The organism is Aureimonas sp. ME7, from assembly GCF_903970965.1.
Classification (GTDB): Bacteria; Pseudomonadota; Alphaproteobacteria; order Rhizobiales; family Rhizobiaceae; genus Aureimonas.
Window position 1 is genome coordinate 507,248 of record NZ_CAJCKW010000001.1, and the last position, 56,349, is coordinate 563,596.

Annotated in this window: 53 protein-coding genes and 1 pseudogene (1 of these 54 running past the window's edge); 25 read left to right on the forward strand and 29 right to left on the reverse strand. The window is 66.8% G+C overall.

From position 1 onward, the window contains the following. The first annotated feature begins 177 nt into the window (after positions 1-177). A complete protein-coding gene (locus H7A85_RS02325; protein ID WP_182084261.1) occupies positions 178-861 on the forward strand; it encodes an alpha/beta fold hydrolase in 684 nt (227 codons plus the stop codon). 6 nt (positions 862-867) lie between these two features. Next, entirely contained in the window at positions 868-1,521 is a 654-nt protein-coding gene (locus H7A85_RS02330; protein ID WP_182084262.1) for an HAD family phosphatase, read from the forward strand. A gap of 4 nt (positions 1,522-1,525) precedes the next feature. On the opposite strand, the gene fabI is transcribed toward H7A85_RS02330, so the two are convergent. The 3 genes from fabI to fabA are packed head-to-tail and all read right to left on the reverse strand — an operon-like array spanning position 1,526 to position 4,176. Continuing rightward, entirely contained in the window at positions 1,526-2,371 is an 846-nt protein-coding gene (gene fabI, locus H7A85_RS02335; protein ID WP_182084263.1) for an enoyl-ACP reductase FabI, read from the reverse strand. Between the two features lie 3 nt (positions 2,372-2,374). Beyond that, positions 2,375-3,598 (reverse strand): beta-ketoacyl-ACP synthase I, encoded by a 1,224-nt coding sequence (fabB, locus tag H7A85_RS02340; RefSeq protein WP_182084264.1) that lies wholly within the window; start codon positions 3,596-3,598, stop codon positions 2,375-2,377. A 59-nt stretch (positions 3,599-3,657) separates the two neighbouring features. After that, positions 3,658-4,176, reverse strand: a complete 519-nt coding sequence (fabA, locus tag H7A85_RS02345) for a 3-hydroxyacyl-[acyl-carrier-protein] dehydratase FabA (protein WP_182084265.1) — start codon at positions 4,174-4,176, stop codon at positions 3,658-3,660. Positions 4,177-4,345: 169 nt separating this feature from the next. On the opposite strand from fabA, the gene H7A85_RS02350 reads away from it, so the two are divergent. Together H7A85_RS02350 and irrA are read left to right on the forward strand one after the other, a co-directional pair. Further along, complete coding sequence (locus H7A85_RS02350; protein WP_182084266.1) at positions 4,346-4,807, forward strand: hypothetical protein; 462 nt, start codon at positions 4,346-4,348, stop codon at positions 4,805-4,807. A gap of 161 nt (positions 4,808-4,968) precedes the next feature. Continuing rightward, a complete protein-coding gene (gene irrA, locus H7A85_RS02355) occupies positions 4,969-5,412 on the forward strand; it encodes an iron response transcriptional regulator IrrA (RefSeq protein ID WP_182084488.1) in 444 nt (147 codons plus the stop codon). Positions 5,413-5,530: 118 nt separating this feature from the next. Here the strand turns inward: irrA and H7A85_RS02360 are convergent, their stop codons facing one another. The 11 genes from H7A85_RS02360 to mutM all read right to left on the reverse strand — a co-directional run bounded on the left by H7A85_RS02360 (position 5,531) and on the right by mutM (position 16,260). Next, complete coding sequence (locus tag H7A85_RS02360) at positions 5,531-6,121, reverse strand: SH3 domain-containing protein (RefSeq protein WP_244630885.1); 591 nt, start codon at positions 6,119-6,121, stop codon at positions 5,531-5,533. Positions 6,122-6,274: 153 nt separating this feature from the next. Continuing rightward, a complete protein-coding gene (locus H7A85_RS02365; protein WP_244630886.1) occupies positions 6,275-7,687 on the reverse strand; it encodes an FAD-dependent oxidoreductase in 1,413 nt (470 codons plus the stop codon). A gap of 155 nt (positions 7,688-7,842) precedes the next feature. Then, positions 7,843-8,604, reverse strand: a complete 762-nt coding sequence (gene moeB, locus H7A85_RS02370; protein ID WP_182084267.1) for a molybdopterin-synthase adenylyltransferase MoeB — start codon at positions 8,602-8,604, stop codon at positions 7,843-7,845. Beyond that, complete coding sequence (gene recF / locus H7A85_RS02375) at positions 8,601-9,716, reverse strand: DNA replication/repair protein RecF (protein ID WP_244630906.1); 1,116 nt, start codon at positions 9,714-9,716, stop codon at positions 8,601-8,603. Before recF ends, moeB begins: the two co-directional genes overlap by 4 nt. Positions 9,717-9,759: 43 nt before the next feature. Continuing rightward, positions 9,760-10,878, reverse strand: a complete 1,119-nt coding sequence (gene dnaN / locus H7A85_RS02380) for a DNA polymerase III subunit beta (protein WP_182084269.1) — start codon at positions 10,876-10,878, stop codon at positions 9,760-9,762. A 145-nt stretch (positions 10,879-11,023) separates the two neighbouring features. Continuing rightward, positions 11,024-12,466, reverse strand: coding sequence for a chromosomal replication initiator protein DnaA (dnaA, locus tag H7A85_RS02385; RefSeq protein ID WP_244630907.1), 1,443 nt, complete (start codon positions 12,464-12,466; stop codon positions 11,024-11,026). A gap of 104 nt (positions 12,467-12,570) precedes the next feature. Beyond that, positions 12,571-13,008, reverse strand: coding sequence for a rhodanese-like domain-containing protein (locus H7A85_RS02390; RefSeq protein WP_182084271.1), 438 nt, complete (start codon positions 13,006-13,008; stop codon positions 12,571-12,573). 700 nt (positions 13,009-13,708) lie between these two features. Next, positions 13,709-13,978 carry a 30S ribosomal protein S20 gene (rpsT, locus tag H7A85_RS02395; protein ID WP_182084272.1) on the reverse strand — a complete coding sequence of 90 codons (270 nt, stop codon included), beginning with the start codon at positions 13,976-13,978 and terminating at the stop codon, positions 13,709-13,711. Between the two features lie 219 nt (positions 13,979-14,197). After that, complete coding sequence (locus tag H7A85_RS02400) at positions 14,198-14,971, reverse strand: enoyl-CoA hydratase (RefSeq protein ID WP_182084273.1); 774 nt, start codon at positions 14,969-14,971, stop codon at positions 14,198-14,200. Between the two features lie 63 nt (positions 14,972-15,034). Beyond that, entirely contained in the window at positions 15,035-15,370 is a 336-nt protein-coding gene (locus H7A85_RS02405) for a hypothetical protein (protein WP_182084274.1), read from the reverse strand. Then, entirely contained in the window at positions 15,367-16,260 is an 894-nt protein-coding gene (gene mutM, locus H7A85_RS02410; protein ID WP_182084275.1) for a bifunctional DNA-formamidopyrimidine glycosylase/DNA-(apurinic or apyrimidinic site) lyase, read from the reverse strand. The genes H7A85_RS02405 and mutM overlap by 4 nt, the downstream gene beginning before the upstream one ends. 158 nt (positions 16,261-16,418) lie before the next feature. Here mutM and ubiE point away from each other — a divergent pair, with 158 nt between their 5' ends. The 6 genes from ubiE to dut are packed head-to-tail and all read left to right on the forward strand — an operon-like array spanning position 16,419 to position 21,165. Then, the gene (gene ubiE / locus H7A85_RS02415; protein ID WP_182084276.1) at positions 16,419-17,198 is read left to right on the forward strand and encodes a bifunctional demethylmenaquinone methyltransferase/2-methoxy-6-polyprenyl-1,4-benzoquinol methylase UbiE; all 780 of its coding nucleotides are present in this window, start codon (positions 16,419-16,421) and stop codon (positions 17,196-17,198) included. Positions 17,199-17,202: 4 nt separating this feature from the next. Further along, positions 17,203-18,789, forward strand: a complete 1,587-nt coding sequence (gene ubiB, locus H7A85_RS02420) for a 2-polyprenylphenol 6-hydroxylase (RefSeq protein WP_182084277.1) — start codon at positions 17,203-17,205, stop codon at positions 18,787-18,789. Positions 18,790-18,846: 57 nt separating this feature from the next. Continuing rightward, positions 18,847-19,104: a plasmid stabilization protein gene (locus H7A85_RS02425; RefSeq protein WP_182084278.1), complete on the forward strand. Its 258-nt coding sequence runs from the start codon at positions 18,847-18,849 to the stop codon at positions 19,102-19,104. Then, complete coding sequence (locus H7A85_RS02430) at positions 19,101-19,505, forward strand: type II toxin-antitoxin system VapC family toxin (protein WP_182084279.1); 405 nt, start codon at positions 19,101-19,103, stop codon at positions 19,503-19,505. Before H7A85_RS02425 ends, H7A85_RS02430 begins: the two co-directional genes overlap by 4 nt. Continuing rightward, on the forward strand, positions 19,502-20,716 hold the full coding sequence (coaBC, locus tag H7A85_RS02435) for a bifunctional phosphopantothenoylcysteine decarboxylase/phosphopantothenate--cysteine ligase CoaBC (RefSeq protein WP_182084280.1): 1,215 nt from the start codon (positions 19,502-19,504) through the stop codon (positions 20,714-20,716). Before H7A85_RS02430 ends, coaBC begins: the two co-directional genes overlap by 4 nt. Beyond that, on the forward strand, positions 20,713-21,165 hold the full coding sequence (dut, locus tag H7A85_RS02440; RefSeq protein ID WP_182084281.1) for a dUTP diphosphatase: 453 nt from the start codon (positions 20,713-20,715) through the stop codon (positions 21,163-21,165). Before coaBC ends, dut begins: the two co-directional genes overlap by 4 nt. Before the next feature lie 4 nt (positions 21,166-21,169). On the opposite strand, the gene H7A85_RS02445 is transcribed toward dut, so the two are convergent. After that, positions 21,170-22,012: a GGDEF domain-containing protein gene (locus tag H7A85_RS02445; protein ID WP_182084282.1), complete on the reverse strand. Its 843-nt coding sequence runs from the start codon at positions 22,010-22,012 to the stop codon at positions 21,170-21,172. 282 nt (positions 22,013-22,294) lie between these two features. On the opposite strand from H7A85_RS02445, the gene cysK reads away from it, so the two are divergent. Together cysK and H7A85_RS02455 are read left to right on the forward strand one after the other, a co-directional pair. Continuing rightward, complete coding sequence (cysK, locus tag H7A85_RS02450) at positions 22,295-23,323, forward strand: cysteine synthase A (protein ID WP_182084283.1); 1,029 nt, start codon at positions 22,295-22,297, stop codon at positions 23,321-23,323. Positions 23,324-23,466: 143 nt separating this feature from the next. Continuing rightward, positions 23,467-24,417 carry a mechanosensitive ion channel family protein gene (locus H7A85_RS02455; RefSeq protein WP_182084284.1) on the forward strand — a complete coding sequence of 317 codons (951 nt, stop codon included), beginning with the start codon at positions 23,467-23,469 and terminating at the stop codon, positions 24,415-24,417. A gap of 75 nt (positions 24,418-24,492) precedes the next feature. On the opposite strand, the gene rpsU is transcribed toward H7A85_RS02455, so the two are convergent. Then, on the reverse strand, positions 24,493-24,732 hold the full coding sequence (gene rpsU, locus H7A85_RS02460) for a 30S ribosomal protein S21 (protein WP_119540027.1): 240 nt from the start codon (positions 24,730-24,732) through the stop codon (positions 24,493-24,495). Positions 24,733-24,971: 239 nt separating this feature from the next. Further along, positions 24,972-26,345 carry a cytochrome P450 gene (locus tag H7A85_RS02465; RefSeq protein ID WP_182084285.1) on the reverse strand — a complete coding sequence of 458 codons (1,374 nt, stop codon included), beginning with the start codon at positions 26,343-26,345 and terminating at the stop codon, positions 24,972-24,974. Between the two features lie 207 nt (positions 26,346-26,552). On the opposite strand from H7A85_RS02465, the gene gyrB reads away from it, so the two are divergent. Then, complete coding sequence (gene gyrB / locus H7A85_RS02470) at positions 26,553-29,003, forward strand: DNA topoisomerase (ATP-hydrolyzing) subunit B (RefSeq protein ID WP_182084286.1); 2,451 nt, start codon at positions 26,553-26,555, stop codon at positions 29,001-29,003. A gap of 948 nt (positions 29,004-29,951) precedes the next feature. On the opposite strand, the gene H7A85_RS02475 is transcribed toward gyrB, so the two are convergent. Then, the gene (locus H7A85_RS02475; RefSeq protein ID WP_182084287.1) at positions 29,952-30,428 is read right to left on the reverse strand and encodes a hypothetical protein; all 477 of its coding nucleotides are present in this window, start codon (positions 30,426-30,428) and stop codon (positions 29,952-29,954) included. Beyond that, positions 30,425-30,907 (reverse strand): hypothetical protein, encoded by a 483-nt coding sequence (locus tag H7A85_RS02480; protein WP_182084288.1) that lies wholly within the window; start codon positions 30,905-30,907, stop codon positions 30,425-30,427. Before H7A85_RS02480 ends, H7A85_RS02475 begins: the two co-directional genes overlap by 4 nt. A 250-nt stretch (positions 30,908-31,157) precedes the next feature. Here H7A85_RS02480 and H7A85_RS02485 point away from each other — a divergent pair, with 250 nt between their 5' ends. From H7A85_RS02485 to H7A85_RS02510, 6 genes are all read left to right on the forward strand, one after another. Next, on the forward strand, positions 31,158-31,634 hold the full coding sequence (locus H7A85_RS02485; RefSeq protein WP_182084289.1) for a hypothetical protein: 477 nt from the start codon (positions 31,158-31,160) through the stop codon (positions 31,632-31,634). A 644-nt stretch (positions 31,635-32,278) separates the two neighbouring features. After that, the gene (locus H7A85_RS02490) at positions 32,279-32,569 is read left to right on the forward strand and encodes a hypothetical protein (RefSeq protein WP_182084290.1); all 291 of its coding nucleotides are present in this window, start codon (positions 32,279-32,281) and stop codon (positions 32,567-32,569) included. Positions 32,570-32,924: 355 nt separating this feature from the next. Next, positions 32,925-33,416, forward strand: a complete 492-nt coding sequence (locus H7A85_RS02495; RefSeq protein ID WP_182084291.1) for a hypothetical protein — start codon at positions 32,925-32,927, stop codon at positions 33,414-33,416. A 223-nt stretch (positions 33,417-33,639) separates the two neighbouring features. Then, positions 33,640-34,050 (forward strand): hypothetical protein, encoded by a 411-nt coding sequence (locus H7A85_RS02500; protein ID WP_182084292.1) that lies wholly within the window; start codon positions 33,640-33,642, stop codon positions 34,048-34,050. 446 nt (positions 34,051-34,496) lie between these two features. Then, positions 34,497-34,823, forward strand: a complete 327-nt coding sequence (locus H7A85_RS02505; RefSeq protein WP_182084293.1) for a hypothetical protein — start codon at positions 34,497-34,499, stop codon at positions 34,821-34,823. Between the two features lie 95 nt (positions 34,824-34,918). Beyond that, positions 34,919-35,821: a Mu transposase C-terminal domain-containing protein gene (locus tag H7A85_RS02510; protein WP_182084294.1), complete on the forward strand. Its 903-nt coding sequence runs from the start codon at positions 34,919-34,921 to the stop codon at positions 35,819-35,821. 157 nt (positions 35,822-35,978) lie between these two features. On the opposite strand, the gene H7A85_RS02515 is transcribed toward H7A85_RS02510, so the two are convergent. Then, complete coding sequence (locus H7A85_RS02515) at positions 35,979-37,355, reverse strand: hypothetical protein (protein WP_182084295.1); 1,377 nt, start codon at positions 37,353-37,355, stop codon at positions 35,979-35,981. Between the two features lie 320 nt (positions 37,356-37,675). Here H7A85_RS02515 and H7A85_RS02520 point away from each other — a divergent pair, with 320 nt between their 5' ends. The 5 genes from H7A85_RS02520 to H7A85_RS02540 all read left to right on the forward strand — a co-directional run bounded on the left by H7A85_RS02520 (position 37,676) and on the right by H7A85_RS02540 (position 43,376). Further along, the gene (locus H7A85_RS02520) at positions 37,676-38,113 is read left to right on the forward strand and encodes a hypothetical protein (RefSeq protein WP_182084296.1); all 438 of its coding nucleotides are present in this window, start codon (positions 37,676-37,678) and stop codon (positions 38,111-38,113) included. Then, entirely contained in the window at positions 38,103-38,840 is a 738-nt protein-coding gene (locus tag H7A85_RS02525) for a hypothetical protein (RefSeq protein WP_182084297.1), read from the forward strand. The genes H7A85_RS02520 and H7A85_RS02525 overlap by 11 nt, the downstream gene beginning before the upstream one ends. Positions 38,841-39,084: 244 nt before the next feature. Next, positions 39,085-41,331: an AAA family ATPase gene (locus H7A85_RS02530; protein ID WP_182084298.1), complete on the forward strand. Its 2,247-nt coding sequence runs from the start codon at positions 39,085-39,087 to the stop codon at positions 41,329-41,331. Between the two features lie 22 nt (positions 41,332-41,353). Beyond that, positions 41,354-42,307 (forward strand): D-2-hydroxyacid dehydrogenase family protein, encoded by a 954-nt coding sequence (locus H7A85_RS02535; protein WP_182084299.1) that lies wholly within the window; start codon positions 41,354-41,356, stop codon positions 42,305-42,307. A 67-nt stretch (positions 42,308-42,374) separates the two neighbouring features. Further along, positions 42,375-43,376, forward strand: a complete 1,002-nt coding sequence (locus H7A85_RS02540) for a hypothetical protein (protein WP_182084506.1) — start codon at positions 42,375-42,377, stop codon at positions 43,374-43,376. A gap of 360 nt (positions 43,377-43,736) precedes the next feature. Here the strand turns inward: H7A85_RS02540 and qatD are convergent, their stop codons facing one another. From qatD to H7A85_RS02560, 4 genes are read right to left on the reverse strand one after another with little or no spacing between them, the layout of a single operon-like run. Beyond that, the gene (qatD, locus tag H7A85_RS02545) at positions 43,737-44,612 is read right to left on the reverse strand and encodes a Qat anti-phage system TatD family nuclease QatD (RefSeq protein WP_348519689.1); all 876 of its coding nucleotides are present in this window, start codon (positions 44,610-44,612) and stop codon (positions 43,737-43,739) included. Then, entirely contained in the window at positions 44,572-45,885 is a 1,314-nt protein-coding gene (gene qatC, locus H7A85_RS02550; RefSeq protein WP_182084301.1) for a Qat anti-phage system QueC-like protein QatC, read from the reverse strand. The genes qatD and qatC overlap by 41 nt, the downstream gene beginning before the upstream one ends. Further along, positions 45,878-46,636: a hypothetical protein gene (locus tag H7A85_RS02555; protein WP_182084302.1), complete on the reverse strand. Its 759-nt coding sequence runs from the start codon at positions 46,634-46,636 to the stop codon at positions 45,878-45,880. Before H7A85_RS02555 ends, qatC begins: the two co-directional genes overlap by 8 nt. Continuing rightward, the gene (locus tag H7A85_RS02560) at positions 46,636-48,411 is read right to left on the reverse strand and encodes a P-loop NTPase fold protein (RefSeq protein WP_182084303.1); all 1,776 of its coding nucleotides are present in this window, start codon (positions 48,409-48,411) and stop codon (positions 46,636-46,638) included. The genes H7A85_RS02555 and H7A85_RS02560 overlap by 1 nt, the downstream gene beginning before the upstream one ends. A gap of 503 nt (positions 48,412-48,914) precedes the next feature. On the opposite strand from H7A85_RS02560, the gene H7A85_RS02565 reads away from it, so the two are divergent. Continuing rightward, positions 48,915-49,250: a hypothetical protein gene (locus H7A85_RS02565; RefSeq protein ID WP_182084304.1), complete on the forward strand. Its 336-nt coding sequence runs from the start codon at positions 48,915-48,917 to the stop codon at positions 49,248-49,250. Positions 49,251-49,774: 524 nt separating this feature from the next. Here the strand turns inward: H7A85_RS02565 and H7A85_RS02570 are convergent. The 5 genes and pseudogenes from H7A85_RS02570 to H7A85_RS02590 all read right to left on the reverse strand — a co-directional run. Further along, positions 49,775-50,572, reverse strand: a pseudogene (locus H7A85_RS02570) (methyl-accepting chemotaxis protein); the annotation flags it as partial. Between the two features lie 275 nt (positions 50,573-50,847). After that, on the reverse strand, positions 50,848-51,660 hold the full coding sequence (locus H7A85_RS02575) for an NAD(P)-dependent oxidoreductase (protein ID WP_182084306.1): 813 nt from the start codon (positions 51,658-51,660) through the stop codon (positions 50,848-50,850). Between the two features lie 3 nt (positions 51,661-51,663). Continuing rightward, positions 51,664-52,866 (reverse strand): pyridoxal phosphate-dependent aminotransferase, encoded by a 1,203-nt coding sequence (locus H7A85_RS02580; RefSeq protein WP_182084307.1) that lies wholly within the window; start codon positions 52,864-52,866, stop codon positions 51,664-51,666. Continuing rightward, positions 52,863-54,482 (reverse strand): hydantoinase B/oxoprolinase family protein, encoded by a 1,620-nt coding sequence (locus H7A85_RS02585; RefSeq protein WP_182084308.1) that lies wholly within the window; start codon positions 54,480-54,482, stop codon positions 52,863-52,865. The genes H7A85_RS02580 and H7A85_RS02585 overlap by 4 nt, the downstream gene beginning before the upstream one ends. A gap of 5 nt (positions 54,483-54,487) precedes the next feature. Further along, positions 54,488-56,349, reverse strand: the 3' portion of a protein-coding gene (locus H7A85_RS02590) for a hydantoinase/oxoprolinase family protein (RefSeq protein ID WP_182084309.1). Its footprint extends 229 nt past the window's final position; the window shows 1,862 of its 2,091 coding nt (coding positions 230-2,091); the start codon falls outside the window, past its right edge; the stop codon is at positions 54,488-54,490.

Sequence of the window (56,349 nt, forward strand, 5' to 3'; positions counted from 1 at the left end):
GCCTTTTATCCGCCGAACGGTGCTGCCGCAATGCAGCACGGCTTCGCTTGGGGCCTTCGGTTTCGCATGGGTTTCCGCTCCTTGCTTCTCGCATCGCCGGCCCGCGACAGCCTGGGTCGGCTTTTCTAGGAAATGCGCTAGATCGAGGCGCATGCCTGCCAAGCCGCCGGAGTTCCCATGCGACTGATCCTCGTGCCCGCCTTTGCCTGCGACGGCGACCTCTACGCGCCGCTCGTGCCGCTGCTGCGCCCCGACTTCGACTGCATGACCGTGGTACCGGCCGAGCCTGATCTGGCGGCCTGCGCGCGGCTCGTTCTCGACGTGGCGGAGGGCCGGCCGGCGATCGTGGCGGGCACCTCGTTCGGCGGGCATGTGGCGCGCGAGGCCGCGCTGCTCGACCCGAGGCTTGTGGCGGGCCTCGTGGTGATGGGGGCGGGCGCGGGCGCGCCGGCCAGTCGCGAGCCGTTCGACCGTCGCCGTGCGGCGATCGAGGACGACGGCGGCGCTTCGATGCTGGAGGAGATGGCGCGCGCGATCGTGTTCGAGCCGGAAGGGCGGGGGCAGGAGGCCGCCGACGCCTTCCGCGCCATGGCCGCCCGCGCCCCGCTCGATCGTCTCCTGGCACAGAACGAGGCGCTGATGAACCGCACCGACCGTATGGAGGCCCTGGCCCGGATCGAGGCACCGGCGCTGCTTCTCTGGGGCGATGAGGATTCTTTTTCGCCGCCCGAAGCCGGGCGCGCCATGGCGGGTGCCATGCCGAACGCCGAGTTCTTAAGTCTCGAGGACTGCGGCCATCTGCCGAGCCTGGAGGCGCCGATGCGCGTGGCCGCCGCCATCCGCGCACGCTTCGCCGGATAGGGCGCCGTGTTTGACCTGATCGTGTTCGACTGCGACGGCGTTCTGGTGGATTCCGAGGTTCTAGCCGGCGAGGCGCTGCGCGCGCTCTACCGCGCGGAGGGGACGGACGTATCGGCCGAGCTCTACGCCTCGATCGTCGGCATGAAGACGGCGGATGCGCTGGACGCGATCGAGCGGTCCACCGGCGGGCGCCTTCCCCCGGAGCGCCATGCCGAGCTTTGGCCGGCCACCCGCGCTCTGTTCGCCGAGCGTCTCCAGGCGATGGCAGACGTCACCGAGCTTCTCCGGCGCTCCGCGGCGCCGCGCTGCGTCGCATCCTCGTCGAGCCCGGAGCGTATCCGGTTCAGCCTGGGTGCGACGGGCCTGATCGAGTTCTTCGAGCGCGATCGCCTGTTTTCGGGATACGAGGTCGAGCACGGCAAGCCGGCGCCCGACCTGTTCCTGCTGGCCGCCGGGCGCTGCGGGGTGGAGCCCGAGCGTTGTCTGGTGATCGAGGACACGCGCTACGGCATCATGGGTGCCAAGGCCGCCGGGATGACCGCCTTCGGCTTCACGGGCGGCAGCCACCATACGCCATCGGGCGCGGACACTCTTCGGGAGGCCGGCGCCGATTGGGTGGCGACGAGCATGGAAGAACTCGCCGCGCGCCTTGGGATCTGAAGCGTCAGCCGGCAGCGGCCGGCTCGACCTCGGTCTCGATCTCGGCGCGCCGTTCCTGCGCCTTCAACTCGTCGAGCGCTGGCATCGACATGATGTTGTAGCCGGCATCGACGTAGTGCACCTCGCCCGTCACGCCCTTGGACAGGTCGGACAGGAGATAGAGCGTCGAGTTGCCGACCTCCTCGTGCGTGACGTTGCGGCGCATGGGCGCGTTGCGGCGCTGGTAGTTCAGCATCAGGCGCGCGTCCGACACGCCGGCACCCGCCAGCGTGCGCAAGGGGCCGGCCGACACCGCGTTGACGCGGATGTCGCGCGGGCCGAAGTCGGCCGCGAGATAGCGCACCGAGGCTTCCAGCGCCGCCTTGGCGACGCCCATCACGTTGTAGTTCGGCATGACGCGCGTCGAGCCCCCATAGGTCAGCGTCACCATGGAGCCGCCATTGTTCATGATGGCGGCGGCGCGCTTGGCCACTTCCGTGAAGGAGAAGCACGAGATCACCATGGTGCGGGTGAAGTTCTCGCGCGTCGTGTCGGCGTAGAGGCCCTTGAGCTCGTTCTTGTCGGAAAAGCCGATCGCGTGGATCACGAAGTCGATCGTGCCCCAGCGCTCCTTCAGCGCCCCGAAGACGGCATCCACCGAGGCGATGTCCTCGACGTCGCAATCGAGGAGGAAGTCGGAGCCGATCTCGGCGGCGAGCGGGCGCAGGCGTTTGCCGAAGGCCTCGCCCTGGTAGCTGAACGCGATCTCCGCGCCTTGCGCCGCCAAGGCCTTCGCCGCACCCCAGGCGATGGAGTTGTGGTTGGCGACGCCCATCACGAGGCCGCGCTTGCCCTTCATCAGGTCGCCCATGCCTCAGTCCTCATAGCGCTGGAACACCAGCGTCGCGTTGGTGCCGCCGAAGCCGAACGAGTTCGACATCACCCGGCGGATGTCGTTCGTGTCCAGCCGCTGGCGCAGGATCGGCAGGCCTTCGAACTCGGGATCGAGGTTCTCGATATGGGCGCTCTTGGTCAGAAAGCCGTTCTGCATCATCAGGAGCGAGTAGATCGCCTCCTGGACGCCCGCCGCGCCCTGGCTGTGGCCGGTCAGCGACTTGGTGGAGGAGATGTGGGGCGCGGCTTCTGCGAAGACCTCGCGCACCGCCGCCATTTCCTTGGAATCGCCGACGCCCGTCGCCGTGCCGTGGGTGTTGACGTAGTCGATGGAGCCCGAAACGGTCTTCATCGCCTGGCGCATGCAGCGCACCGCGCCCTCGCCGGACGGGGCCACCATGTCGTGCCCGTCCGAGGTCGCGCCGTAGCCGACGAGCTCGGCGAGGATCGTGGCGCCGCGCGCTTTTGCGTGTTCCAGCTCTTCGAGGACGACGACGCCGGCCCCGCCCGAGATCACGAACCCGTCGCGGTCCCGGTCATAGGCGCGGCTCGCGGTCGCGGGCGTGTCGTTGTGCTTGGAGCTCATCGCGCCCATGGCGTCGAAGAGATCGGCCATGGTCCAGTCGAGACCCTCGTGGCCGCCGGCGAACATCACGTCCTGCTTGCCCCACTGGATCTGCTCGGCGGCGTTGCCGATGCAGTGGGCCGAGGTCGAGCAGGCGGACGAGATCGAGTAGTTGACGCCGTGGATCTTGAACCAGGTGGCGAGCGTCGCCGAGGCCGAGGAGGACATCGCCTTCGGCACGGCGAAGGGGCCGATGCGCTTGGGGCTGCCGTTCTTCAGCGTCGTTTCGGCCGCCTCGAAGATCGTGCGGGTGGAGGGGCCGCCCGAGCCCATGATGATGCCGGTGCGCTCGTTGCCCGCGACGTCCTTGTCTTCGAGGCCCGAGGAGCGGATCGCTTCCAGCATGGCGACGTGGTTCCACGCCGCGCCTTCCGACAGGAAGCGGAGCGCCCGCCGGTCGACGAGATCAGTGGCGTCCACCGTCGGCCGGCCCCAGACCCGGGAGCGAAACCCGTGCTCGGCGAAATCGTCCGAGAAGGTGATGCCGGAGCGCGCTTCGCGCAGCGATTGCGTGACCTCGGATGCGTCATTGCCGATCGAGGACACGACACCGAGACCGGTGACGACGACACGTCTCATGGGATTCTCCTTCCGAGCGGGGAGGGGCCGAGCGGTACGGGAAAGGGCAAGCGCGGCGATCAGCCCGCCGCCTCGTCCCCGAACAGGCCGACGCGCAGGTCGCTGGCACGATAGATCACTTCGCCGTCGGCCTTCATCCAGCCTTGCGCGATGCCGAGCTTGAGCTTGGAGCGCATGACGCGGCGGAAATCCACGCCGTATTCGATCAGCTTGACCTTCGGCGTCACCTGACCGGTGAACTTGACCTCGCCGACGCCGAGCGCACGGCCGCGCCCCGGCTCGCCGAGCCAGCCGAGATAGAAGCCGGTCAGCTGCCACAGGGCGTCGAGGCCGAGACACCCCGGCATCACCGGATCGCCCTGGAAATGGCAGGCGAAGAACCACAGGTCCGGCGTCACGTCGAACTCGGCGCGGATCGAGCCCTTGCCGAACTCGCCGCCGTCCGTGGTCACTTCGGTGATGCGGTCGAACATCAGCATGGGCGGAAGCGGAAGCTGCGCGTTGCCCGCGCCAAACAGTTCGCCCCGGCCGCAGGCCAGAAGGTCGTCCTTGCCGAAATGGGTCTTCACCGTGTCCATCAAACCGCCCGGTTGCGGAACGAAGCGCCGATGGCCCGTTCCCGTTCCTGTAATATCTGTCGCGGGCAAGGCCCTTACCACGCGAGCGCCCGAGGGCAAATGCGTTAACTGATCGGAAGGGCTCCCGGTTTCGTGCCGGATCCGGGTCCACGTTTCCCTGGAGGTCCCCATGCTCGTCCGCGCTTTGATCGGCATTCTCGCCGCGATCCTCGGCCATTCCGTGGCGCTGGCGCAGGAATGGCGAGGGGCGGGTTCGAAAGAATCCGCGCGCGCCTTCTATGTGCAGAGCGGCCGGCCGGCCGGCATCCAGTTCGAATGCGTGGATGCCTCGCGCGTGCGAACCGTGGTGGCCGGCAACGGCGCGCGGTTCTCGTCCGACCGCGAAGCGACGCTGGTCCTGTCCGTGGACGGAACGGCGCGCGTGTCGAGCGTGCGGGCCGAGGACGAGCCAGGGGGAGGGGGCTCGCGCTTCGTGCGCATCGACCGGGGAGCCGATCTCGCCGCCTTCGTCGCCAGCCTGAAGCGCGGGCACAAGCTCGAGGTTTCCAGCCCCGCCGGGTCGATGCGCCTGTCGCTCGCCGGCTCCTCGCGCGCCCTTTCGACGTTGGAAGCGGGCTGTCTCAAACGGTGAGGGGCCAAAGCGAATTGTTCGGGGTCGGAAATCCGACTATATGGATAGTGGTGTGTAGGCCTTGCGGCGGGAAGCGTCGTTCGGCTAAAGGTGAATAGTAGAGTCAAGTTTCAAACGGCGAACCAATCATGGACAACCGGGCCAAGACCCCGATCTCGGAAATGCGCGCCGGCGGCCGGCATCCGTCCTACTGCGTGTTCGAGCGCCTGCGCGCCTCGGGACTGCGCCCGACGCGTCAGCGCGTGGCCCTGTGCAACCTGATCTTCGGGGCCGGCGACCGCCACCTGTCGGCCGAGGAACTGCACGAGGAAGCGCACAAGGCCGGCGAGCCCGTGTCGCTCGCCACCGTCTACAACACGCTCCACCAGTTCACCGACGCGGGCCTCGTGCGGCCGATCTCGGGCGAGGGGCAGCGGACCTATTTCGACACCAACACGTCCGACCACCATCACTTCTTCGTGGAATCGGACAACACGATGATCGACATCCCGGACGGGACGATCACGGTCGACAACCTGCCCGAGCCTCCGGAGGGCATGGAGATCGTCAACATCGACGTGGTGGTGCGCCTGCGCCGCAAGGCGGACGCCAAGACCCTGAGCTGAGCCGGCTCCCGTTTCGAACGAGCCGTGAAATGCGAGAAGGCCGGCGATCCTTGGGAGGGTCGCCGGCCTTCTCGATTCGAGGCGGGGGGACGAGGCGCCTCGGAAGGGAATGGGAGCGCTAGAAGCGCTCGTCGGGGTAGACGCCCCAGATTTCGTTCTGCGACACGAAGCCCTTGCGGTTCGAGACTTCCACCTCGCACCAGCCGAAGGAGCACTCGCGCACCTTGGTGACGACGCCGGGCTCCATTTCCGCGATCACGGTCGCGTCCGAGGCGGCGGAGCGGTGCATGGCGATCGTCGCCTGCGCCTTGCCCTTCAGCCAGGGGGCGGCGAGCGCCGTGCGCTCGCCCGACAGGAGCGAGTGGTAGACCCAGCCTTCCGTGCCCTCCGCGTCGCGGATGCGGCGCCACAGGTCGTATTCCTGAATCACCTCCACCGGCAGGCCGGGCTTCAGGTAGAGCCAGGACACGGCATAGTCCTTGCCGGGGCCGACGCGCAGGTTCACCCGCGCCGATTTCAAGGACACGAAGCGCGGCAGCGGCAGCTTGCGCTGCATCTCCGCATCGACACCCTCTTCCGCGGCCGGCGCGGTGCTGGCCGGCGGCGTCGCGGCCGCGGCCGGAGACTGGGCATGCGCCGTGCCGGAAAAGAGCGAAGCCGCAGCAATGAGGCCGATGACAAGACGTTTGGGGAGCGGGGTGCGGGACACGGGGGCGACAGTCTCCGGAAACGGGCATGCGGGGATGCGGGACACAGCCGACCGAAGGGTGGTTACCGGCGCGTTCCCGATCTGCCCATCATCGCGGATCGAGGTTAACAACCCCTTGCCCGCGCTCGCTCTTTCCGTTGCCCGGCGGGCCCGTCAGCCGGTGGGGGCGAGCGCGGGAAGGGGGGCGCTCCGGGCGCGCCCCGACATGGTCGAAAGCGAGCCGCGCCAGCGCTCGCTCTCGTATCGCTCGCCGTCGAGATAGGCCGCGACCTCCTCCATCCGGCTGAGCGTGCGCCAGTAGACGTCCTCCATCAGGATATGGGCGAACTCGCCGTTGCGACCGACGCTCCAAAGGCCCTTCACCCCGGTCGCGAGGGCGAAGCGGCGGCGCTCCTCCTCGTAGGCGTTGAGATAGACGGGATAGGAGACGGGCGTTCGGATCGTGCCGCCGGCGCCGAGATAGCGATCGCGCAAGGAGGGGCCGAAGATCTCGCACAGGCCGTCGAGGCAGGCTTTCGCCAGCGCTTCGTCGCTCGATGCCCAGTTGGCGTCGCCGACCTCGCAGCCGATGTCGAAGGTGAGAAGCGTCTTTCCCTCCGGCGCCAGCCAGGGCATGGAGATCGGCGCCTCGGTGATGCGGAAGAACGGATGGCGGCGGTCGGGCACCCAGGCCATCGTGTCGGGCAGGATGTGACGGCCGGCAAAGCGCAGGTTGACGAAGATCATCGGCCGGTAGCGGAAGGCGGCAAGGCCGTCCAGCGCATCCGTGCCTTCCACGAGGCGCGGCAGGACGTGGACGGGCGCGGTCGACACGACGGCCGACACCGGGATTTCCTCGCCGCCCGAGCGCACGGCGCAGACGCGCCCGCGCTCCACCACGATCCGCTCCACCGGCGACTCGAGGCGCACGGCCCCGTCGAGTTTTTGGAGCGTCGGCTCCAGAAGCTTCGACAGGCCGCCTTCGGGGTAGACATGGTAGACGCCCGGGCCCTCCGGCATGGCGCGCGTGTAGCCGTTGCACACGGCGCGGCCCGTCACCTTGGCGGCGGCGGTGAGATAAAGCGATTTCAGGATGCCGGCCCCGAACTTCTCGCCGACGGCGGGAGAGAGATCCCCCGCCGGTGCGCCCGACCACGCCTCCACCAGCGGCATGGTGACGGCTTCCGCCATGGCGTCGCCGTAGGAGCGGCGCATCCAGTCCTCGGCGTTTCGTGCCGGGCCGTCATGGCGCCGGAGGCGGCTCTTCACGGCACTGGCTATGAGCTTCGGCTCGGCGAGCAGGCCGAACGGATGGCTTCGGCTGCGCCCGCCCAGCATCACGGCCTCGCCGTAGTGCTTCACCGTGCGACAGATGTCCTCAGCGCCCAGCGCCTTCGCCAGCCGGTTGGACACGAAATGGGCACCGTAGTCGTAGGAAAAGCCTTCCTCGTCTCGGAACGAGGCGGCCATGCCGCCGACAGCGCGTCCCGCCTCGAAGACGATGGCGGGAATGCCCCGCCGCCGGAGATCGGCCGCTGCCGTCAGGCCCGCCAACCCCGCACCCAGAACCGCGACCGGCTTCACCATCGTTCCCTCCTCGTTCGGACGGGTCCAGAAGGCGCGCAATGGGGGAAACAGGGAGCGAAGCCGTTCGAATCAATTTTAGCGGCTCACGAACTTATCACGCCGTCGTGAGCGCCTTTCGCTGGATAGGGTGAACGCCGTGTAACCGCGGTGTCCCGTCAGTTGCCGCTCGCGCGTTTGTAGCGGATTTCCTCGAAGCGCATGCGCAAGGTGTCGACTAGAAGGAGGCGCCCGATCAACGGGTCCCCTGCGCCCGTCGCGAGCTTGACGATCTCGGCGGCGCCGAGCGTTCCCATGATGCCGGTGACGACGCCGAGGATCCCCGCCTCGGCGCAGGTCGGCACCAGCCCCTCGGGTGGCGGCTTGGGGAAGAGGTCGCGGTAGCGCGGGTTGCGCGTGCCGTCGCCGCGCGTTTCGTGCGGCGCCAGCACCGTGATCGAGCCGGAGAAGCGCTGCACGGCGACGCTGACGAGCGGCGTCTCCAGCGTCTCGCACAGATCCGCCATTAGGAAGCGCGTCGCGAAATTGTCGGACCCGTCGAGAACGAGATCGTAGGCACTGATGATCTCGGCGGCATTCTCCGCCCGGATGCGCACCGCATGGGCTTCCACCGCGACATGCAGGTTGAGGCGCTGGAGCGCGTTCCTCGCCGCGTCCACCTTGGGCCGGTCGAGGTCGTCCGTGCCGAACAAGATCTGCCGCTGGAGGTTGGACAGGGACACGTGGTCGTCGTCGGCGATGCCGATCGTGCCGACGCCGGCGGCCGCGAGATACAAAGCGGCGGGCGAGCCGATGCCGCCCGCCCCGATCAGGAGGACGCGGGCGCCCTTCAGGCGCTGCTGGCCCGGCCCGCCGATCTCCGGCAGGACGATGTGCCGAGCGTAGCGGGCGAGTTCGTCCGGCTGGAGGGGAGGGGTCATTTGAGCGCTCCGTGGGCGACGGTGAGCATCTGGGCGCGGGTCCCTAAGGCTTCGAAGAGGGCGGCGTCGGTGCCGGTCAGGAAGGACTGGACGCCGAGCCCGTCGAGGATGTCGAACAGGGCGGCGCGCCGGCCGGGGTCGAGATGGGCGGCGATCTCGTCGAGAAGCAGCACCGGCGCCATGCCGGACGAGGCTTCCACGAGCCGCGCATGGGCCAGCACGAGGCCGATCAGGAGCGCCTTCTGCTCGCCGGTGGAGGAAAGCGCCGCCGGCATCGCCTTGGCGCGGTGGGTGACGCCGAGATCGCCCCGGTGGGGGCCTTCCAGCGTCCGGCCCGCCGCGCGGTCGACGCCGCGTCGTCGCGCGAGGCGCTCGGCGACGCGGTCTTCCAGATCCACCGCCGGGCCGGCGAGTTCGAGATCCTCGTAGCCGGACTGAAGGTCGAGGCCGGCGACGGGGAAGGGGGACGCGGAAGCGGCGTCCAGAAGCGCGCGAAGGCGGTGGACGAGATCGGCGCGCGCCAGCGCGATGGCAAGGCCGAGTTCGGCCATCTGTGCCTCGATGCCAGCGAGCCAGCGATCGTCCATCCGATCCTCCGAAAGGAGCCGGTTGCGCCCGCGCATCGCCTTCTCGTAGTCCAGCGCGCGCCGGGCGTGGCCGGGATCGACGGTCAGCACCATGCGGTCGAGAAAGCGTCGGCGCTCGCTCGCCGGGCCGTTGAACAGCCCGTCCATCGCCGGCGTTAACCAGACGACGCGCAGGTGATCCAGAAGCTCTTCCACCGAGCGCGCCACCGTTCCGGCGAGACGCAGGACGCGGGCCGCCGTGCCCTCGTCGGGCCGCACCAGGGTGAGGACGTCGAGCGGCTCGTCGTCGACCGCCGCCGCGACCTGGGCGCGCACCGAAAAGCCGCCGCTGCCGCCCCCGCGCGCGATCTCGCCATAGGCGGCACGGCGCAGGCCCTTGCCCGGCGACAGGAGCGACAAGGCTTCCAGGAGGTTGGTCTTGCCCGATCCGTTGTCGCCGTGCAGCACGACGAAGCGCGAAGCGACGGGAAGGGTCAGCGACTCGTAGTTCCGGAAGTCCACGAGGCCGAGCCCGGTCACGCGGATCCGGGCATCAGCCGGGGGAGCCACCGATCGGAGCCTGGCGTCGTCAAACGCGCATCGGCATCAGGACGTAGAGCGTGCCCTCGTCGCCGCCGTCGCGGATCAGCGTCGGCGAGCCGGGATCGGCCATCATGAACACGGCGCTGTCGCCCGAGAGCTGGCCGGTGATGTCGAGGAGGTAGCGGGCGTTGAAGCCGATCTCGATCTCCTCCGCCTCGTAGCCGACGGGAAGCTCTTCCGTCGCGGTGCCGGCGTCCGGCGAATTGACGGTGAGGACGAGCTGACCGTCGGACACGGCGAGCTTCACCGCACGCCCGCGCTCGGACGAGATGGTGGACACCCGGTCGACGGCCGCCGAGAAGCTCTGGCGGTCCAGCGTCAGCGCCTTGTCGTTGCCGGTCGGGATGACGCGCTGATAGTCCGGGAAGGTGCCGTCGATGAGCTTGGAGGTCATCACCACGGATCCGAGCGTGAAGCGGATCTTGGAATCCGACAGTTCGACCTCGACCGTCTCCGCGCCTTCGCCGAGCAGCTTCTGGATCTCGGCCACCGTCTTGCGGGGCACGATGATGCCGGGCATGCCTTCCGAGCCGGCCGGCGCTTCCATCTCGGCGCGCGCGAGGCGATGGCCGTCGGTCGCCACCGCGCGCAGGGTCAGGCCGTTTCCGGTCTCGATCGTGTGGAGGAAGATGCCGTTGAGGTAGTAGCGCGTTTCCTCGGTCGAGATCGCGAACTGGGTGCGCTCGATGAGGCGCGCGAGCTCGGCGGCCTTCAGCGTGAAGGCGTGGGTGAAGGTGCCGGCGGTGATGTCGGGAAAGTCGGTCTCGGGCAGGCACTGGAGCCGGAAGTTGGAGCGCCCGGCCGTGACCGTCATCTGGCCGCCGTCCCCTTGCGTCTCGAGCTTGACCTCGGACCCGTCGGAGAGCTTGCGCACGATGTCGTAGAGAAGATGGGCGGGAACCGTCGTCGCCCCGTCCACCTCGCCGGACGCCACCACCCGTTCGGTGATCTCGATGTCGAGATCGGTCGCCTTCAGGCGCATCGCCCCGTCCTCGGTCTTCAGGAGGACGTTGGACAGGATCGGGATCGTGTTGCGCCGTTCCACCACGCGTTGGGCGTGGCTCAGCGACTTGAGAAGGTTGGAACGCTCGATGATGATACGCATGGACGACAACCGTTCGGAGGCTGGAAGGGCGCCGAACCGATGGGCCCCATCCCGAGGAGTCCCGCTGTTGTAGAGCAACGGGCGGCGCGCGCAAGAAAAACCGCCGAAACCCTTGGGGCTTCGGCGGTTCGTATGGGCGTCAAGGTTACTCCTCGATCATCCGGCGGATGACGTCGAGCTCCTCCGACAGCTTCTCGTCCTTGGAGCGCTCGGCCTCGATCTTGCGCACGGCATGGAGCACGGTCGTGTGGTCGCGCCCGCCGAAGCGGCGGCCGATCTCGGGCAGCGAGCGCGGCGTCATGGTCTTCGCCAGATACATCGCGATCTGGCGCGGGCGCACGATGGTGCGCGTGCGCCGGGCCGAGAGGATGTCGGTGCGCGACACGTTGTAGTGACGCGACACGAACTTCAGGATGTCCTCGATCCGCACCCGCTTCTCGCCGCCCGAGCGCGTCAGCTGGTTGAGGAGATCGTCGAGATGGTCGTTGGACAGCGGCTGCCCGACCGCATGGCGGAAGGCGATCTGGTTGAAGGCGCCTTCGAGGTCGCGGCCCGAGCCCGTGACGCGGCGCGCGATCGTGTCGACCACCGTTTCGGGGATGGCGAAGGACGGGTCGTCGTGGCGCATCGTATCGACGCGCGAGGCGAGGATGCCGCGCCGCATGTCGAGATCGGGCGAGACCATCTCGATCGACACGCCGCCCGACAGGCGCGAGCGCACCCGGCTGTCGAGCGATTCCAGCTCGAAGGCCGGCCGGTCGGCCGCCACGATCACCTGGCGGGCCGAATCGATCAGCGCGTTCAGAAGGTGGCAGAACTCCTGCTGGATCGACTTGCCCTGCAGGAACTGCATGTCGTCGATGATCAGGATGTCGATGCCGCGCAGGTTCTCCTTGAAGTCGAGCGCCTGATTGTCGCGGATCGCGGTGGCGAAGCGCCACATGAAGTATTCGGCTGTGAGGTATACGACGCGCGGCCGGTCCTCGCGCGCCACGGCCGCGTTGGCGATCGCCTGGAGAAGGTGCGTCTTGCCGAGACCCACCGAAGCGTGGAGAAACAAGGGGTTGAAGCGCACCGAAGCCGGCCCGTTCTCGGCAATGGAGCGTGCGGCGGCGAGCGCCACGCGGTTCGACGAGCCTTCCACAAAGGTCGAGAACACGTAGCGGCCGTCGAGCGGCGAGCCGAACTCGGGCTTGGTGCCCTCGGACGCGGCCGGGCGCTCCGTGCCGGTGCGCGGCGCCGGGGTGGCGGGGCGAAGCGCGGGGGCGGCTTCGGCGACGCTTGGCTGCTCGATCGGCACGGGGCGGGCGACGGGTGCGCCGCGCACGGCCGAGCGGACCGCGACGTCCACCTTCAAGGTGCCGGGAACCTCGTCCGCGAAGATCTGCAGGAGAAGATCGCGGTAGTGCCCGTTGATCCAGCTCTTCAGGAACGCGGTCGGCACCGACAGCTGCACCACGCCTTTGCCGAGGTGCTCGAGCTTGAGGCGGGCGAACCAGGAGGCGAACACGTCGGGGCCGAGCTGCGCCTTCAGCCGGGCGTTCACCCGATCGAGGATCGCGGTCTCGTCGCGCGCCGTTGCTGCCATCGGGATCTCGCCGTTGTGGGATGCGGGCGAGCCCGCGCGGGTGGAGGAAGGAGAGCGCGGGGGCGCGGCGCGGGACGAAGGGTGGGCGGGCGAATGGAAGGCGGTCATTTCTGCCTCCAGGGCAGGCCGGCGGCCTTCCAGCCGGCGATCTGGCCTCGGTGGCCCTCCTCGTCGGGCGGACCCTCGAACCCGTCCAGGACGTTGAAGCACTGGGTGAAGCCGGCATCGGTCAGGGCTGCTGCGCTCGACATGGAACGGGCGCCCGAGCGGCACAGGAAATACAGCTTCGAGGCTTCCGAGCCGCCGGCCGCACGCACCGCGTCCCCGACGCGGGCGGCGAACGCGCCGTCGACCGCCATGGTCGGGTAGGTCTGCCATTCTGCAAACAGTGTCGCGCGCCGGTGGTTTTCCGGCAGAAGCGGGAAGCCGACGAAATTCCACTCGGCGCTGGTGCGCACGTCGATCAGAAACGTGTCGTCTTCGGTTTCGAGCGAGGACCAGCAATCCTCCGCCGAAACGTCTCCCTGGTAGGAACGGCTCATGACGAACTCCCAACACGCCGAACAGCCGGGACAGGCCGGTTCGGCGGAACGCGGAACAAAGTTCACCCGTCCCTCGCCGAAACGCAGCGAAGGCTCGTGGTGCCACTCAACGAAATGCGAAACGCCTCGGACGATCCGAAGCCGGGAGGAGGGGGCGATCTTAGTTTTGGAAAACGCCCTTTGTCCCCAGGCTTGCGTGTCTTCGGCTCTTGTCGTGAGGCAAAAGCTACGAAACGGGTCAGGCTGGGGCAAGCTTTGAATCGGGCCCGACGCCCGGAGCATGTCGCAAGTGTGGCGACTCCGACATGGCGGCTTGCCAGGGCTTTGCGAGTAATCGCCTGATTCAAAGGGCGATTCAGAGGCGGCGGTCGCCGAACTTTTGTCGCAGGTCTGAAGACGGGATTCTTTTTCGAGTCCCGGGTTGACTCACCTTAGGCACCCGACTCGGTCGAAGCTCGACGGGCAGGCCAGCAAGGCCTTACGCAAGTCGTTGTTTTAATTGAAAAAATTCTGCAACCACCGATTCTGATGGGAATATGTCATGGTGTTGCGATGACAAGAGGATGACAGTCGCAGTCAGCGCTTTTGTCGCAGGGAAGAGCGAAAGACTCTGGAAAAGCGACAATCCCCCGGAATCGAAAAGGGCCCGACGCAAGATCGCGTCGAGCCCTTCGAAATGAAGTCGAACTAAAGCCTTGGATCAGGCGGCGCCGACGGCCTTCACGCGGCTGGACAGGCGCGAGATCTTGCGCGAGGCCGTGTTGCGGTGGATCACGCCCTTGGAAGCCGCACGCGCCAGCTCGGGCTCGGCCGCCTTGAAGGCTTCCTGAGCCGCCGCCTTGTCGCCGGACAGGATCGCCTCTTCGACCTTGCGCAGGAAGGTGCGCACGCGCGAACGACGCGACTTGTTGACCGCGGTGCGGCGGGCGATCTTGCGGGCGGCCTTCTTGGCCGACGGCGTATTGGCCATGTTCAGTCTCTCTCGGGCTTTCGGCGGGGCGGAGCGGCCCTTGTGGGACACCTTGCCGTCGCGCGCGGATGGTTTCGACGTGAAGCCGCCGAGCCGAACGAGGATGAGCGGCAAGGCGTGAAGGGCCGCACCGGAGGCGCCGCCCGAAATCTGGCGCGCTTATAGGGGCAAGCGGCGGGGGCGTCAACCAAAAGCGGAGCGGCCGCCCGACGGTTGAATTTATCGGTGGCGAAACGCGGGTTTGCGCTTTTCCACGAAGGCGGCCATGCCCTCCGTCTGGTCCTCCAGCGCGAAGGCGCCCGCGAACAGGCGCCGCTCGGCACGAAGCCCTTCGGTGAGCGTCGTGTCGAAGGCGCGCACCACCGCCTCCTTGGCCAGCATCGTGGCGGGAAGGGAGAAGCCGGCGATCGTCTCGGCCGCCTTCTGCGCTTCCCCCAGCAGCTCGGCATCGGGCACGACGCGTGCGACGAGGCCGGAGCGCTCGGCCTCGGCCGCGTCCATCAGGCGGCCGGTGAGGCAGAGGTCCATGGTCTTGGCCTTGCCGATGGCGCGGGCCATGCGCTGCGTGCCGCCCATGCCGGGCAGGATGCCGAGTGTGATCTCGGGCTGGCCGAACCGGGCCGATTCGCCGGCGATGACGAAGTCGCACATCATCGCGAGTTCGCAGCCGCCGCCGAGCGCATAGCCCGATACGGCCGCGATCATGGGTTTGCGAAAGGCGGCGAACCGGTCCCAGCCGGCCGCGAAGTCCGAGAGGTAGACGTCGGCAAAACCGAAGGGCTGCATTTCCTTGATGTCGGCCCCGGCGGCGAAGGCGCGCTCCGAGCCCGTCAGGACCACGGCGCCGATCCCCTCGTCGGCACCGAAAGCGTCCGTGGCCTGGAGGATCTCGGCTAGAACTTGGCTATTCAAGGCGTTCAGCGCCTTCGGCCGGTCCAGCGTGATCCAGCCGACCCGCTCGCGTTGTTCCACCTTGATCGTGGTGTAGTCCATCCGGAAAGCCCTCCTGTCGCGGCGGGAGGATAGACAAGGGCGGGAGCGTCCGCCAAGCGCCCTTCAGGATGCCGGATCTCGTTCGGCGGGGTCGAGGCTTGCGAACCATTCCGCATAGGGCGTGTTCTTGGGCGCATGGCGCGTCCAGTCCGGGGCGCCGTCGCTCCACCAGACGGGCCCCCGCTCGCCGAGCGCACGCTTGGCGGCGTCCACTTGCGCCCGCGCCCGGCGCCGGTCTTCGGATCCCTCAGCGTCGCGAACGGCGCGGCGGGCGGCCATCAGGTCGCGCACGGCCGCCTCGCGTGCGGGCTCGAGAAGATCGGGGTCGCTGCGACGCCACAGGCGCCCCTTAGCGACGAAATACCGGCCGTCCGGCGTGTCGGGGTAGCGCACCGTCATCGCTGGCAGACGGGACAGAAGAAGGTGGAGCGGCCGGACTGGACGATGCGCTGAACGATGCCCCGGCATCCCTCGCGAAGGCAGGGCTCGTTTTCGCGGTCGTAGACGCGGAAGCGATGCTGGAAATAGCCGAGCGCCCCGTCCGCCTGGCGATAGTCGCGCAAGGTCGAGCCGCCGGCCTCGATCGCGTCCGCGATCGTTTCACGGATGTGGAGCGCGAGGGAATCGAGGCGCTGCGTCGGTCGCCCGTCGATGCGCACCAGCGTCCCGGCGGCGCGGCGCGGCGACAGGCGGGCGCGCCACAGCGCCTCGCAGACATAGATGTTGCCGAGCCCGGCAATGATGCTCTGGTCGAGAAGCGTCGCCTTCAAGGGCGCGGCCTTGCCCTTGAAACGCGGTGCCAGCGCCTCGCCGGACAGGGCGTTGCCCGTCGGCTCGATCCCCAGCGCGCGAAAATGCGGATGGGTGTCGCGCGCGCCGGATTCGATCAGGGCCATGTAGCCGAAGCGCCGGGGGTCGTTGAAGACGATGCGGGCATCCGGCGCTTCGAGGTGGAACAGGACGTGGTCGTGCAGCCGGTCCTCGCCGCGCGCCATGTGGAAGGCGGCGCCCGCCACCGGCGCGCCCGACCCTTCCACGCCTTCGATGCGGAACGAGCCGGACATGCCGAGATGCATGGCGAGCAGGAGGTCGCCCTCGATCTCGGCCAGGAGATACTTGGCACGGCGCCCGAGCGACAGGATGCGACGACCGGCAAGCCGCTCGGCGAAGCGCTCGGGCAGGGGAAAGCGCAGGGCCTCGCGCCGCGTCTCGACGCGCGCGATGCGCGCGCCCTCCATCACCGGCTGCAGGCCGCGTCGCACCGTCTCGACCTCTGGCAATTCGGGCATCGGTTCTTATGATCTCCGGCAGGGCGCGGGCGCTTGTCCCGGGCGCCGACCGACACAACATGGCGTGCGGGCCCCGGTTCCGCTATGGGTCGGGCGCAAGACGCCAAGGCGCAAGCGGATGGCCGCCCCCGCCGGCTTTCGAGACTGGAGAATGCAGCATGTCGCAGTCGCGCGTCAGCGCCCTGGAGGGAATGGAAACCTCCTACGGCTTCGAAACCGTTTCGGGGGGCCAGGAGAAGCAGGCGCGCGTCAACGAGGTGTTCCACCGGGTCGCCTCCAACTACGACCTGATGAACGACCTGATGTCGGGCGGCCTGCACCGTCTCTGGAAGGACGCCATGGTGCAATGGCTGGCGCCCTCGCGCCGGCCGGGCTGGCGCTTCCTGGATGTCGCGGGCGGTACGGGCGACGTCGCCTTCCGCATCGTGGACGCCTCGCGCGGCGCGGCCGAGGGCACGGTTCTCGATATCAACGCCTCCATGCTGGGCGTCGGCGCCGAGCGGGCCGAGAAGCGCGGGCTTTCGGGCAATCTCACCTTCGTGGAAGGCAACGCGGAGGACCTGAAGCTCGAGGACGCCTCCTTCGACGCCTATACGATCGCCTTCGGCATCCGCAACGTGCCGCGCATCGACTTGGCTTTGTCGGAAGCCTACCGGGTACTCAAGCCGGGCGGACGCTTCCTGTGCCTCGAATTCTCCGAGGTCGATCTACCGGTTCTCGACAAGGTCTACGATCTCTGGAGCTTCAAGGCGATTCCCGCGATCGGCGGGGCGGTCGCCAAGGATCGCGCGTCCTATGAGTATCTGGTGGAATCGATCCGCCGCTTCCCCAACCAGGCGAATTTCGAGACCGCGATCCGCCGGGCCGGGTTCGAGCGCGTCACTCATCGAAACCTGACGGGCGGGATCGCGGCGATCCATTCGGGCTGGAAGCTGTAGGGCTTTGAGCAATCCCGTCACCGGCACGCTCGCCCTCGTCCGGGCGGTCTTCATCCTGGCGCGCGAGGGCGTCGTCTCCGCGCTGCCGGCCGAGGGCCTGCCGCCGATGGCAGCGCTCGCGCACCGCGTCGCCGGGCTGATGGCGCGGCGCTCGGCGCGCCGGCGCGCGCGCTCCGAGCGCCTGTCCTTGGCGCTGAACCGGCTTGGGCCCTCCTATGTGAAGCTCGGCCAGTTCCTGGCGACGCGCCCCGACATCGTCGGCACCGAGATCGCGCTGGAGCTCAGCCAGCTTCAGGACAAGGTGCCGCCCTTCCCGCGCGAAACGGCGATCCGCGACATCGAGGTGACACTCGGTCGCCGCATCGACGACCTCTTCGTCGAGTTCGGCGACGTCGTGGGCGCGGCCTCGATCGCTCAGGTGCATAAGGCCACGGTCCTGACGCGCGAAGGCACCCTTCGCGAGGTCGCGGTCAAGGTGATCCGGCCGGGCGTGCGCCTGCGCTTCCGGCGCGAGCTGGAGGCCTTCGCCTTCATCGCCCGCGTTCTCGAAACCTTCGTGCGCTCCTCGCGCCGGCTCCGGCCCGTGGCCGTGGTGGAAACGCTGGCACAGTCGACCCGCATCGAGATGGATCTGCGCCTCGAAGCGGCCGCTTCTTCAGAGATGGCCGACAATGTGGCTGAAGATCCGAACTTCCGCGTGCCCACCATCGATTGGGAGCGGACGGGCCGCGACGTTCTCACCATGGAATGGATCGACGGCATCAAGATGAACGACGTGGCGGCGGTGGCCGCCGCCGGCCACGATCTGCCGCGCCTCGGCGTCAACCTCGTGCAGTCCTTTCTACGCCATTCCATGCGCGACGGCTTCTTCCATGCCGACATGCACCCGGGAAACCTCTTCGTGGTGGCGGACGGGACGATCGTGGCGGTGGATCTCGGCATCGTCGGTCGCCTGTCCGCCGATTCGCGAAGGTTCCTCGCCGAAATCCTCTACGGCTTCATCCGGCGCGACTACCGGCGTGTGGCCGAGGTCCATTTCGAGGCCGGCTACGTGCCGCGCCATCAGGACGTGCTCTCCTTCGCCCAGGCGCTGCGCGCCATCGGCGAGCCCATTCATGGCCAGCCGGCCGAGACCATCTCCATGGCCCATCTCCTGACGCTTCTGTTCGAAGTCACGGAGCTCTTCGACATGCAGGCGCGGCCCGAGCTGGTGCTCCTGCAGAAGACCATGGTTGTGGTGGAAGGGGTGGCGCGCTCCTACGACCCGCGCTTCAACATGTGGGAAGCGGCCGAGCCGGTGGTGACGAGCTACATCGTCTCCGAGATCGGCCCGGCGGCGAAGCTCCGCGACGCGCGAGAGGGATTGGAAGCGCTCGGGCGCATCGCCAAGCGCCTGCCCGACTTCGCGAACGGGCTCGAGGTCTTCGCCAAGAACATGCCAGACCTCATCGAGAACGGCATCCACATCAACGACGACGACCTCGTGGAACTCGCCAAGGAATCGCGCACCGGGCTCATCATCGGCCACATCGCGCAGATCGCCTCGGCGGTGGCGCTGGTGGTGATCGCCTGGCAGCTGAGCTTCGGATGATTGCATTGCCATCATCGCCCGGCGGAACTATCTTCGTGCCGACGGGAGATGTCGGCCATGGCCAGTCTAACCATTCGCAACATCGATGACGACCTGAAGCGCAAGCTTCAGATCCGAGCAGCTCGCAATGGTCGCTCCATGGAGCAGGAGCTTCGGGTCGCGCTCCGGCAGTTCGCGGACGAACCGGCTTCCGAAGAGCGGAGCCCGGAGGAAGCAAGGGCGATCTACCACCGGATCATGGCTCTCAGCCGACCACCGCTCGAACCTTTCGATCAGAAGGCGGTCTCGGACGAAATCAACGACTTCGTCCCATGATTGTCGTGGACACGTCGGCCCTCGTCGCCATCCTGACGGGCGAGCCGGAGGGGAGCGGCTTTGGCGCGTTCTTGAGCACACGAACGGAGATCGCTCTTTCCACAGGAAACGCGGTGGAGGCCCATATAGTCATGAATGCCCGTTGGGGGCGTGAGGGCTCCGCTCGCCTCGATACGCTTCTGGAAACACTGGGTGTCGAATTCCACGACGTCGATCCGCTACAGATGCGGCTGGCCGTCGACGCTTTCGTTCGCTTCGGCCGCGGCTCCGGGCATCCCGCCAAGCTGAACTACGGCGACTGCTTCGCCTATGCTCTAGCCCGCAGCCTGGACGCGCCGCTCCTGTTCAAGGGCGACGACTTCATCCACACCGATATCCGTTCGGCTCTTGTCCCCGCATGACGACGCTTTCCGGCAAACGCATTCTCCTCGTCGTCGGCGGCGGCATCGCGGCCTACAAGTGCCTCGACCTCGTGCGGCGCCTGCGCGAGCGCGGAGCCCTGGTGACGGGGGTGATGACGAAGGCGGCGGCCGAGTTCGTGACGCCGCTTTCGCTCGGCGCGCTGACGGGCACCAAAGTCTACGGCGAACTCTTCGACCGGGACGACGAGCAGGATGTCGGGCACATCCGCCTCGCGCGCGGCGCCGATCTGGTGATCTTGGCGCCCGCCAGCGCAACCCGTATGGGCCGGATGGCGGCGGGGATCGGCGACGATCTCGCTGGCGCCGTGCTTCTGGCCACCCGCGCGCCGGTGCTTCTCGCCCCCGCCATGAACCCGGCGATGTGGACCCATCCGGCCACGCGCCGAAGCCTGGAGACCCTTCGCGGGGACGGCATCCGTTTCGTCGGGCCCAATCGCGGCGAGATGGCGGAAAGCGGGGAGGCCGGCGAAGGGCGCATGGCCGAGCCGCTGGAGATCGTGGCCGCGGTCGAGCGTATTCTCGGGTCGCAGGACGGGCCACTCGCCGGGCGCCACGTTGTCGTCACCTCCGGGCCGACGCACGAGCCGATCGACCCGGTGCGCTATATCGCCAACCGCTCCTCCGGGCGGCAGGGCCATGCGATCGCGCAAAGCCTTGCTCGGCTCGGCGCACGGGTGACGCTGGTGTCGGGTCCGGTGTCGATCCCCGATCCGGTTGGGGTTGAGACCGTGCGCGTGGAAACCGCGCGCGAGATGCTCCGGGCGGTCGAGGCGGCCTTGCCGGCCGATGCGGCGGTGTTCGTGGCCGCCGTCGCCGACTGGCGGGTGGCGAGCGACGCGGCTCACAAGATCAAGAAGACCGGGGACGGGCCGCCCGCTCTCGCGCTCGTGGAAAACCCGGACATCCTGCGAACGATCGGCACCGGCCCCCGGCGCCCGGCGCTCGTCGTCGGCTTCGCCGCCGAAACGCGCGACCTTCTGGAGAACGCCAAGGCCAAGTTGGCTAGCAAGGGCGCCGATCTCATCGTCGCCAACGACGTGTCGGGCGATGTCATGGGCGGAAGCGTCAACACGGTTCGCCTCGTCTCGTCTGAGGGCGTCGAGGAATGGCCGACTTCCAGCAAGGAAGCGGTGGCCGACCGGCTGGCGCTGGACATCGCCCGGCGTCTCGGGGCACCTCTGCCGGCATGAGCGAACCCTTGCGAATCGGCGTGCGCCGCCTGCCCCATGCCGACGGGATCGCGCTTCCTCAATACCAGACCACAGGGGCGGCGGGCGCCGACCTGCGCGCGGCGATTGGTGAGCCCATCGTTCTCCAGCCGCTCGCCCGCGCCTTGGTTCCGACCGGCCTCGTCTTCGACATTCCCGATGGGTTCGAGGTCCAGGTGCGCCCGCGCTCGGGGCTGGCCGCGCGTCACGGCGTCACCGTTCTCAACACGCCCGGCACGGTGGACAGCGACTATCGGGGCGAGGTCATGGCGATCCTCGTCAACCTCGGCTCCAAGCCCTTCACCATCGCGCGGGGCGAGCGCATCGCGCAGATCGTCGTCGCGCCCGTGACCCGAGCGCGCTTCGAGGCGGTGGAAGATGTGTCCACTTCCGCGCGCGGGACGGGCGGCTTCGGCTCCACCGGTCGCTAAGACGCTATCGGACGGCCGCGAGACGGCGCTCGGGGAGCGGCGGTTCAACAGCTCGTGCGGGCGCTGTCGCCTCGATCAGGGGGCCGCGCCCCAACGCCCCGAGCTGGGTCAGGTTGAAGCGGTTCCGCCCCGTCCGCTTGGCGGTGTAGAGATTGGCGTCGGCGATCTTGTAGAGGGTGGGAAAAGCGACGGCCGAGCGGAACGAAACGCCGCCGATCGACACCGACAGACGCGTGCGCCGCTCGGCGGGCCCGACCTCGATCCGGTGAATGGCGAGCCGCAGTCGCTCGGCGACGATCCGCGCTTCCTCCATCCCGGCATTCTTCAGGAGAATGGCGAACTCCTCGCCGCCCAGACGCCCGACGAGATCGTCCTGGCGCACGGACCGGCGGAGCGTCGCGGCGATCGCGGTCAGGGCCTCGTCGCCGACATGGTGGCCGAGCCGGTCGTTGATCCGCTTGAAATGGTCGGCGTCGAGGATCATCAGCGTGTGGGGCTGAAGATCGGTGGCGCGCCGGCGCGAAAGGCTCGCGATCGACCCCTCCGCCGCGCGCTTGAAGGCGGTGCGGTTGAGAACCTGCGTCAGCCCGTCGCGCGTGGCGGCGTGGAACAGGCGGTCGTTGTCGCGCTTGAGACGCGTGATGCGCAGCGCCGCGTAGATCTGCAGCGGCAGCGCCGACAGGAACAAGGCAAGGAGGCAGAAGGACAGGGTCGCGCGCGTCGCCGGCAGCGCGAAGCCGTCGAACGCGTAGAAGGCAGCGATCACGGTGATCGCCCCCATCGTCACCGTCAGCCCGAGAAGCTCCAGCGAGAAGCGGACGAGGCTGTCGAGGGAATTCGATCGCATGATAGTCTTTCTTGAGGCATTGAACGGCATTCCGTCCCACGGCGTGCCTTTCCTGGGGGCGAACGTCAACGCACGGCGGCGGCTTCGGTCTGCTCCATGAGGGCGATCCGCGTCGGTCTTTGCGAACATCATTTCGGAATGATCTCCTGGCTGGGGAGAAATTGCCCCTAAATCGCTGCCGATCGGGTTCGAAACGCTGGGGTTGGAACCGGGTTCGGCGTAAGCTCTGTTGCTTGAGCGACCGCGCAAGCGGTCCGACGACGAAAGGACGCGGGAAGCAACATGGACAATCGCCCCAATGAAGGCGCCGCGCGCACCCATGGTCGCGGCCGGGTCTACAATTCCATTCTCGACACGATCGGCGACACGCCGCTGGTGCGGCTCGACAAGCTGGCCGCCGAGAAGAACGTCAAGGCGCATCTTCTCGCCAAGCTCGAGTTCTTCAATCCGATCGCCTCGGTGAAGGACCGGATCGGCGTCGCCATGCTGGAAGCGCTGGAAGCGGCCGGCACGATCCAGCCGGGCCGCAACACGCTCGTCGAGCCGACGTCGGGCAACACGGGCATCGCGCTGGCGTTCGCGGCCGCCGCCAAGGGCTATCAGCTGATCCTGACCATGCCCGAGACCATGTCGATCGAGCGTCGTAAGATGCTGCGCCTGCTCGGCGCCGAGCTCGTCCTGACAGAAGGCGCGCGCGGCATGAAGGGTGCCATCGCCAAGGCGGAGGAGCTGCGGGCCGAAATCCCGAACGCGGTGATCCCGCAACAGTTCGAAAACCCCGCCAACCCGGAGATCCACCGCGTCACCACGGCCGAGGAAATCTGGAACGACACGGCCGGGGCGGTCGACATCTTCGTGTCCGGCATCGGCACGGGCGGCACCATCACCGGCACGGGCCAAGTTCTGAAGAGCCGCAAGCCCGGCGTCCACGTCGTGGCGGTGGAGCCGGAAGCCTCGCCGGTGCTGTCCGGCGGCGCGCCGGGGCCGCACAAGATTCAAGGCATCGGCGCGGGCTTCGCTCCCCCGATCCTCGACCGCGAGATCTACGACGAGGTGGTGACCGTTTCCAACGAGGAAAGCTTCGAGATCGCGCGCCTCGTCGCCCGCCTCGAAGGCGTGCCGGTCGGCATCTCGTCGGGCGCGGCGCTGAGCGCGGCCATCAAGGTCGGCCAGCGCGAGGAGAACGCCGGCAAGACGCTGGTGGTGATCATTCCCTCCTTTGCCGAGCGCTACCTGTCGACGGCCCTGTTCGAAGGGCTGGTGGACGAGGCGGAGCCCAAGGAGCCGCCGCGCGGCACGCCCTCGATCTGAGGCGCTTCGTCGCGACGCATTCCAGAGGGCCGCTTTCCCGAGCGGCCCTTTTCTTTTGGGGCCGACGTCCTTTCTAAAGGAGGCGCCGCGGGGAGGCGGCGCTTCGCCCGACGACCCTTTGCCGAAACCCCGGACGGACCCGCATGCCCATTCAGGAAACCCTGGAAAACTCCCAGACCTTCTTCCGCACGCTGGCGGCGCAGGCCGCCGCCTTCCTGCCCAACCTCGTCATCGCGCTTCTGATCGTTGCGATCGGCTTCTTTCTGGCTGGCCGGCTGGCCCAACTCGTGACGCGCGCCTTCGGCGCCTCGGCCAAGATCGACCAGACGGTTCGCGGACCGCTCGTCGCCATCGTTCGCTATGTCGTGATCATCATGACGCTGGTGATCGCGCTGGGGCAGGTCGGGGTCCAGATGACCTCGCTGCTCGCCGTCCTCGGCGCTGCGGGCCTCGCCGTCGGTCTCGCCCTCCAGGGCACGCTCACCAACATCGCGGCCGGCATCATGCTCCTGTGGCTGCGCCCGTTCCGCGTCGGCGACTATATCGAGACGCAGAACTTCGCCGGCCGTGTGCACGAGATCGGCCTCTTCGTCTGCCATCTCGAAACCTTCGACGGCCTGTTCGTCTTCGCGCCGAACTCGACGCTCTGGAACGTGTGGATGCGCAACCATTCGCGCGCCGCCTCGCGCCTTCTTGCCTGGGCGGTGACGGTGCCGCGCGACGTGCCCTTCGAGGAGGCACGCGCGACGCTGATCGAGGCTTGGGCGCGCGAGGGCGCGGACGGCCGGCTGAGCGAGCCCGTCGCCTTTCTCGACCAGCTGACGGCGGATGCGCAGGTGCTCGTGCTGCGCGGCCGGGTCACGGAAGGGGAAACGGCCACCGCGCAGCGCCGGATCGCGGAGGCCATCCGGCTTCGCTTCGCCGAGCGATTCGGTCAGGGCTCGGAGCCGCGAGCGATCCAGCGCATCGTGCCGGGCGACGCCGATCCCTCGCGCTATCTCGGCGAGGACGAGGCGCCCGAAGCCAGCCGGGCGCTCGTCAACGACCGGCCGGAAGCGGCGGATCAGGGCGTCGTATCCAGTCCAAGAGGCTGATCGTCGTCGACGCATGAAAAAAAGGCGGCGGCCCCGAAGGACCGCCGCCTTTTCGTGTGTCGGATGCGCTGAGCCTCAGCGGCCCGGACGCACGGCCTTCTTGGGCGCGGGCAGGAGGCCTTCGCGCTGGGCCTGCTTGCGAGCGGCCTTGCGGGTGCGGCGGATGGCATCCTGCTTCTCGCGGACGCGGCGCTCGGACGGCTTCTCGTAAGCCCGGCGCTCCTTCATCTCGCGGAAGACGCCTTCGCGCTGCAGCTTCTTCTTGAGCGCCCGCAGCGCCTGTTCCACGTTGTTGTCGCGAACGTCGACCTTCATGAGGATCCTTTCGAGAATACGAGGCAGGGCGCTAACCCTGGAGTTTTCGATGCCGGAGGGCGTCCGGCGCTTCTTCCATTCATTCGTCCGTCGGCGGCGGAGCCGATGGGCTCGGGGCCTCTCCCGAAAGGAAGAACGCCACGTCCGTCGCGGTCGGCAGGCAAACGATCGGGTGTCAATGGCGCTTTTCCCCTCGCAAATCAAGCGCCAACCTGCGCGAGGGGGGAGGATTCGACTCTTCAGGTTGTCCGGTGCCGGCGAGAAACGCGCATCGGCAACCCGCCGCGCGGCTGGATCGTGATCTTCTGCACCGGGTGAGGCGGGCGGGCGCCCGCATAGTCGAAGCGAAGATGCCGCAGCAGGCAGGCGAGCGCGATCACGCCTTCCTGCAGGGCGAAGGAGGCCCCGATGCACACGCGCGGGCCGACGCCGAAGGGAATGTACCCGTAGCGGTCGATCCGCCCTCGGTTCTCGGGCAGGAAGCGCTCCGGCAGGAAATGGCCGGGCCGCTCCCACAGGCGCTCGTGGCGGTGGACCAGCCAGGGCATGACGAGAAGCGTGGCGCCGGCGGGAATGTCGAGCCCGGCCACCCGGTCCGCTTCGACGGCCATGCGGTTGAGCGAAGGGGCGGGCGGATAAAGCCGCATCGCCTCCTCGAAGGCGGCGCGCGTGTGGGGCAGGGCGTCGGCCCATTCGCGCGGATCGGGAAGGTGAGCCAAGCGCTCGTCGAGCTCGCGCTCGACCTTGTCGCGCTCGGCGGGCGCCTGCGACAGGAGAAACAGAGTCCAGCCGAGGGCTCTGGCGGTGGTTTCGTGCCCGGCGCCGATGAAGGTGATGATGTTGTCCTCCACCTCGGACGGCTTGAGGCCGTCCGTCTGGAGAAGGAGGGTCAGAAGATCGCGCGGCGCGCCGGCGGGATCATCGGCCAGAGCCAGGCGCCGCCGCTCGGCCGTCTCGGCGATCAGGCGGCGGAAATAGGCGACCGACCGCCGCCCCAAGAGGCGTCCGATGCGGGGAAGAAAGGCCGGGGCATCGAGAAGGTCGAGCGGGTCGATGCGCCCCATGCGGGCGAGAAAGTCGTCCATCGCGCGTGCGAACTCGGCCGGCTCGCCGGCGATCGCGTCCGTGAACAGCGTCGCCTGAAGGATGTCGTAGGTGAGAAGCGTCATCTCGTGGGCGGCGTCGCGGACGCCTTCGCGCCGGCCGAGCCCTTCGGCGAAGCGATCCGAGCGCTCGGCCATCACCGCGGCAAGGCCTCCGATGTTGCGCGGGGTGAACACCGGCGCCATGGCGCGCCGCGTGCGTCGCCAAAGCTCGCCCTCGGCCGTCAGCAACCCATCGCGCAGCATCGGCCGGAGCACGCGCTGGCGTAAGGGTTGCATCGCGTAGTTCGAAGCGTTCTCCACGAGGCAGTAGCGGATCGCCTGGGGATCGCTGACGACGATCGTCGGCACCTTGAGCCAGTCGTCGCGCAAGATCGGCTCGCGATACGCGCGCTCGCCCCAGATCTCGATCGGGTTGCGCATCGCCGTCCAGACGAAGGACGCCGTCCCCAGGGGACGCGGCTGCGGCGGCGGGGCGGGAGCAAGGAACGGCTCGGGCAGAAAGGTCATGGAGGCATCCGGGCGGGAACGCATGGTTCTGCGCATATGGGAACGCGCTCCGTGCCGCGGAAGGCGAGGGCGACCCAGGCTGGAGCAGCGGGTGCGCAAAGCTTGGATTCCGGGCCGAGAACCATTATATCGGAGGGACCCTTCGAGGGTACGAACGCCAGGCGATCGGAGCTCGTCGCTCTCGACTCGCGTCACCGCAGGAACCCCATGTCAGAAGCCTTCGAGACGAACCCCGGCGCCGGCGCCGAATACGGCGCGGATTCCATCAAGGTGCTGAAGGGTCTCGATGCCGTGCGCAAGCGCCCCGGCATGTATATCGGCGACACGGACGACGGCTCCGGCCTCCATCACATGGTCTACGAGGTGGTCGACAACGCCATCGACGAGGCGCTCGCCGGCCACGCGACGCTCGTCACCGTGACGCTCAACCCCGACGGCTCCTGCACCGTGACGGACAACGGGCGCGGCATCCCGACCGACATCCACTCCTCCGAAGGCGTGTCGGCGGCCGAGGTCATCATGACCCAGCTCCATGCCGGCGGTAAGTTCGACCAGAACTCCTACAAGGTCTCGGGCGGTCTGCACGGCGTCGGCGTGTCGGTCGTCAACGCGCTCTCCGTGTGGCTCAAGATGAAGATCCGCCGCAAGGGCCAGATCCACGAGATGAGCTTCACCCATGGCGTCGCCGACGCGCCGCTGGAGGTGACCGGCGAGGCGGGGTCGGAGACGGGCACCGCGATCACCTTCCTGCCCTCTACCGACACGTTCCGGGGCGTCACCACCTTCGACTACGGGACGCTGGAGCATCGCCTGCGCGAGCTCGCGTTCCTGAACTCGGGGGTGCGCATTGTGCTCGCCGACAAGCGCCACGCCGACGAGAAGCGCAACGAGCTGTTCTACGAGGGCGGTCTCGAAGCGTTCGTTCGCTATCTCGACCGCGCTCGCAAGCCGCTTCTGGCCGAGCCGATCGTCGTCAAGGCCGAGCGCGAGGGCATCACGGTGGAAGCCGCGCTCTGGTGGAACGACAGCTACCAGGACAACGTCCTGTGCTTCACCAACAACATCCCCCAGCGCGACGGCGGCACGCATATGGCCGGCTTTCGCGGCGCCTTGACGCGCCAGGTGATCGGCTACGCCGAGAACTCCGGCCAGCTCAAGAAGGAAAAGGTCCAGCCGACCGGCGACGACTGCCGCGAGGGGCTGACCTGCGTCCTGTCGGTCAAGGTGCCCGATCCGAAGTTCTCCTCGCAGACCAAGGGCAAGCTCGTGTCCTCCGAGGTGCGCCCCGTGGTCGAGGGCGCGATGAACGAGGCGCTGTCGAGCTGGTTCGAGGAGCACCCGTCCGACGCGCGCACTGTGGTCGGCAAGATGGTGCAGGCGGCGGCCGCCCGCGAGGCCGCGCGCAAGGCCCGGGAGACCGTGCGCAAGGACGTGATGAGCGTCTCGACCCTGCCCGGCAAGCTCGCCGATTGCCAGGAGAAGGACCCGGCGAAGTCCGAAATCTTCATCGTCGAGGGTGATTCGGCCGGCGGCTCGGCCAAGGGTGCGCGCTCGCGCCAGAACCAGGCGATCCTGCCGCTCCGCGGCAAGATCCTCAACGTCGAGCGCGTGCGCTTCGACCGGATGATCTCGTCCGACCAGATCGGCACCTTGATCACCGCGCTCGGCACCGGCATCGGCACGTTCGAAGGCTCGACCTACGGGTTCGACGCCGACAAGCTGCGCTACCACAAGATCATCATCATGACGGACGCCGACGTCGACGGCGCCCATATCCGCACCCTGCTCCTCACCTTCTTCTTCCGGCAGATGCCCGAGCTGATCGAGCGCGGCTACGTCTACATCGCCCAGCCCCCGCTCTATAAGGTGACGCGCGGCAAGCAGAGCCAGTACCTGAAGAACGAGAAGGCGCTGGAGAACTACCTGATCGATGGCGGCCTGGAAGACGCGGCGCTGACGCTGGGCTCGGGCGAGGTGCGTTTGAAGCGCGACCTGCGCGCGCTGGTGGAAGATGCGCTGCAGGTCCGCCAGATCCTCGGCGGTCTTCATTCGCGCTACAACCGCGCCGTGGTGGAGCAGGCGGCGATCGCCGGCGCGCTGAGCCCCGCTGTCGCCGAGAACCGGGGCGAGGCCGAGGTTATGGCCGATCGCATCGCCAAGGCGCTCGACGCGGTCGCCGAGGAAACCGAGCGCGGCTGGATCGGCGAGGCGGACGGCGAGGGCGGCTACCGCTTCCAGCGCACGGTGCGCGGGGTCCAGGAGGTGCAGGCGCTGGATGCCGGGCTCGTCCAATCGGCCGACGCGATCGCGCTGCATCGTCTGGCCGCTCGCCTTGGCGAGGTCTACGAGACGCCCCCCGTCCTGAAGCGCAAGGAAACCGAGCTCGCGATCTCGGGGCCGCTGGAATTCCTGAACGCCGTCTTCGACGTCGGTCGCAAGGGCTTGTCGCTCCAGCGCTACAAGGGCCTTGGCGAGATGGACCCCGAGCAGCTCTGGGAAACCACGCTCGACCCGGAAGTCCGCTCGCTCCTCCAGGTCAAGATCGCGGATGCCACCGACGCCGACCAGCTCTTCTCCCGTCTGATGGGCGACGAGGTGGAGCCGCGCCGCGAGTTCATCCAGGAAAACGCCCTCCAGGTCGCCAACCTCGATATTTAGATGCGGATTCTCACAATAAACCGGAAACCGTTCACAAAAAACCGGAAACCGATTCTCACTGAAAGTGCGTTCTAGCGTAAAGATTCCAAGGGCTTGGTAGCTTGAAATCGGAAACGTACCGGATTCTGGCGACATCGGGTGAAACGGAAAAACCACGCTGAGCTTTCCGGTCGCCAACCCTATAGATCCTGCATTTGGTTATATGGAATTTATGGGTAGGCGCAGATCAAGGCATGGGGAACGTCACTGTCGACGTCCGACGCGAAGCTTGTCGCGTCGGTGGTCCGCCGAAGATGTCCGGCTGACCCGAGTGAAGTGCATCAAACCTTCACTGGCGGAGACCGGCATGAAGCCAAGCGCGACGTTGGTCGAAGTGGGTAGGTGAACTGGACGGCTGGCTCGGTTCCGAGACGGCCGTCAGGAACTCCGGACAAGTCCGCAAACGCGAGGCAAAGGATCTCGCGCCTACATTCGTCCATGGCCGCATGACGACTGGCTCTCAACCGACGCCGACCGGGCCAGCGCCGCCCGCCTGCCTTTCAACCCAAGCCCCTATTGCAACGGCCGAACCGAATGCCCACCGTGCGAACATTGCGGCTCTCGGGAAGCCGAAGCCGAACCGCGTTTTGCCGCTTATTGTGCCGATGCCCATAAAGACCCCCGGTTAGCCCATATACATCGGTCCGATGCCCATATACGCCGAAGCGTGGGGTAGCCGGGTGTCGGGCCGAAGGGCCAAGGGTTGAACATGAGCCACCAGGTCAGGATGCTCAGCATTGCCCTTTCCCCGCTCTGCAATCGGGGCTGGGCATGCTCCAACCCGAACGCAAACGCGGCGTGGTTAGCCCGTCAGCGTTAGCTTCGTACACAGCGGACGACAGCGGAGCCTGTACTCCTCCCGCAGCCATCCGGACGTCGCCAACAAGGCTCCTGTCCGTAAGTCCGCAATCAATGGTGGCGACCAAACCGGATGGTCACCGTCCGAACACCGCAGACCTCCGGAAGCCGAAGGCGGACAGCGTTTCGCCGCCTGGCTTCAACCGCTTGCTCGTGCGTCGCCAGTTCACAGCGCTCGTTGAATTCCGTGCGCGAGCACGCCCACTCCGGCAACTCATCGGAATGGGACAGCGCCCATTCAGGCAGGTTGTCCAGGAACCGCGAGTCGCTCCCGTTCAGGTCGCGATCGACGCTCGATACCTCCTCACCGGTAGCGCAGACCCATTCCATGGCGGCCGGGTCCAGGATCTCCAGGAACACGACGGACCAGTCCGACCGATCGAACACCCATCGGGTATCGGACCACGTCGGCCGGCCGTCGAAGAAGTGCTGCCACTTGCCGACGAAGACGAAGCGACGATCTGCGTCGTCCTCTTCCTCGTCGCACTCCGACGGAGCCGTCTGACCGAACGCGATGAGGTCCATCATTCTACGAACTCCCAAAGCCCGTCATCGCGAAGCATGGGCAGCGTGCGCACCCAAGAGGGAAACTCCGCGCTCAAGGTGACAGGAGGACTTACGTCTAGGTCTAGGAGCCCGGGATGGTCTTCGAGCAGCTTCCGTTCGAAGTCCCTTCCTTCGGCCTTCGTGCCCAGCAACCTGGGGCCGTCCTCCACCGCGCGGAAATTGAGCCATACGACCGCCTTCTTGTCGCGGTCCAGGACCCAGCGCACGGGGGTGTCCAGCCCGATGCCAAGTAGATCGCATCTCCAGTCGACGCTGGAGGCGAACTGTTCGCGACGGCGACCGTCTTCGGCGTGGCGGCTGTGTCCGCCACTGTCGTTGCGAGTCCTTTCGGCCATTCCTTGCACCTCCTTCCGAGCGCATTTCAGCGCGACATCAAAATGGTCCCCCGGATCGGTTGGGCCCGCAAGCGCCCCGCCGACGCGCTCGGGCTTCGGATCCATTCCTCCGACCGCGGCTGCGTCCTGGATCCACCGTTCCTGCTGAATTCTTCTTGTGCGATCGCTCGACCGGATGAGAAGGCGACGAGCGCCGCGCTGCCAGCGCCTCCATGCCCCGGAACACGACGGGCGAACTGCTCTCGGTTTCCGCAGGACCGTTCGCGTTCTGTCCACCGCTTGCGCTTCCGATTTTTTGCCCTCACCATTTTTCGGCGGTCCCGATCGACCGTCCGAAACCGACCGAGGGAGACCGATGGCAGACAGGATCGAAACCACCGACGAACTCAAGAAGGCGCTGGCCGCGGCGTCGAAGGCGGGCAGCCTCGACGTGCGCGTCGAGGTCCGGGAAGCGCGCGAAACCTTCGATGTCTCCGACACCGTCACCGACGTCGAGATCCACCGGGCGATCACCGACGTGATCCGTTCGGGAGACAAACCGAAGGTCGTCTTCGTCCTGGGCGGCGGGCTCGTCGTGTCGCAGCTACACCTGCCGGAAGATGAACCCTACAGCATCGAAGACGAGCAATGGAGCGTGGAACGCGACCTGACGGGCATGCACGGCGGAAAGGTCTGGCTGTCGCCGGCGCCCGACAGCGCTTCCGGTTACGGCATCCTCGACGCGTTTCGGATGCCCGCGGGTGAATACGGGCCGACGGACTGGCCGTTGGTCAAACGCTTCGGCGTCGAGTGCGGCAAGTTCCAGCAGTCCCGGGAACGGGTGGCGGCTTGACGTGCGAGACGGAATGCGAGCCAGTCGGCAGGAGCGATCGGTCGGCTGATGGGATCGACGCCTTCCGACGGTTGGGCGACATGCTGCGCGAGAGGGGATGGCAGCCAACGGACGCGCAGGTTTGCGAACTCGCGCGGATGCTGGCCGACCGCACGCCGTCGCCGTCCAGTTCTGTCCGCTAGGAGTCAGGACTGAACGCCTAGCTTAGCCGCTCTCGATCGACGGTGCGGAACTCGTGGGCGTTGCCTGGTCCGGAAAACATTTCCGATCGACGGCACCCTTCGCCGGACGGCTGAATCCTTTGGCCAGGGCTGGTCACGGGAAGATGACGCTCAGCCTGCCTGGCATGCGCGCCATCCCGGTGTGGAGGGCAATCTCCCAACCGGCGGTCGAGGCACCAAGCTCCTGACCGAGGCCAACGAACGCCTCCATCGATCAGCCCGGAAAAAATTCCTGTCCACATACTTGCGTCCGCCTCCGACCCGGGGAACCATTTTTGCAGTGATCGAAGTCGCAAGGAGCCTCACGTGCCGAACAGACGAATGCGCCTGCACCAGCTGACGTTGGACGAGGAGACGAGGGAAGCCATGTTCGCGGCCAGGGGGGCCTACTTGGCGGCAGGGCGCGAGGACCCCTAGGTCGGGGTGGCGAGGGTCCTGGAGGAACGGCTGGGCCTCGACCTCGCCGATCCCACGAACGCGGACGTCGCCATCATCGTCAACGATGAAGACTTCAGCTTTCTCGCGCCGGATCCGGAGACCGGAACCTTCACGACCATTTCGTCCCTGCTCGCAGTCTACGAAGACGTGCCGTCTGACTGGGCCGGGTGGACCGGTGAGATCCCGCCCCGCTTGGCCATGCTCATGTGGATGATCGGGAACCTGATGAGATCCATCGGCTGGAAAGAGCGCTTCCCGAGACCCATGGCGGCTTAGCCGTCAAGGCGTCCCGTCTTGGCAGGACCGCCGCACAGGACCGCCCGGTCAGTAAGCGTCTGACCAGAACGGCATCGCAGTCCGATCGCTCGGCCGCACGCGGCCATTCGAAACCCAATTCGCCTTCCGCGACGAAGAGCGGACCGTCCGCTTCGGGTCAAATGTTCTCGAACCGTCATCGGTTCGAGGCGGGAAAGGTGTGTAGTGAACCATGAACGCAGGGGAGGGGAAGTTGGCAGAGGATCGGGTCCGCATTCCGAAGACGAGGATCGCCGTTCGGCGCCGCGCTGTCGTCGATGACGGCCTGCCAAGGCAGGCGCGACAGGAACTCGCGCGGAAAAAACCGGAGAACCGCGTGGCGGGCACGATCGATACGACGGAGGAGCTACGCCGGGCGCTTTGCGAGATGGTGAGGAACCGTTCCTTGGACATACGAGGACTCGCCATTCTCGAAGAGAAGCGTTCGCTGTCCGATCAGATGCGCATCAGCGACTCGATGCCGTACTTTGCGATCAGACAGATCGTCGACGAGACGCTGCGGTCCGACCGCAACCCGGAAGTCGTCTTCGCGTTGTCGGGCGGTTTGGTCCTGACACAGGTCTTCGTACCGATGAACGCCCCTTTCGGGCTCGACGACGAACTGTGGCGTGTCGCCAAGAACCTGTCGAAGGTCTACGGCGGGAGCGTCGATGTCGAACCCGCGCCTGCGGCGGCGTCCGGCTATGGCATCCTCACGGCGTACAGGATGCCTTCGTTCGTCTACCTTTCCGGGGACTGGCCGCTCGTCCAGCGGTTCGGCGTCGAATGCGGCAAGTATCGGCAGTCCTGCGAAGCGATGGCCGCCTGACACGCTGCGCAGCAAGCGAACCTGCCATGACGATCCATCGATCCGATGTCTCGGCAGCCGCTCGCGATCATCCGAGCGGTATCACGACCGGGATGGGTGGCCGCAGCCGGGCACGCAGGATCCCAACTTCATTCGGACGTTGACCAACCGCGCCCGCTGACCGCCCCGCGCGAACCCCCGACCGGGGAACATCTTGACCCGTCACCAGCACGAGGAACACCACATGACGAACGCACGCAGCAGCCGAAGCCACATCCTCCTGATCGGCGACGAGACCATGAAGGAGATGTTCGAGGTCAAGGGCGTCTACTCCGCCGACGAGGGAGCGGACCCCTGGGTCGGCGTGGCGCGGATCCTGGAAGACCGGCTCGACATCGACCTGACCGATCCGGCGAACGCCGACCTCCGCATCCAGATCAACAACGAGGACTTCAGCTACCTCGCGCCCCATCCCGCGAGCGAGACGTACACGACCATCTCGTCGCTCCTCAAGATATACGAGAACAAGCTGGCGGGCTTCGACGAGCTGAGCGACGAGGTCCAATACCGATACGGCATGCTGATCGGCTCGATCGGCAACCTGATGTTCTCGCTGTTCGACGCCGAGCAGGAGCGCAAGGCGCTTGCGGCGTAGGGCGCTGCCCCTGAGCGATCGCCGCTCCCGGCTGCGTGGCGTGCCTTTGCGGTTGAACCCGCCCGAAGCTGGGAGCGCCAGTTGCGTCGTTGCCACGCGCCACGATGACGCTGACGTGGCGGCCTGATGCGAGCCGCTACGGTCGAGCCGGCAGACGAAGCCGACCGATCGATGTTTGGGCATCCGCCTGCTGTCAGTTGAACGGCATGCTGCGCAAACAGGGATGGCAGCCATCGGACGCGCAGGTTTGCGACGTGGCGCGGATGCAGGCCGACCACGTGCCCTTGAGGTCCGGCCCGGTCCGCGAGGCATCCGGCCCGATGTGATCTACGGCGCGTGACGGACCGAGCCCTCCGAGACGGAAAAGTTTTCCGATGGGTTGCGGAGTCGGCGAGACCGGGGAACCCTTTGTCGACGCTTTGTGCGCCAGGGAATGGACGGACGGAATGGACGAGCAGGAGTACCAGGAGGAGATCCGGATCGCGGTTGAGGCGCTTCGGCAGGCCGACCGTGACATGGTCGCGTTCGAGCTGGACGAGGCTGATGGCAAGGACACGTTCCTCGCCGAGGGCTCGACGCACGAACGGATCAAGCTCCGCGTCGACGCTGCCATCGCCGCCATCGAGGAAGGCGGTCTGAACCAAGAGACCGCCGCGAAGGGCACGCTCGCGCTGCTCGAGTCGGTCCTGCTCACGACGTACGCCGAGCACATGGGCATGATCGAAGCTGCGGTCCGGATGACGAACGCAGCGGAATGCCGGGCGAACGGCTAGCGCTCTCGCCGATCGATGAACCGGACGCGAAGAGCATCATCTCCATGGCCGAGCAAACCAAGACGCCTCGCCATCACGTAGGAGGGACCACTACGATGTTCCAAGGCATCGCCGACGGATCCCAGGCCACGCGTCCGGCACCGATGGCCGAGCTGACGGTCGGCGCTTTCGCCATGGAGCTGCGCGCCACCGCCCCTGCGGTAGGCCAAGCTTCCGACGGCTGGGTCGGGCGGCCCGTCGCGGTTCTGGCGATCTGCCGTCGCACCCTCATGGTCGCCGGCGTCCACCTCGCGGAGGACGGCGTCAGCTACTACGACATGCTGCGCTGCCTTGCCGACGCCTTCCTGCCGCGGGACGCAGCAGAGTTCGGCGCGGCTGGGTACTGGCCCTGCGAAGGAGTCGCGGAGCGTGTCTTCGTCCATGCACGGCATGATCTGGTACCTGCGCCCGTCCGTCGCTTTCGACAGGCGCTCGGCATCGAGATCGTGCGGCACGAGGACTACGAACCCTTTGTCGGCGACCTCGCGGAGCGGTGGTCCCAAGAGACGGGAATCGAGGTCGACCCCGTACAGGAGGGGCGGTCCGCGATCACGCACATGCTCGCGGGCCGAAAGCCCGAAGGGGACGAGGTCCCTCTGTCCGAGATCGACCGAAGGCTACGTCGCTGGATCGTCGACCGCTACAACGCCGTCCCCGTTCCCGGCATCGAGCGCTCGCCCCTCGACCTGTGGCGCGAGGCGGCGGTCGGCTTCGTCCCGCGGTTCGTGCCTGCCGACGCGCCGGGCGACCTCTTTCGTCCCGACAGGTTCCGCATAATCGGTCCGCGCGGGGTGTCCTGGGGCGGTCGTACCTACTGGAGCGAGGCAGTCCCGGAGCTTGTTGAGAGATGGGGCGAGTCGCGGACATACGAGGTCCGTAGCGACCCGACGGACATCACGCGCGTCGAGATCTGCACGCCGGAGCGCAAGTGGGTGCGCCTGAATGCCCGTTGGGTGTGACCAGGTCACGAGGGCTCATTTTGTCCTTGCCCCTGATCGGCGGACGTTCGCGAGCGTCGAACTCGGGTGCGCCCAGCCCCGCGTATACGTCCGCGGATACCAGAAGGTTCAGCGAGCGGGCCTTTTCCGCCACCGTCGTTCTATCAAGGCCGATCACTCAGAAATCGACCGGACGGCCGTGTTCGTTCTCCCGTTGCCTCAGGGCGCGCGGAGCCATCGAGATGCGAGACCAGCGCGGACTCGGATGCTCCCTCAACGACGATCGGATCCGGTCGTGCAGAATACCCATCCGTTCAACGTTCAACATGTCCTGCGCGATGTTCCGGAACACACGGGCGAAGGGTCTGTTTCGATATGACCGGAACAGCTGCGAGAGCTTCGCGCTGGTACCGATGCTGATGCCCGACAGTCCCAGCGACACCGAGTACTGAGGGCCGCCGTGGGTCGACACCTCGTATCTGCGCATCAAGTCTGCACATGCCTGCTCGAGGTGACGCAGGATCCCGTTGATCTCCCGGGTTCGGTCCGCCGGCGACAGATGATGCAGATTGTCGAGAAGCGTTCGACAGCCCGCGAATTCGGGGCGGCTCCGGAACGACAGGGCCAGTTCTATGCATTGGTCGGGATTGTCGGTTTTCGAGATGAGGTAGGAGACGAAGAACGGCAGTCGCATCGCAAAGCGCGCCCTTCCATCGGGTTCGAGAATGGCCTCGAGCGATTTGCGGGTGGTACGCTTGAGCGCCTCGATAAGGCTGCCGACCTGGCCCGGATGGTCGATCCGGCAGCAGCTCTCGCAGAACGCATCGCGCAGGGGAGCCAGACTCACGTCGGCCGCCTCCCGGTCGGCCAGGGCGTTGTAGAAGTAGGAGCGCTCCGCTGCCCACCCATAGCCGAAGACGAGGCGGTCGAGCATGCTGTTCGCATGCGTTCCGGCATAGGTCGGGTTGCCGGACGCGAGGGCGCGCACGAGTTCCTTGACGTCTCCGATCGCCGGACGGCTGACGACCGAGATTGTAGGCGTGTGGTCGGGGAGGTCGGCGGATCGTTCCGGATCCGAGGTCTCCCCGGTGAAGGCCCCATCGATTCGGTGCTCGTACGAGGCGTGGCGAGTATCCCGGACGAGAAGTGCAAGCGTCAGGTACTCGCTCGAGACGAAGATGTCCCATCTGAGCTGCGGCTCGATGCGAAGCGCCTCGAAGAAGGCGGCGACGTCGGCAGCGGGCTCGGCGCCGTCAAAGGAGAACATCATCCCGCGTGCGAAAGCTGCTGCTTCCTCGGCGACGGACTTGCGCACTGCTGGGTCCGGCTTCTGGAAGCGCACGTAGTCGAAGGCCTTCAACCTTTGGGCCCGGTAACTGTCCTTGTAATCGTCTACGGCGATCAACTCGTCGCTGAACAGGATGGCGGTGACCAGACGCTCGAGGCATAGGACGTCGTTGTCGACTTGATCGAGGCTCGCGGTCCGAACCCGCCCGGTGATCCGCTCCACACCTCCGAGAGTGGCGTTGTCGATCAGGATGCGGCGAGGTGCCATGAGCGTGATCTCCTCAAAAGTCGGGAAGGCATCGGGCCGACTCCCGCATTATGCACGCTCTCATCCGAGTTCATCGAACCCCACGATCCCGCGTCCGCGGACCTCCAAGGATTCGGTCCCGCGTCGTCGATGGATGCATGCGGTTCCGAAGGTTTCCCGACACGGCCGCCGTGCTGGGTTCTTGATCCAGCTCACCCCACGGCCCGGACGCTCGGGTGCGATGCAAGGACTGCCCGAAGGACTTCCGCGAACCATGATGCGATGGTAGCTCGAATCCACGGGCGTTCGCGAGCGCCCCGTAGCAACGGGTTCACGAGAAAATGGCCTCCATCGATCCAGACGTGAATGCCCTTCTCGACGCGCTGACGAGAGGCGGACTCGCCGAACTCGCGCGATCGGCAGCCGAACGCGCCACGGGGGTAGATGACACAGAGCCGGAGACGAGGGGCCGCGAAGGATACGTCTCGAGGGAGCGCCAGCTCGAAGGAGCCAACCAAGCCGTCGTCTCCCGGCTCAAGCGTGAGATCGCTGCCGGAAGCAGGATAAGGGAACTCGCGGCCGGACTCGACTTGAAGGCGGTAGTCATACTGCCCAATCCGGTTCCGGAACGCCCGGAGGGGCGACCGGAAGGTCCGGAAGGGCAAAGGGACGACTTGCTGGATCCAGAAAGAATCCGCGCGATGGAAGCTTTGCTCAAAAGTTGGGTGCGGGCGGAGGCAGCGCTGCGAGAGCGTTGGGAGGCTGAGCGTGCCGACTAAGCCGAAGCCCGTATCACAGGAGCTGACCGACGCGATCCAGCAAGCGGCGGTCCAGGTATCCATTCATGCGCCGTCGTTCTCTTCCGGCAACGGCAAGGCGTTCGAGACTTGGATCTTTCTGGAAGCCGCGGCGGTTCTGCAGACAAATAACGCCGTCCTGGCGAGGGACAGCCACGGCAAACCGACTTCCGAGTTTCGGGTTTGCGGCGCCCCGAGCAATCTTCCGACGATGTCGACCTCCGCGGCTTCGGAGCCGTGCCACTTCCTGGTCGGCGATCATCGCGAACTCCATGCCGGGTTGCTGCACCGCGGCGCTAGCGGCGACAGTCACGAACTCGATGTCTCGGTCGTAAGCACACACGATGCGGCGGTTCTCCGTCACGGCCGCAACCGAGAACCCTACCAGGGCACAAGGTATGCTGGGATCGAGCTGAAGGAGTACGATGCGGCAGGTAGCTTGCCGAAGACGTACGCACGTGCCCTGCTCGGGGTGGCGTTGGACCTCGACCCGCTCCGTTTCATCTACCCGGTCGAATTACGGCTCGGCGGGCAGGCCGTCTTTCATTGGCATGATGGATTCTTTAATTCCCCAAATTACATGTTGCTGACGACGGCAGCTCTGACGGGGCCCACCCGAAGTCTTCTCAACCACTACCGGATGACCTGGGTCGATTGCGTCGCGGCCGGACATCTCCCCAGCGAGTTCGAGGCCTTCGTGTCTGCCTAGTACGGGAAGGGCGTCGACATCCCTGCGATTTACGCACGGCAGCTCCTGTTCTGCGCCTATCTGGAATGTGATCGGACCCAGCCAGCGAGCTCAACCGGGCAGGATCCGGCGTCGACGGGTCCTGCCTGCGGTGCAAGGCCACGATCAATTTGGCGGTAAGCCGACACAGCCCACTTCGAATCGCGGGGTTCGCGTCTAGGATGCGGCAAACGACCGAGACGCGTGTGGATCGACGGGAGGTGCCGTGCTTCAGGAAATCAGGGTGGCGGGCCATGGCAGCTACTCCGCGGAAGGCGAGGTGCTCGCCCCGCTGAAGTCCGTGAACTTCCTCTTCGGGACCAACGGTGCGGGCAAGACCACGATCTCCCGCGTGATCCGCGACCCGGACGCGCACGCTCCTTCAGTCGTGACGTGGCGACACGACCGACCGCTGGCGTGCCTTGTCTACAACAGCGACTTCGTCACGGCGAACTTCTCCAGCCAGTTGCCGGGCATCTTCACGCTTGGGGCGGCCGAGCAGGACACGCTGGAGAAGATCGATCGGCAGCGGGCGGCCATCGGCGCCATCGAGGCGGAGATCGACCGACTGGGCAGGACGCTTGGGCCCGAGGATTGCTCTTCGGGCAAGCGCGGCGACAGGAAGGCGCTCCGCGACGGGTTCGAGCGCGAATGCTGGAAGATCAAGACCCGGCACGACCCCCACTTCAAGGACTCGTTCCAAGGCGTCCGGAGCGCGGCCGCGAGGTTCTGCGACCGCGTCATCGAGGAGGCCGGGGCCAACACGGCCGACGCCGTCGACGTCGAGGAGCTAAAGAGAACCGCGGCCACGCTTTACGGAGTGGGACTCGAACGGCAGGCACCCCTGCCGACGATTGAGCTGGACGACTTGATCGCCATCGAGGACCTGGAAGTTCTCGCGCGTCGGATCGTCGGGAAGGACGACGTCGACGTCGCCGCCCTCATCAAGAGGCTCGGGAACAGCGACTGGGTGAGGCAGGGCCTGTCCTACCTCGGCTCGGGTTCGACCTGTCCCTTCTGCCAGCAGGCCATGGCCGCCGACCTGGTGAAGGAGATCGAGGGCTACTTCGACGAGACCTACCTCAACGAAGTCGCCGCCATCTCGAAGGCGTACGATTCCTACGAGGTGCTTTCCGAGTCCTCCCTGCGTCACTTGGGGGACCTGCTGGCCCTCGAAAGCCCCCATCTCGACGCGGAAGCGCTACGCACGGAAATCGGTCGACTGTCGGATCGGCTAGCGGTCAACCTGCGGCTGCTTGCCAGCAAGAGGCGCGAGCCCAGCACGCCCGTCTTCCTCGAACCCATAGAGGAACTGGTACGGCCCATAGCGGCGCGCGTCGCGGCGGCCAACGAGGCCGTGACGGAGCACAATCGACTGATGGCCAACATCGTCGGGGAGCGGCGTACGCACGTCCAGCAGGTCTGGCGTTGCCTGCTGAACGAAAGCCGGGCGACGATCGGGGCATACATCAAGGCGGCCGGCGATCTCGACAAGGCGATCAACGGGCTCTCCCGCGGCATCGAAGCCAAGCGACGGGAGCTTGCGGCGGCGAAGGCGGACCTGCGCGCCCTCGAGAGGCAGGTCACCAGCGTCCAGCCGACGGTCGCCGCCATGAACGGCATCCTCGCATCGTTCGGTTTCACGAACTTCGCTCTCAGAACGGCGGGCGACAGGGACCACCTGTACGAGATCGTCCGCGGCGACGGACAGAGCGCCGCCGCGACGCTCAGCGAGGGCGAGCGCAGCTTCGTCTCGTTCCTCTACTTCTTCCATTTGATCCGGGGCGGCGTGACCGAGGCGGACGTGACCTCCGACCGCATCGTGGTCTTCGACGACCCGGTGTCGAGCCTCGACAGCGACGTGCTGTTCATCGTCAGCGCCCTGATCAAGCGTGTGATCAGGGAAGCCGAGGCCGGCACGGGTCAGGTGAAGCAGGTCTTCCTGCTGACCCACAACATATACTTCCACAAGGAGGTGTCATACGATCCGGGCCGTGGTGCCCAGGCTCGTTCGACCGAGACATTCTGGATCGTCCGCAAGCACGGCGGCGCCTCGAGGATCGTCGGCTACCCCACCAACCCGATCAAGACGTCGTACGAACTCCTGTGGGCGGAGGTCCGCAACCCGAACCGCTCGAACGCGACCATCCAGAACACGCTCCGGCGCATCGTCGAAAACTACTTCAAGATCCTCGGGAACGTCGACACCGACCATATCGTCGCCCGGTTCGAGGGGCGCGACCAGCAGGTCTGCTCGTCCTTGTTCTCGTGGGTCAACGACGGGTCCCACGGCGTACACGACGACCTCTACGTCTCGGCCGACCAGAGCGTCGTCGATCGCTACCTCGACGTGTTCCGCAGGATATTCGTGGAGACCCACCACGAAGCCCACTATTGGATGATGATGGGACCGGAGGGGCGGGCTCCGGCTCCCGTCGGGGTGGCCGAGAGCGCTTCGGGAGAGCCCAGGTGAGGCCGAACCCGGAGGAGTTCGCGTGAGGATTGCCGTACTCGACGACTACCAGCGGGTGGCGACGACCATAGGTGGCTGGGACCGGCTGCCGAGTTCCTTCGAGGTCGTCCCGTTCCACGACCATGTCGCGGACGCCGACGGCCTCGTCGCCCGGCTCTCCAACTTCGACATCGTCTGCGCGATGCGCGAGCGGACCCCGCTACCCGCCGCGGTGATCGAGCGCGTGCCGCGCCTGAAACTCATCGTGACGTCGGGTGGGCGCAACGCGTCCATCGACGTCACGGCCGCGGCCTCGTGTGGCGTCACGGTCTGCGGGACGGAGGGATCGGGTCCCGCGACGGCCGAACTCGCGGTAGCCCTCCTGCTCGAGTCCGCGCGCGACCTCTCCGCTGAGATGGCTTCGGTTAGGGCTGGCGGATGGCAGGTCGGCGTCGGGAGGACGCTCGCCGGGAAGACCCTCGGCGTTCTCGGGCTCGGGCGGCTCGGCTCGAAAGTCGCGCGCATCGGTGCCGCCATGGACATGGAGATCCTGGCGTGGAGCCAAAACCTCACGGCGGGACGCGCCAAGGAGGTCGGCGCGACGCTCGTCGGACGCGACGAGCTGTTCCGCCGCGCCGACTACCTGACGGTCCACCTCGTGCTGTCCGAGCGGACCCGCGGTCTCGTCGGCGAGCGGGAGCTTGGCCTGATGAAGCCGGACGCGGCGCTCGTGAACACGTCGCGAGCCGCCATCGTCGACACGCCGGCACTTCTTCGGGCGCTTGCGGCCGGCCGCCTCCGCCGCGCGGCCCTAGACGTCTTCGACTCTGAGCCCCTCCCGCCATCCGACCCGATCCGCGACACGCCCGGGGTCGTCGCCACGCCACATATCGGCTACGTCACGCGCGAAACCTACGAGGCGTTCTTCAGCGGCTACGTCGAGGCCATTCTCGGCTTCGTCGAAGGACGTCCTATCCGTGTCCTGTCGCCCGGCTGAAGATGTGAGACGCTGACGGCGCGATCATGGGAAGGTTGCGTCCAGGATTCGGCAGAGGGGAGGGACGATGACTGCGAAGGAATACGGTGCCCTGCTCACTGCCGCGTGGGCACGGTTGCGGGAAACCGGGTGGCACTGGTTCAACTATCACTTCTTCAACGGGCCACGCCCCTTCGCCGACAGCATCATCGCGGCATGCGGATCGATCGACGACAGGGCACCGGGCATCGGCACAACGCTCCTCATCCAGCTTTGCTCGACCGGGGGGCGGGAGGGGGACGAGGGACAGTACGAGCAACTGCTCCACAAACTGGCTGAGATCCTCGTCATCGAGCGCGTCGTCCAGTGCCCATGGCCGGAGGATACGACCTTCGAGCATGAGCCCGCCGCGGTCCCCGGCGGCCCCCGGCCGGAACTGCTCGTTCGGCATCCGGAGGGACGCCTTGCCGTCGAGGTGAAAACCCCGTCGCTGCTCAACCACATTCGTGCGCGCGCAGCGAACCCGATACAGTTGCCCTACAGGGACGGCGTGCGACTTGAAGTGGCCCGGGAACTCGCGGGAGGCCCGGTCACTCTGCCCCGCGACAACCCTGTCCGCGACTTCCTTCGCGATGCCGAACGAAAGTTCAACGGGTTCAGGGACGCGGTGACCGAAAGCCTTCTGGTGATAGTCTGGGACGACGCCATCTACGAGCCGATCTCGGTCCTCGTGAACCATGGATCCGGTTTGCTGACGGACAGTAGCCATTCGCTGCAGCCCGACGGCACGCCGGAGACGTTTCCAAGTGTCGACGCCGTGGTGGCCGTCCGTCATCTCGACTACTTCATCCGCGGGTCGCGTGAAGAGCCCTTGATGGATCGGCGCAGCGCGATGGATTTTGGTGACCACCGCGCCCTGCCCAACGTCCTTTTCCCAGCCCACGGAGGTCGCGTTGTGCCCGGTCAGGTCGTCGAGGGATTGAGGGCGGTCCGCCACGACGATCCGGGCCTGCGCATGTTTGCCGACTACAATCCGCAGGACATGGTCATGTGGTTGGGCGCCCGACGCCCACAGGGGGAAGCGCAATAGCAGGGCGACCGTACGCAGTTCCCCATCCGGAGCGCCCTACGATTCCAGCGCTTCGCCTGAAGAATTGTGATGGAGCAAGTACCCGTCGCTTCAGCTGGACATGATCTCATCAAACACGTGCCGCGCGATCGCCGGCATCAAGTTCGACCCGATCGGACACGACGTCTAGGGCGCGCGGGTAAGAAGGGCCCACGGCGCTCCGCCCCCGACCGCGGCCACGACGGCGAAGGAACAGATGCAGATGACGCCAAGGGGCAGGCACACGTCCGCCGAGGCGTCTGAAGCCCCGAACACAGTCAGTCCGACGACGTCGAGCCAAGGTTGGAAGAGTGGGTGAGAGGGGTAAACAGGAAGCTTGCGTCAACCGTTCGAAGCGTCGACGCGACCGGGCGACGCCGCGCGTCCCAACCGGACTAGGGGAGGTCTGCCGCCGTGCAAATCAAACGTCGGGCGCCGGATCGCGACGGTCGTTTCCGTCAGCGTGCGCAGGTTGCCGTTCAACTGGCGCCGGGTCGCTTCCACGTCCGCATCCCAGAGACGTGCCAAGCAAACCACCGCGTCCGAAAGCGCGGACGAGGGATACTGTCCTCCGGTCGTCGACGCGAACGGAGCGTCCGTTTCGGTGAGTACACGGTCGCGGGGCAGCAAGGCGACGAGAGCCGCTGCCCTGCGCGACCGGAGCATGGGAAGGCCCACCGAGAACCAAGCGCCCATCTCGGCTGCCCGCCGCGCATGCGCCGTCGGGCCGGAGAACCAGTGCAGGATCGGCAGGCCGGCCCCGGGTTGCCGCGCGAGCGCGTCCAGGACCTCCGCGCTCGCGTGTCGGCTGTGGATCGACATGACCTTCCCGCCGGCGTCCGAGCAAGCGCGGAGGATCCTGTCGAAGACGTCCTTCTGCACGCCCATGTGCTCGGCGAACCCATCGCCGCCGTCGAGGCCGACTTCGCCGACGTAACCGGTTTCCCCAAGCAAGCGAACGAACAAGCCGACCTCGCCGTGGCGTTCGTGGGCCAGTTGCGGATGGAGCCCGAGCGCGGTGCGGATCCGCTTTCGCCCCTTCGCGATCATGGTGGTCTTCGGGAACGCCTTCGGCGTCGTCGTGACCGAGAGCGCGTAGATGCCGGAGCGCTCGACCTCGTCGGCCGCCGCCGACGGGGACGGGAAGAGGTCAAGGTGGCAGTGGAAGTCGATCAACTCAGCCCAGTTCCCGTTCCAGGTACATCCCCACCTCCTCAAGACCGCGCTGGTGGACGCCGAACCATCCCTGCCTCTCGGACGGGTCCAAAGGCAAGGGGCCGCTGGCGAGGGCCCGCTGGTTTCGCCCCCGGGGATCGCGCGAGGACGCCACGCGCATCGCCATGATGTCGTCGCTGATGTCGGGCCTTTCCCACGCCTCGCCGACCGAGAAACGATAGTTCGTCGTGTCGGTCATGCCCGCCGCCGCGAAGGCGGCCCGGCGGATGAGGCAGGGGACGCAGTGTCCGCATTGCTGGCTCCTCCGCTTCCACTTGCCGCAGGACACCGTGCCGAGCGCGGTCTCGGCCAGATGCCCGGCGGGTGCGAGTTCCGACAACATCTCGCCCTTTGTCATGTGTCTGTAGGGATTCCCGATCCGGATTTGCATGCCGGTGAAGTCAAGGACGGACTGAATCCTGTCCAAGAAGTCCGGGTGTGTGGTGCGCGTGCTGTGCGAGCCGACCCTGCGTCGCGTCAGCGGGGCGTTCAGGGCGATGAACCCGTTCTCCGGGACGACGAGGTCCACCATGGCGAGCTGCGGCTTGACCGAGCCCAGCGCCGTCGCGGCGACGACGCCGTAGGCGAGGAAGCCGAGGCTGCGGGTGCGCATGCTCGTGTCGTTCACGTTCGGACCCGAGAATACGGGATTCGCGTTCGCGGCAAAGCGGGGCAGCACCTTTCCGAGGCGCGGAGCGAGCCTGCGCTGGTAGCTCTGGTCGCCGCGGTAGGAATGGCTGACGAGCAGGGGGCTGCGACCTTCCCTGATGAGGTCGACCGCGCCGATCAGGCTGTCGAGGCCGCCAGAGAACAGGGAGACGCAGTCCGCCCGTCCGATGCCGACGTGGCTGCGGTGGCGCCGCAGGATCGCCTCGGGTCCGGGCGGTGCCCGCCCCCCGTCGACAAATGTGAGCCGCCACGTGTCCCCGCTCAGGAACGCGAGCGCGCGCTCGATGTCACCGGCGACCGCCGACCATGGCCCGGGCCGGCAGAGCGGTACCTCAAGGGCTAGTTCGCGCGACCACCCGTTCGTGCCGAACCTCGAGCGGTCGACGAATGTGTCGGCGGCCACGACAGCCAAGGCGATCGACAGGAAGTCGAACGCGAGGGGGGCGACCGGCACGCCCAGCCGAGCGATCGCGACCTCGAGGCTTCCGCCGATCGAGGCGGTGCCGGGATGCTTCGGCCGCCGGCCGTAGAGATGCACATGGACCGTGTCGGACCCGCCGGGAACCGGGACGTCCTCCTCGTCGACGTGGAACACCAGCCTATTCATCGAAGGCCTCCCATTCCCTCCACACCTCGTCGACCGCCGCACGCATCAACCGCGAGACGCCCGCACCGTTCATCGCGGCGCCCTGCGGCATCCTGGCGTCCAGTTCCCGGTCGACGACGACCCTGATCAACTCGAGGAGCTGCGCCTCCGCCTCCGGTGTGCGCGCCTCGTCCGGGGCGTTCGCCCACGAGCCGCCGACCTCCTCGACGATGTCTTGGAACACCGACTGGGAGAGGTACTCAGCGATGATCCGGTGGATCGTCTCCGCGTCGAGGCGATTGGGGTCGAAATCCCCCTCGCCGAGGACTTCCAGCATCGCCTCGTCGATCGACACCCGAATCCGGTCCGCGTCCGCGCCCTCCGGCGCCAGCGCCTCCGCGATGCGTTGGCAAACGACGTCGAGCGGTTGGCCCGCAAGCGAGTCCTTGGCCAAGCCCCTGGCCGCCGCACCGTCGCCGTTTCCGCCGAGCGAAGAGAGGACGTCGTAAAGGCCGCCACCGGCTGCATATACCGAGCCGTACCGGCGCGGGCCGACCTCGCTTCCCCCGGTTGACGTCCTGGCGTAATGGCCGAGCGCGCGTCGAAGGTCGGCTCGCTCGCCGTCCCGCAGGAACTTTCCGAACGACCTTCTGAATGCCCTGAAGCGCTGGGGAACCGCCTCGGGCACCTTCTTGCCCGGCTCGTCGTCGGTGCCCGGCGGGACGAGTGGTTGATCCTTCCCGGAACCCTTGGAGGAGGATGACGTGCCCATCAGCCGCGTCCCTCGGCGCTTGCCGTCGGTTCCTTCATCATGGTTGTCATCCAGAGCGGTGGCTTCGGCAGGCCGCCGACGAACCGCACGAGCTTGTCGTGCGCTGCGGGACTTGACCTCGCCAGCATCACGGCGCCGCGGAAGTCGTTGCGGGCCTTCAACCAGTCAAGGTTTCGTCCCATCGCGACGATCATCTCGTCCATGACGTCGGCGGCCTCCTCGGAGGCCAACCGGGAGATGGCCTCCTTCGAGGCCGGAGAGTTCACGGAGGCCGTCTTCAGAAGCGTCTCGAGGGCCTTCGCCGCTGCCGGGCCCAGCCGGGCGGCAACCGAGCGAAGGGGCAGCGTCTCGCGCGAGAGGTACACCATCGGCCGGAGGTCGACCCCGGCGAACATCGGGCTCAGCTTTAGCCAGTTGGCCGCAAACTCCGGTTGGCCCTGCCACGCTTTCGGGAGCCGCTCCGCCGGGACCTCGCCCTTGATGGCCTCGAGGTCAGCAAAGGCCTGCGGCTTCCCGTCCGTCGCCGCGTTCACCATGGAACCGAGTTCCAGGATCGCCTCCTCGCCCATGCAGCGCTCGAACAACGCCAGCTTCGCGATGTAGGACTCACCCAGCGGCATCTCGCGGCGCCGCGCCACGGACGACCGCATCCGGATCACGTTCAGCATCCGCTTCACGATGCGAGGGTTGCCGTTGATCCTGACGGAATGGGCAAGCAGCGGCGCGAGGAGATCCATCGTCTCGAGGCTGCCCATCAGTGCGTCGTCCGGGGCGATGTCCAAGATTGCCGCGATCTCGGCCATCTTGAACGGCGGATCGTTCGACCAGCTCTTCCGTAGTTTCGAGACCAGGAACCCGCGGACCGCCTCCTGCCGTTCGGGTACGACACTCGCCTCCTTGGTTACGGCCAGCATGACGAGGTAGGCGCGAACCTCCTGCAAGCCGAGCTTTGGGACGCGGATCGGGATCTGGATCAGCTTGTCCAGATAGTCGGTGACGTGCCGGTCCCCCGGGTTCGAGAAGTGCTTTGCTACCGCGAGGCGGATCATCTCCTCGTCGGCGGCGACAACGAAAGCGGTCCTTGGGAGGAACAGGAAAAGCCGCATCGCCTCGAGGGTGGCGATGGCGTTTGCGGGAAGACAGCGGTCGAGGTTGTCGACGAAGACCACAAGCCTGCGGCCCATGGAGTCGAGAAGCTCGCCGAGTTCTTTTCGGAACGCTGCGATCTCCTCGGGCGCGTTGCGCTTCTCCTTCGCCGCGAGCAGGCCGCCGCTCCGTTCCGCGGCGGCCTTGGCCGCGTCTTTCAATGCGTCGACGTCCTCCTTGTCGCCCGTGCCGCCGAGGAGATCCCCGGCGGAACCGAACGCCTTCGAGAAAAGTCCGAGGGTTGGGACTCCTGCTGCCATCGCTCCGACGTCGACCGCAAGGCCGAGTGCCTTGAGCTTGTTGACCCGGCGGTAGAACCCCGACGCCTTCTCCTTCAGGGTTTCGGGAGTGGCGTCGTAGAGGTTCTTGGCGATCACCGTCATCAGGGCGGACTTCGCCTCGTCGAAGTCTTGGTAAAGCCATGCGTCGAAAGGTATGACGAGGTTGCGTTCGTCAGCCTCGAGTTGGCTCGACACCAGTCTCAGGATGCTGGACTTGCCGACGCCCCAGGTCCCGTAGATCCCCAACGAGATCGGCAGCATCCCATCGTCGGTGACGAGGTCGCAGACCATCTCCGACACTTCCGAATAGTTCAGGTAGTCGACGCCACTTTCGATGTCCGCCCACATGGCCCCTCCCAGTTCTACCGAGGGTTGATGCCATTTACCGTTGCGTCAAGCGCGCAGCGCCTCCATCCACGAGCAATTCCCCGTGCAGTCGTTTGGGGCAGGACGGAAACGACTTACGCAAAGCGCGCCCGTGCCGGGACGCCGCACGGGAAGGGCCGGATGCGCGCAGGGTTCCTCGACTTGTCGGCGGCGATCCTGCCTTCTGGACGGCGATGCAAGGAATGCCTGTGAATCGGCGTGGAATAAGGGGTCTGACGCATCTCTGATGACGATCAGGGCGCTACGACAGGGCGGGCTTCGAACAGATTTAGCATGGCGCGGCCGAACATCCGGCGTTTGACGAGCTTCAAGGAGTTTCGTGGCCCCCAGTCTGGCCGTTCGACCGAGTCCTGTAACGGCAGCGCGGACAACCGCCCACTGTCCACGCAAGCGTGCGCTCGCGTTTGCGGGTAGTTTGCGTCGCGCCGGGCGACTCTGCGTTCATCACGGACGAGGGCGAAGGCATGGCAATCTACGAATTCATGGATATCTCAACAGGGCATCTGACGACGGACGACGTCGCCCTTCTGGACGAAGGCGAGCTGCCGTTCGATGTGATGAGCTACGACTACGGATGGGTCGTCTCGACCGCCAAGTTGATCGCGGGGCCGCTTCGTGAAGACAGCGCCCGGGACTTGAGCAGGTCGGGTCTCTCACCCGAGTTCATCGCGGCGGCCAAGGTCGCCGGAGAGCGCAACTGCTGGCTCCTGCGGTTCGACATGGACGCGGACCTTGATCCCGACCTGCCGGTGGGTGGATACGGCATGGACCCGGACGAGCTTGCTCCGCCCAGTCCGTAAGCATTCAGGTCAGCGGAAGGCGACACTCCCACGTGGAGCCGAAGGGAGCGTCTTCGCAGACGGGTTCGGACTTCGGTCTGCGACCTTCCGTCCGATGCGGGGAAGGGGAGCCAACCATCGCGGTCTCCACCCCCGCCAACAGCTCACATAGAGAAATCTGGTGTCACGCTTGTCGCCAGCACGCTTTGGAAGACGATGAACGAGCCTTCAGCGAGCGTGATGTCAGCATACTCTTCAGCCGTTTGCGACAAGGCATAGGCATGCGAGCAGTAGGCGGCCCGCAAGCGCCAGCTGCAGCGTGTGCGCCGATCGGTGGCGAAAGCGGGTTTTCGGTGAACGTGCGATCGCTCGGCAGGGCTGCAGCATGTACTTTGGTCGGAAGGCGGCGTCGCCGACTTGGGTTGATTGGAGTTTCCAATCCTATTCCCGTCGCTTACGAAACCTTCGACCTCATAGCGGTTGCGTCGAAGCCCTCATTCCATGCCGTTTAACATGCGAAGGCGCCGAGCCCCATCACCACCCCTTCACCAGGCTGAGCTTCGCCTGGGGCCCTTGCGCACCAGCGTTGCGAGTAGCGGCAGCGCCAAGGCTGACCGCATCGATCTTGAATTTTCGAGCATCGCGTTCAGCGCGTTGACCTCGCTCGACAACTCGTTGGATGCGGCGGCCGCCTCTTCGACCATTGCCGCATTCTGCTGCGTACCCTTGTCGAGCGTCCCCACCGCATTGTCGATCTCGCCCAAGCCCACGGCTTGGTTGCGAGATGACACCACGATGGCGCCGACGTGCACGTCGACCTCGGACACCTTCTCGACGATCCCTTCCAGGCTCTGACCGGCCCGTGCGACAAGCTCGACGCCCTGTTCGACCTGCCTGCGGGAAAGGGAGATGAGGTCCTTGATCTCCTTGGCGGCTTCCGCAGAACGTTGAGCGAGACTGCGGACCTCCTCAGCAATCACAGCAAAGCCGCGACCAGCCTCGCCGGCCCGTGCGGCCTCGCCGCCGGCGTTCAATGCCAGGAGGTTGGTTTGGAAGGCCATCTCATCGATGGTCCCGATGATGCTGCCGATCTTACCGGACGATACCTCGATCTCGGCCATGGCGGCGACGGCATCGCCGACGACCGCGCCGGACTGCTTTGCTTCCAACTTCATGCGGTTCGCAAGCTCGCCAGCCTGCTCGGCCTTGTGGCTCGAACCGCGAACCCCGTTGGTCATCTCGGAGAGGGTTGCCGATGTTTCTTCGATCGCGGCTGCTTGCTGTTCGGTCCGCCTAGCAAGATTATCCGATGCCGAGCGGATATGATCGGCACCCGATTGGATCGGCGGCATGGATCGCTTCCAGGAGCAGTTCCGTGAGTAAGGCCTTGCCTCTCGTGCGCGCGGGGACGTCGTTCCCGCCATCTGTCATGCCGAGCAGTTCCTCCGGTTCATCAGTCAGGTACGGTGCAGCCCGCCACACAAACGCGGAGACGTTCGTTAATGAGCGTTCCTTCGGCCGAGCCCAAATCCCAGGAGCGCGTGGATGGCAAGCGCGGTATTGATCGCGTGTTGATCACGGCGGGCGCGAGCGGCACGTACCGCCCGCGCTAACCGTCTCAAGCCTTCTCGTCGTCCGGGTGCCCGAGCTCGCAGAAGAAGCCTCCAAGGTATCGCGTGGCGATAGCCTTCGGGTCCGCGGGGGGCGTCTTGGCCTCGACGGCCGCCCGGAACGGCTCGCTGTTGTCCTGAGGTTGGTAGCCGAGATGATTGGCTCCGGAATTGTCCACGGTCTTCACTTTGTTGTCGGACAGTCCGAAAGCGATCGTATGGGCCACCCGGGGCGCGGTCAGCGACGCCTCGACCAGTCTGACGCAGTCATCGAAGGACTGGTACGACCAGAGATGGCGCCGATCGGTGGGCTCGGGAAATGACGAGAAGATGCGTAGGCACGCCGTCTCGATGCCGAACTTGTCCCAGTAGAGGCGGCTGAGGCTCTCCACGAAGTTCTTCGACACGCCGTAGAGCGTGTCGGGCCGTACGGGCGCGTCGACGCCGATCTGTGCCTCGACCTCGTGAAAGCCGATGGCATGCACCGAGGAGGCGTAGACGACCCGCTTGACGCCGTTCTTCCGGGCGCCCTCGTAGATGTGGTAGGAGCCGCGAATGCTGGAGTCGAGAATGGTCTGCCAGGGGCTTTCCAGTGCCGCACCACCGAAATGCACGATCGCGTCGCATCCTTCGGTGGCGGCGATCGTGGCGTCCATGTCGGAGAGCTCGAAGACCGCTTCCTCCTCGTTGGGACGGAGATCGTCGAACGGGCGGCGTCCGGCGACCCTGATCTTGTTCGCCAGATGCGCCAGGCCTGGGCGGAGAACCGTCCCAAGGCGCCCGCCCGCGCCGGTGATGAGGATTCGCTCGTATTGCGGCATGGTCTACTCCACTTGCGCGACGGCGGCGTTGATGCGCGCGATCGCCTCGGTCAGCACCGCCTCACTCGTGGCGGTCGAGATACGGAAATACGGCGACAGCCCGTAGGCCGCCCCAGGCACGCCGGCGACGCGGCCTTCGTTGAGGAGGTAGTTGGCGAAGGCCGTGTCGTCCTCGAGCACCACGCCCTTCGGGGTGCGTCGCCCGATCAGGCTGCCGCAGCCGATATAGGCGTAGAAGGCGCCTTCGGGCGGCGACAGCGTCAGACCGTTGGCCTGCCGGATGCCGTCGACCACGAGGTTGCGGCGTGCCTCGAAGGCGCGGCCGAAACGCGACACCTCGTCCTGCGGTCCGTTCAGCGCCGCGACCGTCGCGGCCTGCGCGATCGAGCAGACGGACGTGACCGACTGACTCTGGATCGTCGTCATGGCCTTGACGAGCGGGGCAGGGCCGACCGCGTATCCGACACGCCAGCCGGTCATCGCGTAGGCCTTCGACACGCCGTTGACGATCAGGGTGCGGTCGCGAAGCTCAGGGCAGGCCTTGCCGAAGGACACGAACTCACGGCCGTCGAAAATGATGTGTTCGTAGATTTCGTCCGATAGCACGAGGACGTGCGGATTTTGGGCAAGGACCTCGCCAAGCGCCTTGAGGTCGGACTCGGAGTAGACGGCGCCGGACGGGTTGCCGGGCATGTTGAGGAAGAGCCATTTGGTGCGCGGGGTGATCCCCCGCTCGAGCACCTCGGGCGTCAGGCGGAAGCCGGTCGTTTCCGGGCATTCGACGACGACGGGTTTGCCACCCAGCAGCTTCACCATCTCCGGATAGGACACGAAGTAGGGCGCGGGCAGGATCACCTCGTCGCCGGGCTCCAGCGTCGCCATCAGCGCGTTGAAGATGATCTGCTTCGCGCCATTCGCGACGACGACGTCCTCGGCCGCGTAGTCCAGGCCGTTCTCGCGCCGAAACTTGCTTGCGACCGCCTCGCGTACCTCGGGCGTGCCGGCCGAGCCCGTGTAGAGCGTCTGCCCGGCCTTCGCGGCCTCGTAGGCCGCTTCGACGATGTGGGAGGGCGTCGGAAAGTCCGGCTCGCCGAGACCCAAATCGATCACGTCGATGCCCTTGGCGCGGAGCGCCTTGGCCGCTTGGGACACAGCCATCGAGGCGGACGGCTTCACCACGGCGAGGCGGGAGGCGATGTAGCTCATTTGTCGTTCTCCGAAACGTAGCCCTTGGAGCGGTCAGCGGCGCGAGCCTCGGGGGCGCGCTTGGCGGGATCGCCGAAACCGCCGCCGCCGGGGAGCTCCATGATCAGCCGGCGGCCGGCGGGTACGTGCTGCCAGCCCTTGGGCCGCATCAGCGTGCCGTCGTCGAGCTTGACGATGCCCGCAGCCCCGCTCTCGCCCCCGTCTCGGCCGCGCGGCGCGTGGTTGATGCGGTCGAACATGGCGGAGAAGTCGAACTCATGCCCTTCCATCGGCGCGATCTCGATGATCTGGCCGAGACCGCCACGGAACTCCCCGTCGCCGCCCGAACCCGGCCGCAGTTCCTTGCGCCAGACGACGATCGGTCCCGTGTGCTCCGTCGCCTCGACGGGCATCGTGTGGACGCCGGAGGGGAAGGCGGTCGCCGACGGGCCGTCGATGCCGGGGCGCGCGCCCATGCCGCCCGAGTTGAACATCAGCACCTCGGCGCGGCGACCCTCGCCGCCGTTGGCGGGGCGTGCCGAGATGTGGATGTTCCACAGGGCGCCCGCGCCTTCCGAGAGAATCTTGCCGGGCATCGCCTTGGCAAGCGCTCCGAGCACGAGGTCCGGCACCATGTGGCCGAAGATGTGCCGGAGCGCGACCGGGGCCGGGCGCACCGCGTTCAGGATGTTGACGGGCGAGGTCACGGTGTAGAAGGCCAGCGAGGCCGCGTTGTTTGGGATGTCCGGCGCGGTGGCGCATTTCAGGGCATAGCAGGCATAAGCCTTGGTGTAGATGATCGGCGTGTTGATGCCCCATCGGCTCATCGGGTCGGTGCCCGTGAAGTCGACCTCGACCTCGTTCTCGCGCACCGAGACCTTGGCGGCGAGCTTGATCGGCGCGTCGTACCCGTCCGTGACGAGCTCGTTGGACCAGCTTCCCTTCGGCAAGCCCCCGAGGCGCTCGACCATCGCGTCGTGTGTCCGGGAGAAGATGAATGTCCCGAGGCTTTCGAGCGTGTCGAGGCCCGTTTCCCGCATCATCTCGACGAGGCGGCGGTGTCCGACGTCGTTGCAGGCCGCCAGGGAGTAGAAGTCGCCGACGACCTGGTTGGGCTCGCGCACGTTGGCGCGCAGGAGGCGCACGAGGTCGAGGTTGACCTTGCCACGCTCTGCGAACTTCATGATCGGGATCTGTATGCCTTCCTCGTAGACGGACTTCGCGTCCGCGCCGAAGCCGCGGCCACCGACGTCGACGACGTGCGCGGTGCAAGCGAAGAAGGCGACGAGTTCGCCATTCAGGAAGGAGGGCGACACCATGGTGATGTCGTGGAGGTGGCCCGTGCCCAGCCAGGGGTCGTTGGTGACATAGGTGTCGCCCTCGAACATCTCCTCGCGAGGAATGGCCGCCATGAAGTGCGCCACTGCCTCGGCCATGGTGTTGACGTGGCCGGGCGTGCCGGTGACGGCTTGTGCGAGCATCCGACCCCGCGGGTCGAAGACGCCGGCCGAGAGGTCACCGGACTCACGCACCGAAGTCGAAAACGCGGTGCGCAGGAGGGTCAGCGCCTGTTCCTCGACGACCGAGATCAAGCGGTTCCACATGACCTGCATGCGGATGTCGGCAATGTCGCACATGGGTCTCAGGCGCCTTTGCGGATGAGGAGGATGGCGCCGTCGCCCTGGATGACGGCGTCGAAGGGACTGGTGACGACTGTGGAGGTCTCACGCTCGACGATCACCGCAGGGCCTACAACTCGCGTTCCGGGAGCCAGGGTGTCGCGCTCGACGATGCCATAGGTAAGAAGCGTCCCCGCGGCGGGATCGAAGACCTCGCGTCTGACCTCGACCGTCGCCTCGGACGATCCGGTCGTTATCTCCTCGCGCGTTCCCGCCGGCCGCTCGTCGCTGGCCTTCACCGAGAAGGTCACGATCTCGATCTCGAGGTCGCCGAGCCCGTCGATGGCACGGCCGAAGAAGCGGCCGTAGCTCTCTCGGAAGCGCTGCGCGAGCTCCTCCCGCGCCGTCCCGTCGAATGGCTGGTCAGGCAGGGGGACCGGGATCTCCCAGCCCTGGCCGGCATAACGCATGAAGGCGGTGATCTCGCGAGTGATCGTTCCGCTGGTGCCGGCCCGCACGAAGCCCTCGGCGGTCTTCTTGAGGTCGTCAAGAAGGGCGTTGACCTCTCGGGCATCGAAGCGCGACAGGCGCACGAGGCGCGAGGCAAGCGCCTCGTATCCGAAGGGTGCCTTGAGGAAGCCGATGGCCGACCCGACGCCCGCCCCGCGCGGCACGAGGCAACGGTCGATGCTGAGCTTCTCGCAGAGCCGGGCGGCGTGCAGGGGAGCCGCGCCGCCGAAGGCGATCATGATGTTGTCGGAGACGTTCTTGCCGTTCTCGACGGCATGGACCCGCGCGGCGTTCGCCATGTTCTCGTCGACCACCTCGCAGATGCCGAAGGCAGTCGGCAGGGCAGCGAGCGACAGCTTCTCGCCGACCTCAGTGAGGATGGCACGCTCGGACGCGGCCGTGTCGAGCTTGATCGCACCGCCCGCGAAGTTGTCGGGGTCGAGCTTGCCCATCACGAGGTCGGCGTCCGTGATGGCAGGGCGCTTGCCGCCGCGTCCGTAGCACGCGGGACCGGGCTCCGATCCCGCGCTTTCCGGACCCGTCTGGATGCGGCCCATCGCGTCCACCCAGGCGATGGAGCCGCCGCCCGCGCCGATCTCGATCATCTCGATCACCGGAATCGAGATCGGCATCCCTGAGCCCTTGGTGAAGCGATAGGTTCGGGCGACCTCGAAGGTGCGGGCCGTCTGCGGCGCGTAATCCTCGATCAGGCAGATCTTCGCGGTGGTGCCGCCCATGTCGTAGGAGACGACCTTCTCCAGACCGAAGCGGCGGGCGATGTCGGCTGCGAAGATCGCGCCGCCGGCCGGGCCCGATTCCACGAGACGCACCGGGAACTCCGACGCCGTCTCGACCGAGATCAGGCCGCCGCCCGAATGGATCATGAAGACCGGGCAGTCGGCGCCCATCTCCTTCAGGCGGACCTGGAGCCGGGCGAGGTAGGTCGCCATCTGCGGCCGCACGTAGGCGTTGGCGCAGACCGTGTTGAAGCGCTCGAACTCGCGCATCTGCGGCGATACCTCGGAGCTGATCGAGATCGGCACGTCGAGCTTGGCGGACAGGATCTCGCGCGCCCGCCGTTCATGGGTCCCGTTGGCGTATGAGTGGATGAAGCCGATGGCGACCGCCTGGAAGTCCTGCGCGGCCAGCTCCTCCGCGAGGCGCGCCAGAGCGGCCTCGTCAAGCGCGAGAAGCTCCTGTCCGTCCGCGCCGATGCGCCCTTTCACCGTGAAGCGGTCCTCGCGCGGGATCAAAGGCGCCGGGATCCTGATATCGAGGTCGTACTGGGCGAAGCGGTTCTCCGTCCGCATCTCGAGGACGTCGCGGAAGCCTTCCGTCGTGACGAACGCGGTGCGCGCGCCGCGCCGTTCGATCA

Coding starts and splice junctions, on each gene's coding strand:
- H7A85_RS02325 (WP_182084261.1), top strand. CDS start 178: ATGCGACTGATCCTCGTGCCCGCCTTTGCCTGCGACGGCGACCTCTAC.
- fabI (WP_182084263.1), bottom strand. CDS start 2,371: ATGGGCGACCTGATGAAGGGCAAGCGCGGCCTCGTGATGGGCGTCGCC.
- fabB (WP_182084264.1), bottom strand. CDS start 3,598: ATGAGACGTGTCGTCGTCACCGGTCTCGGTGTCGTGTCCTCGATCGGC.
- fabA (WP_182084265.1), bottom strand. CDS start 4,176: ATGGACACGGTGAAGACCCATTTCGGCAAGGACGACCTTCTGGCCTGC.
- H7A85_RS02350 (WP_182084266.1), top strand. CDS start 4,346: ATGCTCGTCCGCGCTTTGATCGGCATTCTCGCCGCGATCCTCGGCCAT.
- irrA (WP_182084488.1), top strand. CDS start 4,969: ATGCGCGCCGGCGGCCGGCATCCGTCCTACTGCGTGTTCGAGCGCCTG.
- H7A85_RS02365 (WP_244630886.1), bottom strand. CDS start 7,687: ATGGTGAAGCCGGTCGCGGTTCTGGGTGCGGGGTTGGCGGGCCTGACG.
- moeB (WP_182084267.1), bottom strand. CDS start 8,604: ATGACCCCTCCCCTCCAGCCGGACGAACTCGCCCGCTACGCTCGGCAC.
- dnaN (WP_182084269.1), bottom strand. CDS start 10,878: ATGCGTATCATCATCGAGCGTTCCAACCTTCTCAAGTCGCTGAGCCAC.
- dnaA (WP_244630907.1), bottom strand. CDS start 12,466: ATGGCAGCAACGGCGCGCGACGAGACCGCGATCCTCGATCGGGTGAAC.
- H7A85_RS02390 (WP_182084271.1), bottom strand. CDS start 13,008: ATGAGCCGTTCCTACCAGGGAGACGTTTCGGCGGAGGATTGCTGGTCC.
- rpsT (WP_182084272.1), bottom strand. CDS start 13,978: ATGGCCAATACGCCGTCGGCCAAGAAGGCCGCCCGCAAGATCGCCCGC.
- H7A85_RS02400 (WP_182084273.1), bottom strand. CDS start 14,971: ATGGACTACACCACGATCAAGGTGGAACAACGCGAGCGGGTCGGCTGG.
- H7A85_RS02405 (WP_182084274.1), bottom strand. CDS start 15,370: ATGACGGTGCGCTACCCCGACACGCCGGACGGCCGGTATTTCGTCGCT.
- mutM (WP_182084275.1), bottom strand. CDS start 16,260: ATGCCCGAATTGCCAGAGGTCGAGACGGTGCGACGCGGCCTGCAGCCG.
- ubiE (WP_182084276.1), top strand. CDS start 16,419: ATGTCGCAGTCGCGCGTCAGCGCCCTGGAGGGAATGGAAACCTCCTAC.
- H7A85_RS02425 (WP_182084278.1), top strand. CDS start 18,847: ATGGCCAGTCTAACCATTCGCAACATCGATGACGACCTGAAGCGCAAG.
- H7A85_RS02430 (WP_182084279.1), top strand. CDS start 19,101: ATGATTGTCGTGGACACGTCGGCCCTCGTCGCCATCCTGACGGGCGAG.
- coaBC (WP_182084280.1), top strand. CDS start 19,502: ATGACGACGCTTTCCGGCAAACGCATTCTCCTCGTCGTCGGCGGCGGC.
- dut (WP_182084281.1), top strand. CDS start 20,713: ATGAGCGAACCCTTGCGAATCGGCGTGCGCCGCCTGCCCCATGCCGAC.
- H7A85_RS02445 (WP_182084282.1), bottom strand. CDS start 22,012: ATGCGATCGAATTCCCTCGACAGCCTCGTCCGCTTCTCGCTGGAGCTT.
- cysK (WP_182084283.1), top strand. CDS start 22,295: ATGGACAATCGCCCCAATGAAGGCGCCGCGCGCACCCATGGTCGCGGC.
- H7A85_RS02455 (WP_182084284.1), top strand. CDS start 23,467: ATGCCCATTCAGGAAACCCTGGAAAACTCCCAGACCTTCTTCCGCACG.
- rpsU (WP_119540027.1), bottom strand. CDS start 24,732: ATGAAGGTCGACGTTCGCGACAACAACGTGGAACAGGCGCTGCGGGCG.
- H7A85_RS02465 (WP_182084285.1), bottom strand. CDS start 26,345: ATGACCTTTCTGCCCGAGCCGTTCCTTGCTCCCGCCCCGCCGCCGCAG.
- gyrB (WP_182084286.1), top strand. CDS start 26,553: ATGTCAGAAGCCTTCGAGACGAACCCCGGCGCCGGCGCCGAATACGGC.
- H7A85_RS02475 (WP_182084287.1), bottom strand. CDS start 30,428: ATGATGGACCTCATCGCGTTCGGTCAGACGGCTCCGTCGGAGTGCGAC.
- H7A85_RS02480 (WP_182084288.1), bottom strand. CDS start 30,907: ATGGATCCGAAGCCCGAGCGCGTCGGCGGGGCGCTTGCGGGCCCAACC.
- H7A85_RS02485 (WP_182084289.1), top strand. CDS start 31,158: ATGGCAGACAGGATCGAAACCACCGACGAACTCAAGAAGGCGCTGGCC.
- H7A85_RS02500 (WP_182084292.1), top strand. CDS start 33,640: ATGACGAACGCACGCAGCAGCCGAAGCCACATCCTCCTGATCGGCGAC.
- H7A85_RS02505 (WP_182084293.1), top strand. CDS start 34,497: ATGGACGAGCAGGAGTACCAGGAGGAGATCCGGATCGCGGTTGAGGCG.
- H7A85_RS02510 (WP_182084294.1), top strand. CDS start 34,919: ATGTTCCAAGGCATCGCCGACGGATCCCAGGCCACGCGTCCGGCACCG.
- H7A85_RS02515 (WP_182084295.1), bottom strand. CDS start 37,355: ATGGCACCTCGCCGCATCCTGATCGACAACGCCACTCTCGGAGGTGTG.
- H7A85_RS02520 (WP_182084296.1), top strand. CDS start 37,676: ATGGCCTCCATCGATCCAGACGTGAATGCCCTTCTCGACGCGCTGACG.
- H7A85_RS02540 (WP_182084506.1), top strand. CDS start 42,375: ATGACTGCGAAGGAATACGGTGCCCTGCTCACTGCCGCGTGGGCACGG.
- qatC (WP_182084301.1), bottom strand. CDS start 45,885: ATGAATAGGCTGGTGTTCCACGTCGACGAGGAGGACGTCCCGGTTCCC.
- H7A85_RS02555 (WP_182084302.1), bottom strand. CDS start 46,636: ATGGGCACGTCATCCTCCTCCAAGGGTTCCGGGAAGGATCAACCACTC.
- H7A85_RS02560 (WP_182084303.1), bottom strand. CDS start 48,411: ATGTGGGCGGACATCGAAAGTGGCGTCGACTACCTGAACTATTCGGAA.
- H7A85_RS02565 (WP_182084304.1), top strand. CDS start 48,915: ATGGCAATCTACGAATTCATGGATATCTCAACAGGGCATCTGACGACG.
- H7A85_RS02575 (WP_182084306.1), bottom strand. CDS start 51,660: ATGCCGCAATACGAGCGAATCCTCATCACCGGCGCGGGCGGGCGCCTT.
- H7A85_RS02580 (WP_182084307.1), bottom strand. CDS start 52,866: ATGAGCTACATCGCCTCCCGCCTCGCCGTGGTGAAGCCGTCCGCCTCG.
- H7A85_RS02585 (WP_182084308.1), bottom strand. CDS start 54,482: ATGTGCGACATTGCCGACATCCGCATGCAGGTCATGTGGAACCGCTTG.